The 57,671-nt window shown below is 62.0% G+C and carries 45 protein-coding genes (1 of these 45 running past the window's edge); 14 read left to right on the top strand and 31 right to left on the bottom strand.

Features of this window, described 5'->3' with window-relative positions:
• Both tssL (FJ948_RS20015) and tagH (FJ948_RS20010) read right to left on the bottom strand, forming a co-directional pair.
• On the bottom strand, positions 1-619 hold the 5' end (the start) of the coding sequence (gene tssL, locus FJ948_RS20015) for a type VI secretion system protein TssL, long form (protein ID WP_348643000.1). 737 nt of this gene lie to the left of the window's left edge; only the first 619 of its 1,356 coding nucleotides appear in the window; it begins with the start codon at positions 617-619; the stop codon falls past the left edge of the window.
• A 423-nt stretch (positions 620-1,042) separates the two neighbouring features.
• The gene (gene tagH / locus FJ948_RS20010; RefSeq protein ID WP_140707415.1) at positions 1,043-2,116 is read right to left on the bottom strand and encodes a type VI secretion system-associated FHA domain protein TagH; all 1,074 of its coding nucleotides are present in this window, start codon (positions 2,114-2,116) and stop codon (positions 1,043-1,045) included.
• A gap of 243 nt (positions 2,117-2,359) precedes the next feature.
• Here tagH (FJ948_RS20010) and tssI point away from each other — a divergent pair, with 243 nt between their 5' ends.
• The 3 genes from tssI to FJ948_RS19995 are packed head-to-tail and all read left to right on the top strand — an operon-like array spanning position 2,360 to position 6,294.
• Positions 2,360-4,687, top strand: coding sequence for a type VI secretion system tip protein TssI/VgrG (tssI, locus tag FJ948_RS20005; protein WP_140707413.1), 2,328 nt, complete (start codon positions 2,360-2,362; stop codon positions 4,685-4,687).
• Complete coding sequence (locus tag FJ948_RS20000; RefSeq protein WP_140707411.1) at positions 4,671-5,123, top strand: DUF6484 domain-containing protein; 453 nt, start codon at positions 4,671-4,673, stop codon at positions 5,121-5,123. Before tssI ends, FJ948_RS20000 begins: the two co-directional genes overlap by 17 nt.
• A 7-nt stretch (positions 5,124-5,130) precedes the next feature.
• The gene (locus FJ948_RS19995) at positions 5,131-6,294 is read left to right on the top strand and encodes a hypothetical protein (protein ID WP_140707409.1); all 1,164 of its coding nucleotides are present in this window, start codon (positions 5,131-5,133) and stop codon (positions 6,292-6,294) included.
• Positions 6,295-6,413: 119 nt separating this feature from the next.
• Here FJ948_RS19995 and FJ948_RS19990 read toward each other — a convergent pair whose 3' ends face one another.
• The 18 genes from FJ948_RS19990 to tssA form a co-directional block, all read right to left on the bottom strand.
• Positions 6,414-7,466, bottom strand: a complete 1,053-nt coding sequence (locus tag FJ948_RS19990) for a beta-ketoacyl synthase N-terminal-like domain-containing protein (protein ID WP_140707407.1) — start codon at positions 7,464-7,466, stop codon at positions 6,414-6,416.
• On the bottom strand, positions 7,454-8,488 hold the full coding sequence (locus FJ948_RS19985; RefSeq protein ID WP_181173739.1) for a DUF2169 domain-containing protein: 1,035 nt from the start codon (positions 8,486-8,488) through the stop codon (positions 7,454-7,456). The genes FJ948_RS19990 and FJ948_RS19985 overlap by 13 nt, the downstream gene beginning before the upstream one ends.
• A 55-nt stretch (positions 8,489-8,543) precedes the next feature.
• Positions 8,544-9,032 (bottom strand): hypothetical protein, encoded by a 489-nt coding sequence (locus FJ948_RS30310; RefSeq protein ID WP_181173738.1) that lies wholly within the window; start codon positions 9,030-9,032, stop codon positions 8,544-8,546.
• Positions 9,032-9,424 (bottom strand): hypothetical protein, encoded by a 393-nt coding sequence (locus FJ948_RS19980; RefSeq protein WP_140707403.1) that lies wholly within the window; start codon positions 9,422-9,424, stop codon positions 9,032-9,034. Before FJ948_RS19980 ends, FJ948_RS30310 begins: the two co-directional genes overlap by 1 nt.
• Positions 9,425-9,430: 6 nt before the next feature.
• The gene (locus tag FJ948_RS19975; RefSeq protein ID WP_140707401.1) at positions 9,431-10,264 is read right to left on the bottom strand and encodes a DUF4150 domain-containing protein; all 834 of its coding nucleotides are present in this window, start codon (positions 10,262-10,264) and stop codon (positions 9,431-9,433) included.
• 2 nt (positions 10,265-10,266) lie between these two features.
• Positions 10,267-10,809, bottom strand: a complete 543-nt coding sequence (tagF, locus tag FJ948_RS19970; protein ID WP_140707399.1) for a type VI secretion system-associated protein TagF — start codon at positions 10,807-10,809, stop codon at positions 10,267-10,269.
• Positions 10,791-14,333 (bottom strand): type VI secretion system membrane subunit TssM, encoded by a 3,543-nt coding sequence (gene tssM / locus FJ948_RS19965; protein ID WP_140707397.1) that lies wholly within the window; start codon positions 14,331-14,333, stop codon positions 10,791-10,793. The genes tagF and tssM overlap by 19 nt, the downstream gene beginning before the upstream one ends.
• 1 nt (position 14,334) lies before the next feature.
• Positions 14,335-15,663, bottom strand: a complete 1,329-nt coding sequence (tssL, locus tag FJ948_RS19960; protein ID WP_140707395.1) for a type VI secretion system protein TssL, long form — start codon at positions 15,661-15,663, stop codon at positions 14,335-14,337.
• On the bottom strand, positions 15,663-16,997 hold the full coding sequence (gene tssK, locus FJ948_RS19955) for a type VI secretion system baseplate subunit TssK (RefSeq protein WP_140707393.1): 1,335 nt from the start codon (positions 16,995-16,997) through the stop codon (positions 15,663-15,665). Before tssK ends, tssL (FJ948_RS19960) begins: the two co-directional genes overlap by 1 nt.
• A gap of 39 nt (positions 16,998-17,036) precedes the next feature.
• The gene (gene tssJ, locus FJ948_RS19950) at positions 17,037-17,489 is read right to left on the bottom strand and encodes a type VI secretion system lipoprotein TssJ (protein ID WP_140707391.1); all 453 of its coding nucleotides are present in this window, start codon (positions 17,487-17,489) and stop codon (positions 17,037-17,039) included.
• A 3-nt stretch (positions 17,490-17,492) separates the two neighbouring features.
• Complete coding sequence (tagH, locus tag FJ948_RS19945; protein WP_140707389.1) at positions 17,493-18,941, bottom strand: type VI secretion system-associated FHA domain protein TagH; 1,449 nt, start codon at positions 18,939-18,941, stop codon at positions 17,493-17,495.
• On the bottom strand, positions 18,938-20,005 hold the full coding sequence (tssG, locus tag FJ948_RS19940) for a type VI secretion system baseplate subunit TssG (RefSeq protein ID WP_140707387.1): 1,068 nt from the start codon (positions 20,003-20,005) through the stop codon (positions 18,938-18,940). The genes tagH (FJ948_RS19945) and tssG overlap by 4 nt, the downstream gene beginning before the upstream one ends.
• Positions 19,969-21,843 carry a type VI secretion system baseplate subunit TssF gene (gene tssF, locus FJ948_RS19935; protein ID WP_140707385.1) on the bottom strand — a complete coding sequence of 625 codons (1,875 nt, stop codon included), beginning with the start codon at positions 21,841-21,843 and terminating at the stop codon, positions 19,969-19,971. Before tssF ends, tssG begins: the two co-directional genes overlap by 37 nt.
• Position 21,844: 1 nt before the next feature.
• Complete coding sequence (gene tssE, locus FJ948_RS19930) at positions 21,845-22,597, bottom strand: type VI secretion system baseplate subunit TssE (RefSeq protein WP_140707383.1); 753 nt, start codon at positions 22,595-22,597, stop codon at positions 21,845-21,847.
• The gene (locus tag FJ948_RS19925) at positions 22,584-23,033 is read right to left on the bottom strand and encodes an Hcp family type VI secretion system effector (RefSeq protein WP_181173737.1); all 450 of its coding nucleotides are present in this window, start codon (positions 23,031-23,033) and stop codon (positions 22,584-22,586) included. Before FJ948_RS19925 ends, tssE begins: the two co-directional genes overlap by 14 nt.
• A gap of 83 nt (positions 23,034-23,116) precedes the next feature.
• The gene (gene tssC / locus FJ948_RS19920) at positions 23,117-24,622 is read right to left on the bottom strand and encodes a type VI secretion system contractile sheath large subunit (protein WP_140707379.1); all 1,506 of its coding nucleotides are present in this window, start codon (positions 24,620-24,622) and stop codon (positions 23,117-23,119) included.
• 3 nt (positions 24,623-24,625) lie between these two features.
• Entirely contained in the window at positions 24,626-25,162 is a 537-nt protein-coding gene (tssB, locus tag FJ948_RS19915) for a type VI secretion system contractile sheath small subunit (protein ID WP_140620028.1), read from the bottom strand.
• A 5-nt stretch (positions 25,163-25,167) separates the two neighbouring features.
• Positions 25,168-26,340, bottom strand: coding sequence for a type VI secretion system protein TssA (gene tssA, locus FJ948_RS19910; RefSeq protein ID WP_140707377.1), 1,173 nt, complete (start codon positions 26,338-26,340; stop codon positions 25,168-25,170).
• Between the two features lie 330 nt (positions 26,341-26,670).
• On the opposite strand from tssA, the gene tssH reads away from it, so the two are divergent.
• On the top strand, positions 26,671-29,403 hold the full coding sequence (tssH, locus tag FJ948_RS19905; protein WP_140707375.1) for a type VI secretion system ATPase TssH: 2,733 nt from the start codon (positions 26,671-26,673) through the stop codon (positions 29,401-29,403).
• Between the two features lie 502 nt (positions 29,404-29,905).
• Here tssH and FJ948_RS19900 read toward each other — a convergent pair.
• Positions 29,906-32,749, bottom strand: a complete 2,844-nt coding sequence (locus tag FJ948_RS19900; protein WP_140707373.1) for an autotransporter — start codon at positions 32,747-32,749, stop codon at positions 29,906-29,908.
• A gap of 224 nt (positions 32,750-32,973) precedes the next feature.
• Positions 32,974-33,711 carry a hypothetical protein gene (locus FJ948_RS19895; protein ID WP_140707371.1) on the bottom strand — a complete coding sequence of 246 codons (738 nt, stop codon included), beginning with the start codon at positions 33,709-33,711 and terminating at the stop codon, positions 32,974-32,976.
• Between the two features lie 131 nt (positions 33,712-33,842).
• Between FJ948_RS19895 and FJ948_RS19890 the strand changes: the two genes are divergently transcribed.
• Entirely contained in the window at positions 33,843-35,366 is a 1,524-nt protein-coding gene (locus FJ948_RS19890) for a caspase family protein (RefSeq protein ID WP_246677562.1), read from the top strand.
• A 371-nt stretch (positions 35,367-35,737) separates the two neighbouring features.
• Here the strand turns inward: FJ948_RS19890 and FJ948_RS19885 are convergent, their stop codons facing one another.
• The 4 genes from FJ948_RS19885 to FJ948_RS19870 form a co-directional block, all read right to left on the bottom strand.
• A complete protein-coding gene (locus FJ948_RS19885) occupies positions 35,738-36,709 on the bottom strand; it encodes an NAD-dependent epimerase/dehydratase family protein (RefSeq protein ID WP_140707369.1) in 972 nt (323 codons plus the stop codon).
• A gap of 69 nt (positions 36,710-36,778) precedes the next feature.
• Positions 36,779-37,882: a DegT/DnrJ/EryC1/StrS family aminotransferase gene (locus FJ948_RS19880; protein WP_140707850.1), complete on the bottom strand. Its 1,104-nt coding sequence runs from the start codon at positions 37,880-37,882 to the stop codon at positions 36,779-36,781.
• Between the two features lies 1 nt (position 37,883).
• Complete coding sequence (locus tag FJ948_RS19875) at positions 37,884-38,909, bottom strand: Gfo/Idh/MocA family oxidoreductase (protein ID WP_140707367.1); 1,026 nt, start codon at positions 38,907-38,909, stop codon at positions 37,884-37,886.
• A 288-nt stretch (positions 38,910-39,197) separates the two neighbouring features.
• Positions 39,198-39,683 carry an acyltransferase gene (locus FJ948_RS19870; RefSeq protein WP_140707365.1) on the bottom strand — a complete coding sequence of 162 codons (486 nt, stop codon included), beginning with the start codon at positions 39,681-39,683 and terminating at the stop codon, positions 39,198-39,200.
• 237 nt (positions 39,684-39,920) lie between these two features.
• Between FJ948_RS19870 and FJ948_RS19865 the strand changes: the two genes are divergently transcribed.
• From FJ948_RS19865 to FJ948_RS19850, 4 genes are all read left to right on the top strand, one after another.
• Positions 39,921-41,492: a glycosyltransferase family 4 protein gene (locus FJ948_RS19865; RefSeq protein WP_140707363.1), complete on the top strand. Its 1,572-nt coding sequence runs from the start codon at positions 39,921-39,923 to the stop codon at positions 41,490-41,492.
• 406 nt (positions 41,493-41,898) lie between these two features.
• A complete protein-coding gene (locus tag FJ948_RS19860; RefSeq protein WP_140707361.1) occupies positions 41,899-42,630 on the top strand; it encodes a polysaccharide deacetylase family protein in 732 nt (243 codons plus the stop codon).
• On the top strand, positions 42,627-43,598 hold the full coding sequence (locus FJ948_RS19855) for a glycosyltransferase family 2 protein (protein ID WP_181173736.1): 972 nt from the start codon (positions 42,627-42,629) through the stop codon (positions 43,596-43,598). Before FJ948_RS19860 ends, FJ948_RS19855 begins: the two co-directional genes overlap by 4 nt.
• Positions 43,599-43,604: 6 nt before the next feature.
• The gene (locus FJ948_RS19850) at positions 43,605-44,645 is read left to right on the top strand and encodes a glycosyltransferase family 2 protein (protein WP_140707357.1); all 1,041 of its coding nucleotides are present in this window, start codon (positions 43,605-43,607) and stop codon (positions 44,643-44,645) included.
• Here the strand turns inward: FJ948_RS19850 and FJ948_RS19845 are convergent.
• Both FJ948_RS19845 and FJ948_RS19840 read right to left on the bottom strand, forming a co-directional pair.
• Positions 44,576-45,664: an acyltransferase gene (locus tag FJ948_RS19845; RefSeq protein WP_140707355.1), complete on the bottom strand. Its 1,089-nt coding sequence runs from the start codon at positions 45,662-45,664 to the stop codon at positions 44,576-44,578. The two genes, FJ948_RS19850 and FJ948_RS19845, sit on opposite strands and share 70 nt — an antisense overlap.
• A 21-nt stretch (positions 45,665-45,685) precedes the next feature.
• Positions 45,686-46,873: an acyltransferase gene (locus tag FJ948_RS19840; protein WP_140707353.1), complete on the bottom strand. Its 1,188-nt coding sequence runs from the start codon at positions 46,871-46,873 to the stop codon at positions 45,686-45,688.
• Positions 46,874-48,358: 1,485 nt separating this feature from the next.
• Between FJ948_RS19840 and FJ948_RS19835 the strand changes: the two genes are divergently transcribed.
• From FJ948_RS19835 to FJ948_RS19825, 3 genes are all read left to right on the top strand, one after another.
• Positions 48,359-49,498: a DegT/DnrJ/EryC1/StrS family aminotransferase gene (locus tag FJ948_RS19835; RefSeq protein WP_140707848.1), complete on the top strand. Its 1,140-nt coding sequence runs from the start codon at positions 48,359-48,361 to the stop codon at positions 49,496-49,498.
• Positions 49,499-49,558: 60 nt separating this feature from the next.
• The gene (locus FJ948_RS19830; protein ID WP_140707351.1) at positions 49,559-51,103 is read left to right on the top strand and encodes an oligosaccharide flippase family protein; all 1,545 of its coding nucleotides are present in this window, start codon (positions 49,559-49,561) and stop codon (positions 51,101-51,103) included.
• Between the two features lie 78 nt (positions 51,104-51,181).
• Positions 51,182-52,234 carry a GNAT family N-acetyltransferase gene (locus FJ948_RS19825; RefSeq protein ID WP_140707349.1) on the top strand — a complete coding sequence of 351 codons (1,053 nt, stop codon included), beginning with the start codon at positions 51,182-51,184 and terminating at the stop codon, positions 52,232-52,234.
• An 807-nt stretch (positions 52,235-53,041) separates the two neighbouring features.
• Here the strand turns inward: FJ948_RS19825 and FJ948_RS30655 are convergent.
• On the bottom strand, positions 53,042-53,521 hold the full coding sequence (locus FJ948_RS30655) for a hypothetical protein (RefSeq protein ID WP_246677561.1): 480 nt from the start codon (positions 53,519-53,521) through the stop codon (positions 53,042-53,044).
• Positions 53,522-53,893: 372 nt separating this feature from the next.
• On the bottom strand, positions 53,894-55,000 hold the full coding sequence (locus FJ948_RS19815; RefSeq protein WP_224542884.1) for a glycosyltransferase: 1,107 nt from the start codon (positions 54,998-55,000) through the stop codon (positions 53,894-53,896).
• Between the two features lie 930 nt (positions 55,001-55,930).
• Between FJ948_RS19815 and FJ948_RS19810 the strand changes: the two genes are divergently transcribed.
• A complete protein-coding gene (locus FJ948_RS19810) occupies positions 55,931-56,317 on the top strand; it encodes a hypothetical protein (protein WP_140707345.1) in 387 nt (128 codons plus the stop codon).
• Positions 56,318-56,376: 59 nt separating this feature from the next.
• On the opposite strand, the gene FJ948_RS30650 is transcribed toward FJ948_RS19810, so the two are convergent.
• Positions 56,377-56,619: a hypothetical protein gene (locus FJ948_RS30650; protein ID WP_246677560.1), complete on the bottom strand. Its 243-nt coding sequence runs from the start codon at positions 56,617-56,619 to the stop codon at positions 56,377-56,379.
• Positions 56,620-57,310: 691 nt separating this feature from the next.
• On the opposite strand from FJ948_RS30650, the gene FJ948_RS30645 reads away from it, so the two are divergent.
• Positions 57,311-57,671, top strand: a 361-nt coding sequence (locus FJ948_RS30645) for a hypothetical protein (protein ID WP_246677559.1), incomplete at its 3' end; no start/stop codon positions are given.

Genomic DNA, 57,671 nt, shown 5'->3' with positions numbered 1-57,671 from the left:
AATAGCGCAATGTGTCGTAGACGTCGCGCCGGACGCGCTCGAGCGTGTTGCGCTCACCGGAAAGTCCCCGATACTGGCCTTGGAAGCCCAGTGAAAGGCAGGCATGCATCAATTCGAGCAGGTCGCAATGCCCTTCAGGCTTGGCGAGGATATTGTTGAGCGCCTCGTAAAAGCCGGTCCCTGTCGGCGGCGTGTGGAAGAACTTCATGATCATACTGTGCGCAAGCCAAGTATGCTTGTCCGGCCAGGGCAGATTGCCGATGACGTCGTCGGCGGTTTCGCAAAGGACAAACTTGGCGATCCGCACGTCTTGTTCGCCAATTCCGGCTTTAGCCGTCGCACGCTCGAAGCTGTCGATAGTATCCGCGATATGCTCGGCCAAAGCGGCTGCTTGCCGTTCGACCGGCACCAGTCGCAACTGGCCGAACAGCATGAGCAAGGGGGCTGCGGCGGCAAGGAGGGGATTGGCCGCGGCATACTTCACGCCAGCGGTGGCGTGGAGCAAGGCATCCTGCTGCAACGCCGGTCCATTTGCAGGCATTGCTGCGTGATCCTGAAAAACCACGGTTCCCGACGACCAGCCGGGAGGCAACTGCGGGCTGGCGCCGGGGTTGAACACAGTCGCTTCCCTGTTGGGGGAAGGGAGAGGGGGCACGCTTTGCGGATCCGAACCACCGGGAGCCGCTCGCGGCATTTGCCTTTGCCGTGGCGCGCGAATGACGGTTTTGTCCGGAGACTCGGAGGAATCGTCCTTCGAGCTCATCAGCGCACCACCGTCGACGTCCAAAGGGCGTCTCTCAAAGCAGAGGAAAGCCGCATACGAGGCTCAGTATCAGCAGCGAGCCGGATGGAAAGTCTAATCTTGCCGAAACATGACATTCCTGCACACGCCCAAGCCGCGCCGCTTTGCCAGCCTGGCAAGCGCTCATATGCCATTCTAGTCGCACAGGAAGCTGATTGAAATCGGAAAGCAGGATGTCGAGAAAGCACCCTTTCCATTAGGTTACATAGCGAGTGCTGACCACGACCTCTAAGCGCACGGCTATTTCTGCTTGCCAGCCTTGCCGTAGGCTTCGGCGAAATAGGCAAGAAAGACATCCAGCATGCCATTCTCGTGCTTGTCTTCCATCGTCCGCCACGTCGCGACGAGCGCATCCCAGGCCTGGCTCTTCCTTGATGAAAAGGAGGCAGGCGGAATTCTTTTGGCGATTGCCTCCGGTGACAAGTCGTCGAGCAGCCTCGACAACGCGGCCTGCATGGCTGCGTAAGTTGCGATTTCATGGGTCTTAAGATCGTCGAACGCGTCCTCGATGCTGCGCCTGGCATCCAGATAGCCCGCTCGCCGCTTGGCAAACATGATCTCCAGCATATCGTCGGTGTCCGGCACGAATTTCAGGGGGTTGTTGTCCGCGGCGCCGATCATCGTGCGATGTGCGCTCTTGGCGAGCACCTTGGCCGCCGCGCGCGCCTTGAGCAGCAAGGACAGTTGCTCGACTGTGGTTCGCAGGACCGCCCCGATCTCGGCCGCGACATCGTGCGGGTCGCGCGCCGCGAACAGCTCCGGCGACAAGCCGGCCGCCATGGCGATATCACCAAGTATCCCGGCCGCCTGCGCCGGCTGCTTGGCTGGGGCGGCAGGGCGGGGCATCGGCGCCTCCGACAATTTCGCTGCCTCGCCCGGGCCGTATTCTGCCGGAGTGAGCGACGGTTCGTTGCCGAGTTGAAGCGACCTTCCCGTCGAGGCGGGCAACTCGCGTTGCGTCGAACCGGTCCTGGCTTGCGGATGACCGGTGGCAACGTGTTCTTCCTCGATCGAAACGGTGATGACATAGTGGCCGATCAGCAGCCGGTCGCCTCGGGTTAATCGATGCGGCGCATTCAGGCGCTGGCTGGAGCCGTTGACGAAAGTGCCGTTGCGCGAGAGGTCGTATAGCCAGAACGAGCCCGTTTGATAACGGATTTCGCAATGCCGGCCCGAGATGAGTTTGGCAGGGTCGGACAGCGTCCAGTCGCAATTCTCGCGCCCGATTTCGAAGCTGCGGTCGCGGGCGGCATAACTGGTCGCGACTCCTGGCGGCAGCCGATCGACATTGCTGATCTGAAGCGAGATGAACATTGAAAGACACTATCCGATGAATTCCCAAGGCATTCTAGCAGCTTGCCTGCGCAGTGGGAGTGGCGCGTTTCACGAACAATGCTCGCCAGGTTCAGCCACTGCTTTTATTTGGTCTGCGTCGAAGATATGCTACGCTTGCGGCGGTCGGATGCGGTGAATTCGAAGCCTCCGGAACGTCTTGCGTTCGCGGAGCGGGGCTTCAATCCATCCTACCGGCGGCCGCGCCGAGGAGGGGCACGACCCATGCCGAACGAACGTGCCACGGTTCTACAGACGCCGGTTGGGGCCGATGTGCTGACCTTTACCCATCTCGTCGGTCGTGATGAGATCAGCCGATGTTTCGCCTATACCGTGGGGTTCGTCAGCAAGAGCCGTGAGATCGATCCACTGAAGATGCTGGGCGGGGTCGTTTCGGTCGAAGGCGAATCCGATCCAAAGCGCTGGTTCAGCGGCCTGGTATCGGATTTCAAACTTACCCGAATAGAGGATCGGTTGGCCTATTACGAAGCCAGCGTCAGGCCATGGCTCTGGTTCCTCGGCAACACCACGGATTGCCGTATTTTCCAGAACATGACCGCTGTCGAGATCATCGAAAAAATATTCTCGAAATACGGCATCGCCAAATTCGAGAAGCGGCTGCAGGGGTCTTATCCCTCGCGCGAATATTGCGTGCAGTACGATGAGAGCGATCTCGATTTCGTGCAGCGGCTGCTCGAGCACGAAGGGATCTTCTATTTCTTCGAGCACGATGAGGGCAAGCACACGCTGGTGCTGTGCGATACTATGAGCAAGCTGAAGGCGGCGCCAGGCTACGACAAGGTGCTTTACAATTTCGAAGGCCACGGCTCGCGCCGCGATGTTGAATATATTACCGAGTGGATCCCGGGCAGCGCCGTGCGTCCAGGCGCCTACGTTCATACAGACTATGATTTTGAGAAGCCCGGCGCTGACTTGATGGCGAAATCCGCCCAGCCCTTCGCCCATCAGGAGGCGTCGGGCGAGAACTATCGTCAGCCAGGCGCGCATCTCGATGTCGGGCGGGGCGACAAGATTGCGGGTATCCGCCGCGAGGAGCTTCAGGCGCTGCACCAGCACAGCACGGCGGTGGGCACCGTGCGGGGGCTTTTTTCAGGTTGCAAGTTCACGCTGGAAAGTTTTCCACGCGACGACCAGAACCAGGATTATCTGGTAATCAGCGCCGAATACCGGCTGTTTGATCCGGGCTACCGGACCCAAAACGAAGCCCACAGCGAGAATTTCAAGATCGTGCTTGGCATCGCGCCCACCAAACTGCCCTACCGCCCGCCGCGGATCACGCCGCGACCGATCATGCGCGGGCCGCAGACCGCGACCGTCGTGGGTCCGTCGGGAGAGGAGGTCTTCACCGACAAATACGCTCGGGTGAAGGTGCAATTCCATTGGGACCGCCTCGGCAAGAAGGACCAGAACTCGTCTTGCTTCGTGCGTGTGTCGCAGACCTGGGCGGGCAGCGGCTGGGGTTTCATCCAAATCCCTCGCATCGGCCAGGAGGTCATCGTCGATTTCATCGAGGGCGATCCGGATTTGCCGATCATCACCGGACGTGTCTATAACGCCTCCGAGATGCCGCCTTACGCGCTACCGGGCAACGCCACGCAATCAGGCTGGAAGTCCAATTCCTCGAAAGGCGGGGGCGGGTACAACGAGCTGATGTTCGAGGACAAGGCTGGCTCCGAGCTGGTCAATTTCCAGGCGCAGAAGGACCACCATCTGCTGATCAAGCACGATCGCAACAAGACCGTACAGCACGACCAATCCGACCGCATCGACCACGACGCCAAGCACTCTGTCGGCCATAACCTTGATGAAGACGTCGGCAACGACAAGGCGGTCAAGGTCGGCGTCGACCAGACCACCAATATCGGCAGCAACGACACAGAGACGGTGGGCGCAAACCGTTCGCTGACGGTCGGCGCCAACGAGACCATCCATATCGGCGCCAATTCGTCGGAAACAATCGGCTCCAACCATTCTCAGACGGTTGGCCTGGTGCAGACCGTTACGGTGGGCGCAGCGCGCATGGACACGGTAGGCGCCACCGAAACACGTAGCGTCGGCGCAGCGCAGACGAACACGATAGGGGCTTCGCGGTCGGTTAGCGTAGGTATCAGCCAAAGTCACAGTATTGGCGCGGCGGACAGCTGGGACATCGGTGCCGCGCAGACCGTCAATGTCGGCGCGGACCAGAGTTTCGCGGTTGGCGGGGCACAGACGTCCCAGATCGGCAAGGCAAGGAGCGCCGCCATCGGTGCTGACGATGCGACCGACATCGGCGGCGCTCATGCCCTTAAGGTCGGCAAGGGCAGCGGCGTTCAGATTGCGGAAGACAGCATCCACAAGGTCGGCAAAAAGCTGATGATCGACGCCGGTGACGAGATTACACTGGTATGCGGTGATGCGTCGATCAATATGAAGAAGGACGGAACGATTTCCATCAAAGGCAAGGACATCCGTATCCAGGGCAGTGGCGATGTCCAGGTTAAGGCTGACGGCGATGTCAAGATCAAGGGTAGCAATGTCTTTAACAACTGAAATCACGGGACGCGAAGAACCTGTTCAACGCATCGAAGGCGTCGTCATCGGGCTCCTGATCGGCTTTGAGGACGGGGCGCCGCTGGTTGTGTTCGTCGGCAACCCCGGCGAGACAGCGCTCAAGGCGCGCAGCCTGGCAAATCTCGACGCCTCGGCTGTGGGCGCTGAAGTGGCACTGCTGTTCGAAGGCGGGGATCCGGGCCGCCCGCTCGTCGTAGGGCGCATTGTGGATCCAGTGCACACGCGTGAGCAGGTGCAGGTGATGCGCGACGGCGAAGCGGTGACGCTAAATGCCAAGGAACGTATCGAACTGCGTTGCGGCTTGGCTTCGATCATTCTTGAGAAGAATGGCCGCATCTCGATCCGGGGCAGTCAGCTGAGCAGCCAGGCAAGCGGCGTAAACCGCGTGCGGGGTGCGGCTGTCCACCTCAACTGAAAAGTCGATGCAGCGGACCGCGACGATCCCGTCGATCATCGAGCAGCATCTAGAGGATGCCGCGTTCCTGTGGCACCGTCGCGCGCGCGAGATCGACGGACCCGTGATGGGCGCGTTCGACATTGGCCGCATCGATCAACGGCTGGACGCAAATCTTGACGGATTGTTCGCCGCCGGCCAGGCGGCATGGGATCTGGCGACGGCTCGCTTCGCCGATTACCAGGAGCCACCGGAATTGTTCGTGTTGGCGGCCTTGGCGCTGGAATGGCAATCCGCTCCCGCCCTCAAGTTTGCCGTTGACAGCGCGATGTTGCTTGGGGGGTCCGGACTATCGGCCTTGTCGGGCGCCGTCGCTCGCAGCTCGCCGGATCGATTGAAGCCGTTTGTTGCGCGCTGGCTGGATTCGGCGGTCGCGATGGAGCGCGCGCTGGCTGTCGGCGCGCTGCATCATCACGGGGCCAACCCCGGCCCCAGACTTAAGGAGTTGCTGAACGACGGTGACAGCGAAGTGCGGCGCAGGGCTCTGAGGCTCGCGGGTGCGCGACGGCGTCGGGATGTGATAGTGCAGGTTGCTGCTTGCCTGGAAGCGCGTGACGCGCGGGAACGGCTAGAAGCTGCTGTAGCGGCCTGTTTGCTCGGGCAGGTCCGGCTGGCCCAACCTGTGCTTGACCAGATGCTCACCGATCATCCGGAGCTTGCGGCCGCAGCGATGGAAGTCCGGCTGCTTGCCACGCCGCCGATCGAGGCCCGATCGTGGTGGCACGAATGCGTCTCCTATGCCGCAGCGAGGGAAGTGGCCGTGGCCTCCAGTGGGCTGCTGGGCGACATGGGGATCATGCCTTGGCTGATCGAGACGATGCGCTCGCCAGATCTTGCCTATGCGGCTGGGCTCGCGTTGCGCGACCTGGTCGAGATCGACTTCAACGACACTGACGTTTTCGTCACGGATCCGGCCAAACTCGGGCCGGAATTCGACACTGTCGAAGCGACGCCGCTACCTTCCGCGTCGCGGGCGGCAGCATGGTGGGAGGAGGGAAGAGGCCCGTCCAGGTTCGACCGATTCCACTCGATGCGGCGCCTGAAACTCGACGCTATGAGAGCTGCGCTTGCGAACGCCGAGATGGCGCTGACCAACTGGCACCAATCGCGCCCGATCCCGGCGTGGATGTAAGGACCGCAAGGTCCGCCCTGGGCAATCAAGGAGAGAGCGTGACGCGGATCTCCGCCGGGAGTTGCGCGCAAACGGACGGGAGCGAGAGAGACTTGCCATGCGACAGTGAAGCGCTGTGGCTAGGCTTTGACGACTGCGCTGACAAGCGCCGCGGCTCGCATGCCGGCTTCGGATGTGGCCTCGCACATGGCGACACGGCCGGGGGCGTAGGCCTTGGCGAAACTATCGGCGGCAATGAGCAATGTGAGCGCGCCGGCCGCGGCGCCGATGTCCCCAACCGTCATCGCCGGATAGGCCATTGGTAGCATTTCGCGTCGCGTGCGGTAGAAGCGCGGACGACCTATCAATCCCTCCCAAGCGCTATAGCGCTCGCCATTGTCGTTGCTGACGATGAATGCAATGTCGGCCTCCGTCGGCCCTTTGCCTTCCATAGCGGCGCGGCAGGCTGCCACCAAGGCCCTACCCTGGCTGTAATTTTCTGACAGCACCGAGTTCTCCTCAAGCGCTGCCCCAGCGCCGTGAATGGCGCATTGGGCCGCCAAATCGCGACCAGGCGTGCGGCGCAGGCAGATAACGGCTGCGCCTTCACCCGGCACGAGACCCTGCGCATTGTCCTCGCTCTTCAACCGGCCAGCGGCCGTCAGCCGGGCGATATCCTTGTCGTTGACGAGGCTGTCGACGCCGCCCAGCAGAACCTGCTCGACGCCCGGCGATGCGAGGAGCTGCCCCGCATGATCCAGCAATCCGAGGCAGGCCGCGGCGCCGCCGTCGACTATGCGCGAAGTAGGATGGAAGCTTTTGCCCAAACTGCGTTCCAGACCTGCGAGGAACCCACTGGCCGGCACCTCCCAAAAGGCCGGATGTTCCCGGAATTTCTCAGGTGTCACGAGCAGCAGGGCGCTAGCACTGGCGGCTGCGGCGCCCTTTTGCAGCGCCTCCCCGACCGCACGCGCGGCCATGCTGGTTAACCAGGCGTTCTCCGTGAGACGAAGGGAGTAATGCGAGGGTATGCGCGAAACGGTTTGATCTTCCCCGAACGGCTCCGCGAGCGTGCGCCGCTGGAACGCCGAAAGACTGGCCCGGATGGCGGCCAGTGTCTGGCGCATATTGAGACCGGCGGGCGTTACCGCGCCACCGCCTGTGACGTAGATCGGGGCCTTTAGGCCAGCCACGTCGCCCTCCGCGCAGTCAGTCCGCCATCGCCGCGTGGACCGACATAGAGCTTGCGCTTTCGCCGCGCGAGCAGAAACGCGGGTGTAACATGGCCGAAAATGATCTCCCTGAGCGCCGGCGTGTTCCGCCTGGTGACCATTGCCAAGCGCGACTTCAGCGTGACGCGACGCAGATCCGGCTCGATGACGACCGTGTCTACCTGGAAGACACGATCCTCCGCTCGGTCGTCGAAAAGGAGGCGGATCGGCGCCACGACACGCGGCAGGCGAAAGTTCCAGCGACCATTGGGCGTCATGCCGATGACGCTGACGTCTTCGCCGTCGTTCAGCCGCGGCAATTGCTGATCGGCTGGCGCACACAAATTGTAGCGTGGATCGAAATCCGTCGGCGGCAGCGGCCACTGATTGTCGATCCAAGCCTGGTCGTATGTCCCCGCCAGCGCCAGCCTTGGATGCCAGCCGCGGCCGATCACCCCGAACGCAGCTGGCTTTGGACGATCGGATGCGCTGAGGAACGGCTCACTGACATAAGTTATATTGGGCGCATGCGTCTTCACTGTTTTGTCCGCGGAGCGGGCATGGTTGAAGCCGACGCCCAGCGGATTGCGTGGATCGGTCCTGCCCTTGTCGTCGGTTCCGCCGAACGCCCGTTCGTAGACGACGGGCATCCTGGTGAACGGATATGGCTGGCTATAGGCGCCCGTATCGTAAAGGCGATCGCCGGTCACGTTAAGCACCTTGCGGATGCCAGCGACCTTCAACCCGACTTGCATCTCGTGGACAGGTCTGTCGCGCGGCGCGTGTGCTTGACCGTTCAAGACAATATCGACCCCCGGCTTAATCCATGCGATCTCACCTTCATAGCGGACCGACGAGCAAGCAGGGTTGCCGAACGCTATGTCGCCGAAGCTTACGGGCAGTTGCTCGACAGCCGGCTGAAATTGGGTGGCCCCTTGCGCGACATCGAAGCTGGCTGAGAAAACGGCCAGGAAAATCTCGTTCCCGTCGGCATTTGCTTGCACGAAGGTGCCGGCAAGGAAGGGCGTGCGATTCTCGACCCAGACCGCAAACATGTGGTCAGCACCAGTTGCCGTTTTCGTCCTGGCCAATCGGCCAATACGGCATGCAGGCGACCAGCTTGACCAGTTCCTTCTCGTCCGCGTCGATAAGCCATTGCAGCAGGAAGATTTCGGCCGCCACACCGGCCTCCTCGCCTGCAGCGTCGTTGGCCGCAATGCATTTCAACCAGTAGCGGCGTATGACCCACACCACATTGGGACTGGACGCAGCTCCGGCTACTCGGTCATCGAAGGCTTTCTCCAGAGCCTTATCGCGCCCGCCTTGACGCTCTTCTTCTGTGGAAATTATATCTGCCCACCACTCGGCCGCGACGTCGTAGGCTTCCCACAGCTCCGCCACATACTCCACGAACAATGTTCTGTGCGCCGGGCTGGCCTCGCCGTGACTGTGGACGGCACGGACGTCCGACTGCGGCGCCACGTCAAGTGGCTGCGCGAGCAGGCGCCTGATGCCGAGTTCGGAACTGTAGCGCGTGATGAGAGCCATTACTCGACCTCGTCATGGAGATTCATCGCCATCGGCACGAAACACAAACCATCGGTGATAGGCTGGAGCTCCGGCGCGAAGTGCCGGACGTTTATGATCAGGATTTCGATAGGCCACTCGAAATTCTGGCTCTTGCCACCGCTGTCGATGCCCCACTTCTCCTCCGGCTCGTCGCCCTCGGCGCGTTGCGCATTGTTCCAGGCAACAATCTCGAGATAATGCTTGCGAAAGATCGCCATGATCCGCGGGTGCCCCGCTATTCCTGTCGGCCAGCGCTTCCAGACAGCCTGCCCTTCCTTGGCAATCAGGTCATCCCACCAATCCTCCAGCTGGGGCTGGATAGCGAGCAAATCGGCGATATAGCTGTCTCTGATTTCCTCTATGCTGCGCATTCGGCGTCATCCAATCTTCACCGGGACGTCGTCAACGAAGTTCTTTGCATAACTCGCTGCCGGGGAGCCTTGCGACGTTGAGCACCTGCCACAATGGGGCTTGACCGATTGTGGCGTCGAAAAATGAGCCAGGAATGCGTCCGGTGATTTCTGCATGTTACATCCGCCCATCTCCCACGCAACGCATAGAGGCGGTTGATGATCATGGACCATCTCCTGTTTCATTTCGCCCGACGGTGGCGTTGAAACCAGCTTCGAATAGCGGCCCCGTCTGGTTTTTTTGCATTGCCAGCAGGCTTTGCCATTCACCTTGGCGGCCTGGTTGTCCGTACGTGCGGGACGGTGTGCTACACGGTCATATTTTTGCGCACACTTCGTGGTCTTCTGATCCTTGGTCAACGTAGCCAGGAACTTGTTGAAGGCGGCTGGGTTGATGCAGTTGGGCGGCGGGTCGCTCGCAGTATTCTGGTCCATGGTATCGCCATGGCGGTCGACGCCCTTGCCTTCCGCCTTGACCGTGAATGACCAAAGCTTGAAGACGCCTTTTCCCTTTATCTTGTGGGTAATGACGCCTGCACCGAGGCCTTGTGTGGCCGGTTCGTTACCGGTGCTGGTTGAGATTTCCGATGCATTTTCGATTGCCGTCGGCTCGCCGTCGATCTTGACGCTCTTGGTGCCCTTGGTGAGGTCCGATGACGACAACATGTTGACGTAAGGAACCGGAACAGGACCCGCCGGCGGGGAGGGCGGCGAGAGGCACACGTCACCCGGGGCGATGCCCTGGCCGTTACTGCCCTTGTGAAAGAAGCCCATTTTCTCGGCATAGACGCTCAGAGCCATTGTCAGAACTCCTGAGGTACGGCGCGCGCCCAACGCATGGCCGGCAGGGCGTTGTCGGCAAGGTCGTGAATGTCAGCGAAGGCAAGTTCACGCACCTCCCAGTCGTCCGTCCAGAACACTATGCGGTCGACCGTGCAAAATTGCCTTGGCGGCTCCAGCGTCTTCAAGCGCGCAATGATATGTTGCTGGTCCCACAGTTCGTTGACCGTCAACCTGGCGATGTTGGCCATACCCTCGAACCAGGGGTCGGCTGTGTCCGGCATCGCACCGACACCCACAACGGCGAACGGATAGCGGCGACCGACCTTGTCCCGGCTCATGCGCCAGGCTCCGGCGCATGGTTGTTCGCCAAAGATTGCTCCCTGGACGACGAACCGCCAGGTCCGATCGTCAACCTCCTCGTGCTCATCGGGTCGCGCGCGCAATTCCATAGACATCCATCGGTCCCAGCGGTCGATGAATAGCCGCGGCAGGTTCCAGGCGACGAAATCTCCTGTCGCCGGGATTTTGCCAAAAAAGCCGATGATCAGATCTGCGGCGGACATGTGAACTTCTTGAACATTTCGAGTGTGTATGGGTTCTCGACGCTGGCCGCCTTGAGCTCGAAGTCAGCCCACATCCCCTTGGTCCCGAGCCGCAGGCTGTAAAGGTCCGTGAGCTTGGTCGCGGCGAAGTGGCCGCCGCGCAGCATTCTAAGCCAGGCCCAGCTGCCGGTTTCGTTGAGCATCACCTCGGGCGAGCCGTCGACCGGCTGGAAGGCGAGCGAGATCACCCCGGTACCATCCTTGCCGGGCCAGGTCATGGGCTGCGGCCTGGTGGCATTGTTGTAATAGACGAGGTTCTGGCCATCGAGGTTAAGCGAGACCCGCGCCGCGCCGGGTGCGAGGTCCTTGGGTTCCAGGGTGAAATTCATCACCGGGCCGGTGCCGCCTGGAAACAGGTCGTCGCGGATATGCCTGGCCTGCTCGAAGGCTGCGAGCGCCGCCGGGTCGAGGCCGAAATCGGCCCTCCATTTCCACGGCTCGCTGGCGGTGTCGACATAGTTGATCAGATGGTCGTTGATGAAAGCATCGATCAGGCCGGTCGGCCCGAAAAGGCGCTGAAAATCGCGCACATTAACGTCGACCGCGCTGTCGGCGCTGAATGGATAGCGGTTGTTGAGCGCCGCCTGGCAGAAGGGGAGTATGTCGGCCCGCCAGATGGCATTGAGCTCGTTGGCTACAGCCTTCTGGGACAGGCCACTGGTGTCGCCGGCAATACCGCCCAGCCACTCGTTGACCGGCGAGGGCAGGATCTGTGCTTGTCTCGCAACCGCGCCTGTCAGTTCGGCAAGGCCGCCCTGCTTTTTGATTGCATCCTGCGGGTTCGGATTGGCGGTGACCGTCTGCAGAACGTTCGACAGTGCCGTCAGCGCCACGATCGCCGCGTCGAGCGCCGGCGGCTGGCCGTCGACCTGGGCAATGGTGCCTTTGAGCGACTTGAAATGGTCGGCCACCAGGCTGCCGGTCATGTCCACCTGGTTGGCGGAGCCGGCGCGCGGCAGGAGCTTGGCGCCTGAGGTCACCACCTTGCCGAGCTTACCGAGCTTGCTCAGCAGCTTCGAACCGGTCTTGGCGGCAGCGCCGCTTTGGCCCTCGGCCGGCGCATCGTCCGAGCGGGTGAGGTCGGTCTCCTGGACCACTGCCGTCAACAGGCGCTTGAGCGCGGAGTCGGCGCTTGACAGATCCTTGAGATTCTCACTGGCAATGTTGAGATCGGTAAGCGGCGAAAGCCGCATATCGCGCAGGAAAGAGTCCCACTGCGCGATATAATCGTCATAGTAGAGCTTCAGGATGTCCTGGGAGAGGGCCGAGACCGACGTTTCCGAATTTTCCGCGCAGCCGCCCGCAAACACCGCGCGGTCCAAGGCCGCCTGGGCGGCGACGTCCTCGACCCGGTCGAGGACCGCATCATGGAAGCCGGCATAGGTAAAGGGGCCTGGAACACCGACACGCAGTGTCTTGTCGGAGCGGCGCGCGAATACCTTGGCGCCGTTCGGCCCGGCGAAATTGGCCGGCACCCATTCCTTGACGGCTGCGACTTCCGGGTCGGCCAGGAGCTGCCTGTAGGCGCGCTCAGGCAGCGAGATCGTGCACACGGTCTTCAGCGCCTCCGCGACCAGTTGCTTGTCGGGGGCGATGTAGCTGTCATCTACTGCCATGCGGCCGATAGCGGCAAGCTGGTGCTCTTCGGCGTCGGCCGTGGGGAAGGGCGGAGCCGGCGCGAATTGCGGCAGGCTGTTCACCCACCAGTTCTGGACGAAATCGGTGTCCATCTGCGAGAGGCCGGTCATCATCCGGTAGGTCTTCAGCGCGCCAAGCATGAAATCCGGGTCGCGGATTTGCCGCCACATCGTAGCCTCGAGCAGGGCGACCATGTGCGGCTCGAGCACGTTGCGCAGCGCATGGTCGTACGTATCCGTCTGTGCGCGCACCAATTCCGCCGAAGCGGTCGGCCCGAGCAGGTTATGGACGGCGTCTGGCGAGGGCGTTCGAGCCGTCGCCACTGCGCCCATCGCCGTCAGCGCGCCATCCAAGCTCGGCTTCTCGACCGCAGCCGGCATGGCGGCCACCTCGGTGAGCGGCCCCTGCAGGGCTTCGAACTGTCCGGCCTGTTCGGCGATCGCATTGCGGTTGTCGAGGTAGGACCAGGTGAACAGGCCGCCAGCCAGCAGAGCCGCGAGCGCACAGGCGGCGGCAGCTCCGCGCCAGATCCAGGCGCGGCGACGCTGCGCCAGCGGATCGAACGTACCAAGGCCGGCCTCCTTGAAGATGACCTCGGTCAGAAGATTCCTGAGGAAGAAGCTGCGCCTCTCCGCGCGCGCCGCCGGCACGGCGCGGCGCGGGGGCAGGCCGAAGGAGGACGACAAGGCCGCTGTCAGCCGGTCGATGGGAGCGCCTTCCTGGGTCGCCGATGTGAGATAAAGGCCGCGCAACCAGGCGGCCTCCTCATAGCGGCTTTCGCCGAATATTGCCTCGATCAATGTCTTGATCGGCTCGCCGAGGCTCGCCAACTGCGCTGGAAAGCGGAAGATCTCGGCGCGCGAGGCGAGCTTGTCTTCGTCTTCCAGGCGTGGCACCAATCTCCGCTCCAGCTCGGTGGCGAGCCTGGATAGCTCCGCCTGAATCATGTCGGCGTTGACTTGGACCGCGAGCGGAAAAGTGGTTCCCCACACCTGCTCGCGCGCGCTTATCGACAAGCCTCCGAAGAAGGCTTCGAAGCCCTTGATCAGGTCTGCCTTGGTCAGCATCAGGTAGACGGGCAGGCGGATCTCCAGCCGATCGTTCAGTTCCGCCAGTCGGCGGCGGATCTTGCGGCCGTGCGCCTTGATCGCTTCCTCGCCCTCGGAGAGCGCGTCGATCGACAGCGCGACAATGACGCCGTTGAGCGCGCGGCGGCCGCGGTGCTTTTTCAGAAGATCAAGAAAGCCCAGCCATTCCGCTGCATCGACGTCCGGCTGGCTCTCCTGCTGGACGTAGCGGCCCGCAGTGTCGATCAGCACCGCATTTTCGGAGAAGAACCAGTCACAATTGCGCGTGCCGCCAACGCCTTGCAAGTCGTCGGTGAGGTCGATTGGAAAATTGAGGCCCGACTGGCGCAACGCCGTGGTCTTGCCGGTGGCCGGAGGTCCGACGATCACATACCAAGGCATCTCGCGCAGGAACTTGCGCCCGCCTAGCTTGCGCCGCTTGAGTTCGGCCATCACCTCGCCAAACCTGGCGCCGACGGCTGCAACGCTCTCCTCGCCAGGCGTGAGCTGTTTTTCGACTGCGGGAGCTGCGATCTCGGCGACGAACATTCGATTGGCGCGGATGGCGCGCCGTTGCGCGATGATCAGCCAGATCAGCCATAGGATGATCAGTCCGGCGATGACGGCGATGCGCACATTGTCGGATTCGAGTGGCGCGTAAGGACCAACCTTTACGATCGGGCCGAACACCCAGATCAGCAGCGAAAGCAGTGCAATGCCGATCAGGGTCCAAAGGAATCGCGAGGTGATGACCGCCCACAGGAAGCGCAGGATAAACATCTCAGAGCCTCTTCTCGACCAGAACCTCGACGCGCCGGTTGAGCGCGCGGCCCTCGCGTGTCGCGTTGTCGGCGACCGGATCGGTGTCGGCACGGCCTTCGGAATGGATGCGCGCCTGCGGCACGCCAGCTTGCACCAGGAGGTCCCCTATGGTCTGCGCGCGTGCCTCGGAGAGCCGCTGGTTGCTCGCCAGCGGATTGGATCGCTGCAGGCGCACATTGTCGGTATGGCCGATGATCGTGATGTTTCCGGTCAGTTCCTGATTAGCGAGGATCACCTTTGCGATCGAGGCGATCAGCGGCTCATAGCCTTGGGACAGTGTCGGCCGCGAGGACTGGAAGAGCTCGGGATTGGAGGACTGGATGATCAGCTTGGCCAGCGAGACGCTCTCGGTGCCGCTGAGCGCGCCCTTGAGGCCGGCCGGCGCTTCGGCCTTGAATGCGGGCAAAAGCGCGAAATCGACCGCCTGTGGCGGTTCAGGTTCGGGCGCATCCTCCTTGGGGGCGGCACGGATAACGTCGGCGCGAGAGGCCGGCGGCAGGGTGCGCACCAGTGCGGAGAGTTCAACCGCCTGGCTGCTCAAGCTCATCGAGAGACCGATATAGACTGCGGCGGCGATGGCAATTGCGGCAAGGGCCATCACCCAGATCGGGACGATGAAGCGCTGTGGCTCGTCGGAAGCTATCACGCCTTTCCAGTTCGGCGACAGCGGCGCGTTCTCGGCGTCCGCATTGCGCAGGAAGCGCGCGGCTGCCACACGCACGCCATTGAGCGAGCGGTCGCCGGCTCGGCCGGGCACCCGATACTTGCCGCGGAAGCCGAGCGCCAGGCAGTAATACTGAAGCTCCAGCAACTCGCGGTCGCGGTTGGGATGGCGCTCCAGCGCGTCCAGGCGGGTGAAAAACTGGGCGCCGGCATCGACGTCACCACGCAGCATGACCACGAGCGGCTGGCGCGGCCAGGCGCTGGCGCCGCCCCATGGCGTGTTAAGCGCGAGATCGTCGAGCAATGCCGCCACGGCCCAGGCCGCCTGATCGGCGCGCTCCAGCGAGGTGCCCGCTGCCATAACCGCGTCGCGCGCTTGAACCAACTCGTCGAGCAGGCGCGTGCGCATCGCTTCGGGGTTCTCCGGCGCCAGAGCGCTTTCGAGCTCCGGGGCGAATTCGAGCAGTGGCGCGAAGATATTGATGAGAGGGTTGGGATGAACACGCGCCCTTTTGACCGGTGCGCCTGGCGTCAGCGGCGCCAGCGGCCGTGGCGCAACGCCCGCTAGCCTGATGCGCGTGCGCTCGCGATCCTCCGACAAGCCGAAAGGATCATCCCGGCTCATCACCTGTTCACCGAATAGCAGTCGACCTGGGGCTCGCTTTCCAGGACACCGGAAACGCCAATAACAAATCCGGGCGCGTCGAGCAACGAGCTCCAATGCTCGCTCTTCTGGTCGAGCTCCAAGCACAGCCGGTCGCCATCATAGGGGATCTCGCGTGGCTGCGAATGGAGAGGTTTGAGCGGAATTCCCGGCAGGCGCGACTTCCAAAGCCCTTCGAACTGGTCGGCGGCACCAACTGTCGCCTGGTTGACGAAGATCTTGCGCAGCGCGTCTTCCGAAAGCTCCGATCCGACGCGGATGACGATTCGACTGGCGATCAAAAGCTTGGGGTTGTCGATGCGTACTTTCCAGACATTGGTCGCGTGCCGCATGACCGGCAGCGCGCGCGATTTCGGTTCGATGTAGCGCAGGCTCAGTATGAGCGAGCGCAAGGCGTCGGCCAGTGCCATATAGGCGGGACCGGGGGCCATGTGGTCGTAGGCGGGCAAGTCGCCGAGCCGCCGCGAACTCGAGCCGTAGGTTGCCATCTCGCCGGCGAGTCCGGCAAGTTCGAGATAGAGTTCGGCGGGATGAAAGACATCCTGCGCGAGCATATGGGCGAGGCGCGGGCGAGCGGCATTGGCCAGGTGCAGCATCAAGAGGTCTTCGACGCTGCGGCCGGCGCCGCCCATCACCATCTTGCCATGCGCTTCGCCGATCTGCTCGAGGCCGGTGACGACCTCCTGCAGCAATTGACTGTACCAGTGGACCGCGCCGGTGATCAGCGTCGGCGGCAGGAACGTCTCGTCGAGCGAGATGCCGCCGTCGGCGCGTACACCTTTTATATCGGCGATCGGCAAGGCGGTATAGCCGCCGACCGATTTGCCGGCCGCAAGCAGCGCCGCTTGCGGCCTTGCGATCTCGATCTCCTCGGGATCGCCGCCCCTTTGGACGGCGTCGCGCACCGATACGATCCTGCCGTGGTAACGTGCGCCCGTCGACGCCGCATGCGCCGGATCGAATCCCACGCCTCCGGGGGGCTCGAGTGGCAGTGCGACCAGCACCGGCCCGGCGCCCGTGTCTGGCGTGACCGACAGGGGATTGGGCGCATCCATCAGGTCCGGAATGGAAAAGGGCGTGCCGTCCGGAAAAATGCCCCGGGCCGACACGATCGAGAGCTGACCAGCGTCGAGCAGCGACTGGTCCAGGGTCAGTTGCTGGAATCCGAAAGTGTGGAGCTGGCCGGCCCGCAATGCGCCGCGCACCATGCCTTCGAAGAACCGATCCTGCTGTTGGAAGTGCTGGGTCCTGAGAAACAGACCCTCCGACCACAGCACCCTGTTTGCATCGCTCATGCCGCTACTTTCTGCACGCAACCCTATGCTGCCTTGCCGCTAGGCGGAAATGCCGCCCTTGCCGAGGCTGACGTTGACGGTGAATTTCGACCCTGGCGACACCGACTTGGTGGTGCGCCAGTTGCGTCCGCCTGGCTCGCGGATCAGCGCCACGAAGCCGAGCGCCGTCGCGTTCGGCTCGACCGTGATGGTCTTGGCCACCGTCTTGCCAGGCGCAACCGAGATCGCGTCGGAGCCGATGAGATCGGCACCGAGCGCAGAGCCCGCTTCGCCCTGCAGCGCGAAATAATCGGCCGAGTTGAACTTGCCGGTGCTGGCAAGCCGCATCACCAGCACCGTTACTGGCCGGTCGCCGCCGCCCGGCCCTGGATTCATGCCCGCACCGCCGGTCACGTTGACCGAGATGACCGATGGTTTCGGCGGGCCGCTCTGGCAAGCCGCAAGCAGCCCCGTAGCGCCGAGGGCAACAACGAATTCGCGTCTGTCGATCATGTTCTACTCCTCCTCATATGCGTCCCTGAAGTCTGCGCCGATCTCGCCCAGGAAACTCGATTCCGCGCTCTGGGCGATGTCGCGATGGCGTCTTTGATAGAGCTCCCACAGCTTGGCGTTGCGCCCGCCCGAGAGCAGATTGCCGATGGCGGAATTGGATTTCAGCTCTTCTTCGATGGCGGCAGGATCAAAGCGGTCGATCATGCGCCGAAGTGCTGCCTGAACGCCCCGCCAAGCGCGCACGTGATGCTGTGCAAGGTCCTTCACCGCGTCGCTGATCGCCGCCTCGCCGGAGAGAAAGCCCGGACTGCGTTCCGAGACGATGGTGAGGACGACATCCTCGACCGTCGGCAGGAACTTGAGTGGATTGACCTCGGAGGCGCCGACCACCGTCTGGGCGACGCGCGCGCTTCCCTTCTCCTCGGCGCGTTTGCGCAGCAGCTGCATCAGGCCATCCAGCATCAACCGGTATTCTCGCCCGAATTTTTCCATCTCGGCGATCGCATCGCGGCCGGGAACATCGGCCTCCTCGACGCCCATGCCGCGCAAGAACGCGGCACGAAGGGCGATATCGGTTGAGGCTGACTGCGCCGGGCGCGCCGGCTTCGGCGCTGGCGCAAGGCGACGCGACGCGGCTGCCTGGACCGGGATATCCCACGGATTGTCCGGCCGCGGCTTTTCAGCCTGATGCCGGGCACGTCCTGCCGTATCGCCGCCGTTGGTGACAGACGGCGTAGCGGGCGGCCCGAAGCTGAAGTCGTCATCGAAGCTGGCCGGCTTCGCCGGCTGCCAGGACGCATCGTTTCGCGAAGACATGTCCCCCAACCCAAACGGATCTGGCTTGCTCGCAGCAGGGCCATCACCGGCCTGCGGCGTCGCCACCGGATCGAGGCTGAACGGGTCATCGAAGGCAGGCGAACTGCGCTGGTTCGATGCGCGATCGTAAGCCCCAGTGACAGGCTGCTCGAACGGGTTCGGCAGATCCGCCGGGCGGGGCTTGCGCGGTTCTTCCTCGGTCTTGACGGAGAAGAAGTCGTCGCCGCCGATGCTGGCCGGCGTTGGTGCTGCCGGCGGCGGCCACGCCGGCTTGGGGTGGCTGGCGGCCGGGGCCTGGCCGACTACGGTCTGGCTCACCTTGGACTGTACCTCGACATGAAACACATAGTCGCCCATGCGCAGCCGCATGCCGTTCTGCAACCGCATCGACCTGCCAGTTCCGAGAGGGCTGTCGGCCTCGTCTACGAACAATCCGCTGCTTGACGTGTCGGTCACGAAATAGCCGTCGCGGTCGCCATTGATCTTGCAATGCGCGCGCGAGACGAACATGTCGGGGTCGTCGATCTGCCAGCCGGCATCGGCGCTGCGCCCGATCACCAACTCGCCCTCGTCCAGCCGGCTCTGCCGGACCACTTGCGAGCGAGGACCCTGTTCCAGCGTCAGCAGCAGGCTCATGCGGCAGCCTCCGGCATTTCGGGCCGCCAGCCGACGATGGTACGCAATCTCAGATCGTCGGCGTCGCCCATATTCGGGGGCCGTTCCAGCCAGGCCGTGCGGCCAAGCTGGACGGCCCCGACCCGGGCCGGCGGTACCGCATCACGCGCCAGCACGATGCGCAAATCGACATCGAGCGCCTCGCCGATCATGTCGCGTACCGCCTTCTTGAACAGGCCAAGACGCCGCTCGCCAGGCAGGAACGACTTGAAGTCGTCGAGGCTCAACGGACCGACGCGCAATTCGATCCTCTCCTGGCGGCTGAACACCCGCGGCCCGATCGTCGCGCCGCGTCCGAGTCCGGCATAGGCCTTGCCGAGACGCGTCTGCAATGCCGTCGGTATGGTGATCCAGGCGGCAACGAATTCCTTGATGCGCACCGGCACCTTGAAGGCGGTGGCGAGAAACAGGGTAAGCCGCTCCACGCCGTCGACCTGACTGGCCAGAGACCCCGCCTGGCGCAGTCGCACAGCGTCGAGTTCGGGATCCTGCGTGCCGGGCAGGCCGATGCCCGACATGGCCTCCAGCATGGCGCGAACGCGCCCACCGACGGAACGCTCGACCTGCACCGCCGGATGCGCGTCGGCCCAGGCGCGGTAGTAGAGCGCAATCATGCGATGCTGCAGGATGTTGACGAAGTCCACGAAGGTCGTGTCGCTGGTCTGCTCGGCATTGGCTCCGGTGAACCAGCGCTGCGAAAGCCGGTCGAGCACCCAGCGAGTCAGATGCAACGGCATCGGTCCTTCGGGTCCAAGCAGCCCCAGATTGGCGACGGTCACCCTTGCCGGGGTGTTCTCCCCTCCGTCCTGGAGCTTGACCACGTCGCGCGCCGAGAAGCTCAGACGCACATGCTGGCCCAGCCTCGCCGGCTCGCGGTCGGGCGTTCCGGAATGGCCGAACAACCCGCGGCGCTGCTCGAGGCGACGCAGCAACTCGAAAAAGTCGAAGTCCTCCGACAACATTGCGGCCGCGACCGTTGCGGGCTGCGCTAGATCAGGTAGCGATTGCCGGGCGTCATCGGCCATGGCACATCCTCCTGCTTCTGTAGCAACCGCGTACGGGTCCGCACAAATCCGTTTATCCCCGCATGGCGGGCGAACAGCCGCGAAAGCAGGGCCGAAAGCAGCAGGGCGCTTTGACCCGCCAGCACCGACTGATCGATATGCAGCGTTACCTCGGTGCCGCGTCCAAAACACATTGGCCCGTCGATCTGCAGTCTCTCGATCACCGGACGCGAATCGATGCGCACGATCGAATGCACGTTGCGGGCAAGGGCCGGATCCCCCCGATCCGCATAGAGGTCGAGCAAGGCATGCAGCGGATCGACACCGCGGCCCTCCTTGGCAAGGCTGAGGAAGTTCAAAGAGAGCTGTGCGACCAGCCGCCAAGCGAGATTGTCGGCGCGCGATTCGCCTTCGGCGCCGCCCGGTAGGGATGCCTGGATGGCCGGCTGCGGCGGCCGGACGGCGCCAAGCAGGCGCACCGCTTCGACCGGATCGGCCGTTTCCAGCGTCAACGTCGGCGTGTCGTCCAGGATCGGCAGGTCGCGGTTGGTGCAAAGCGCCACGATGCCGAGACGCCTGAGCATCCGGTTTGGCGTGTTTCCTGCCGGCCGCGAGACGGCGATAAACACGTCGTCGCCCGTATAGGATGTGCGCGTCAGGCCGTCGCGCCGCTCGTCCTCGGTGGCACGGCGCGGACGCCGCTCGGTCGAATAGACCCAGCCGCTGCCGCGGTTTTGCCCCAGGCTAAATAGTTCAGGAATCGCCGCCTCCCCGGTTTCGGCGTCGGCGTCCTCGACCTTGGTGACCCGGAAGATCTCGAAATCGCGCGCCCGCGTGCGATCGGCATGCAGCACCTGACGCGTTTTGCGCGGGTCGATCTCAATGTCGTTGCATTCGCGTTCGAAGAGATTGATGACCGGCGTCACGAAAAGCTCGAAATCGGCAGCTGTCACATCGGCGAGTTCGGGCACCGCACGCCGAAACAGGAAGATAATCTCGATCGCCGCCTCGCATGTGCGCACCACAGGCTGGAGACCAGCGACCCGTACATAATGGAAGCGCTCCGGGATCATGAAATATTCGCGCAGCAGCCGATAGCCCTCGAACGTCGCGCGGGTGCGTGGCATCAATGCTTCGTCGTCGCGAATGCCTATCATTTCGGGTTCGGGCAACGCTGATAGGGGATTGGCCTTGCCTTGCGCCCGCGCGCCGAGCGCCGAGCAGGCGCCGAAAATTGCGTCGAAAAGCACCGGCGCCTTGGCGCGGCCGGCGAAATAAAGGTCGAGACGGTCGAGCGCCAAGTCGCTGAGCTTGCCTTTTCCAGTCCGGGCGATCGTGACCCGAAACGCTGCCTCGGCGCGCACGTTGGCGATCGGCGCGATTGCGGCGGCGGCGAGCGCGCTACGGTCCTGAAAATAGCTGACCGAGGTGACGGCGATCGGCCACAGCGTCACCTCCTGGGCGGTGGTGAAGGTGGAGCGTGTCGAAAGCCCTGGATGCAGGGCAGAGACCAGTCGTGTGCCGCGCGCGATGGCGTGGCCTGTGAGCATCGACTGCACTTGCTGGCCGGGTTTCAGGACCGCCATCGCTGTCGCCGGTGCCGGCGCGACCAGATCGGGGTAAAGCACATCGAGCACGGCGCGCGAGAAGCGAGAGCGCTCCGCGTCGACCTTCAGACGGGTCCGCGCGGCCAGGAAGGCGACGCCGTCGAGCAGCCGTTCGACATAGGGGTCGGGGCACGGGACCGTGTCGAGGGAAAGATTGCGCGCGACCGCCGGATGCATGTCTGCGAATTCCGCGGCCAGAGCGCGGATATGGGTCAGTTCCTCTTCGTAATACGCCACAAAGACCCGATCCATCTCAGGCCTCCCTGAATTCGGTTCGTGCTAGCCCGTTGTCCAGATTGATTGTGGTGCGCAGCCGCATACGCTCCGGTGTGGGGGCCATGATCAGCACCGCGTCGATCTCGATCTTGAGGCCGATGTTTTTGTCGCCCAGCGTGACGTTGACGATCGTAGCACTCTCCTTCAGGCGCGGCTCGAAGGTGGCCAGCACCGCGCGGATCTCTCGTGCCAGGGAATCGCGGTCGAAATCCCGCGATGAACGGCCGGAAAAGGACGGCACCCCGAAATTGACGACGCTGCGGCGCACCTCTGGAAAGTCAGCGAGCGAGGGCAGTTCGTCCAGGGGCTGTTCGTGTTCCGCGTCGGAGAGCATCGGTACGGATTCAAAGCGCTCGGTGTTGAACAGCGCCTCGATGTCGCGGCGCACGGCCTCTCTCAACACGCGTGCCGAAACGACCACGCCGCGGCCTTCGAGCTCGGCGCGATGCTCGCCCTGGAAGACCAGTCGGTGCAGGCGCCGTTTGTGCTCGGAAGTGAGTTCGGCGTCGGTGTCGATGGCGCGTGCGCTGCCGGCAAGGAGAGCCTCGACGCGCTCGGCGCCGAGTTCTTCCTCCAAGAGACGGCGCAGCCCCTCGATCTCCGACGTCAGCCCAGGCAAGTCGTTGACGAGGCGATCCCACAGGGATGGCTGAACCGCCTCGCGCCTTGCCCGCGAACTGCCGCCAGGCTGCGCTCTCGCGCCAGGCCGCCTGGTCTCACTTGCCGACATAGACGTCCATTTCGATCTCGTCGTCCTTGTCGTAGACGAACTTGATCTTCTTGTAGGCGAAGCTGACTTCTTCCTCGATCAGGTCAGCCTCGTCGGGAGCTTGGCGCATGTCGTATTCCATGATCGAGGCGTCGGTGAGCGTCACGACCAGATAGTCGCTGGTCTCGCCGTCAATGGTGCGGCGTGCCGAAAACACCACCTCGTCGAGCGCCTTGTTCTCGAACAACGCCTTCTTCAGGTAAGGCGAGGACTTGTCGTAATGCTTGGAGAATTTGATCATTCCCATCGAGACACGGCCGCGCCGCGAAAGCGAATTCGGATCATAGGGCGCCATCATCTTGTAATCGACGCCATGCACTTCGATCTCGTCTTCATGGCCGTCGCGTTTGCTGGGGCCCTTAATGTCGGGGACTTTCAAAAAACCATCAATCTTCATTGAAGGAGCATCGCTTCTGTCTGTGGTCGGCATTGTCTTTCTCCACCGCTTTCAAATTAACAGGATGATGACTTCGCTGCGCTTCAGCCCTTCACGGACGGCAGTTCCGACACCAACCGCAGCGAGGCGTTGATGCCCTCCAACTGGTAATGCGGACGCAGATAAAAACGGGCGTTGTAGTAACCGGGTCTGCCTTCGACGCTGTCGACCTGGACCTCGGCCGCGGCAAGCGGCCGCTTGGCTCGCGCCTTGTCGTCGGCAAAGGCCGGATTGGCCAGCACGTAGCGGTTGATCCATTCGGTCAACCATGTCTCCATGTCAGTGCGTTCCTTGAATGAGCCGATCTTGTCGCGCGCGATCGCCTTGAGGTAGTGCGCGAAGCGCGAGACCGGGAAGAGGTAGGGCAGGTTGGCGCTCAGCCTTTCGTTCGACTGGGCGTCGGGGTCGACCAGACGCCCGGCACGCGTCTCGTCGTCTTGAAGCGAGTGCGCCCCGATGAAGGCTGCGAGATCGGTGTTCTTGCGGTGCAGGATCGGCATCAGACCGAGCTTGGCCAGTTCCGCCTCACGCCGGTCGTCGATGGCGACCTCGGTCGGGCATTTCATCGCGATCGAACCGTCGTCCGTCGGGAAAGCGTGCACCGGCAGATTAAGCACCGTGCCGCCATTCTCGACGCCGCGGATCTGCGTTCCCCAACCATAGAGCTTGTGGCTGCGGTTGATGTTCACGCCCATTGGGAAAGCGGCGTTCATCCAGACATATTTGTTGTGGTCGCCGCTCACCTCTTCCTCGAAGGTAAAGCCCTTCACCGGAACGGTCTCCGAACCGTAGGGCAGGCGGGCCAATACGCGCGGCATGGTGAGGCCGATATAACGGGCGTCCTCGCTCTCGCGCAGCGACTGCCACGAGGCATAGGCCGGGTTGTTCACAATCATCTGCAGGTCTTGCGGGTTCGGCAGTTCCTGCCAGCTGTCCATGCGGAACAGCCGCGGCGAGGCGGCCGCGATGAAGGGCGTGTGCGCCGAGGCACAGACACCCGAGATGTTGCGCAGCAGGCCAACATCGCGCGGGTGGTTGGAGAACTCGTAGGCACCGATGATGCAGCCGATCGGCTCGCCGCCGAGCATCGAATACTCGTCGGTGTAGACTTTCTTGAAGATTGGGCTCTGGTCCCACATCTGCCCTTCATAGTCTTCCAGCGTGTCGGCCAACTGCTCCTTGGAGATGTTCATCACCCGGATCTTCAGCTTGGTATCGGTCTCGGTGTTGTTGATGAGGTACCAGAGGCCTCGCCAGGTGCCTTCCATCTCCCGCACTTCGGGGGCATGCAGGATCTCGTTGACCTGCGTCGTCAGCATCTTGTCGATGCCCGCGATCAGCGACTTGATCGATTTGATCGCGTTGGACGAGATGGTCGTCGTGTCGGATCGGGACTGAGCGGCCAGCGCCAGGTTGCGCACCAGTTGCTGCAGCTTTTCGGTGTCGTCTTTCCTGACCTTGAAATCCTTTTCAAGCAGCCCGCTGAATTCACCCAGATCGATGGCTTCCGCCTCGGCGGTTGCGACTGCGGTCTTTTGCTGTTCAGCCATGACTTACTCCTCGCCCTTGCCGTCGGACATCGCCTGGCTGGCGATCTTGCTCAGCAGAGGCTCGTTGTTGAGAAGCTGCGCAATGCGCTTTTCAGCATCGACGCGGCCATCCATGAAGCCCAGCAGTTCCTCGAGTTGCCGGCGCATCTTCAGGATCTCAGCCAGTTGCGGTACCTGCTCGGCGATCTTGTCGGGCGCGAAATCACCCATTTTGGAGAAGGTGAGATCGATTGCCATTTCCTCGTCCCGCTCGGCACCTTCCGCTTGCGGCAACGTGTTCTTAACGCGCGCCTTGACGCGCGGTCCCATCGCTTCCATGAATTTGGGAAAGCGGTTGGCGTCGGTTTCGACGAAATTGCGGTCCAGAACCGACTTTGAGGCTTCCTTCGTCTGCGAGGCCCCGGAAAGGTCGGCAATGACAGCCATGACGAACGGCAACTCGATCGTCGTGGGGCTGCCGTAGGTTTCGACGTCATAGGCGATCTGCACGCGCGGGGCGCGGTTTCTCTCGATAACCTTCGCTTTGCTCTCTGCTGGCATGATTGTTACCTTTCATCCTTCTGGACCGGCTTCTTGGGATCGGGAACACCGGCAAGCAGCCGGAATTCCTTCAGCCCCGACGGGGCGAGATCTTCCATCAGTTCCACGAAATCCATATGCACCATCCTGCGCACGCGCCGGGCGAGATGCGGGATCGGGCTCGACGGTTCGGTGCGGTCGTAGAATGCGACCACGAGATCGAGGCATTGGACGACTTCATCGCGCGAAGCGATGAGCTCAGGCAGGCCGATGCTGGTTTCCGCAGAGCTTGCCGTACTTGCCATCGTCTCGGCTCCATGACCGTTTCGGGTGGGCGTCGGTGCCAGTTTAGGCGGCCCCGCGGCAGGCTTTGCGGCACCGTTGGTCGCGCTGGCGCTGGTATTCCACTCGAGCGTCGTCAGCAGGCGCTGCAGGAACTTCTTCAATTCCGGAACGGCTGCACCGTTGCCGTCGATCCGGTTATTGAGAGCGGTATCCACCGCCTCGAGGGCCGAAATGGCGGCGCGCGCATCGCTCAAAAGCGTCATGATGGCCTCGGCGGACTGATCGGCAAGCGCGGCGCATCCCATGCGCACCCGGTTCAGCATCTGGTTGTGGGCCGAAGTCAGGGCCGCCCTCTCGGCCGCCCCCAGGCCGGAGGCCGCTTCCTGGAGCATGACGCGCTCATCGAGCGCGGCCTGTTCGAGGTCTCGCCCGGAAATCGGCCCGATCGCACGCGGTGAGAAGAACACGGTTTGTCTCAGGTTCGCCAGCAGGCCTTCTTGGCCATTCTGGAGGTCAAGCAGCGCATTGATGCGTCGCAGCGCCGCGTCGCGGGGCGTGGCGGCCGTGCGCAGAGCCGGGTGCATCGTATCCCAATATTGGTCGAACGTCCTTGCGATCAGGTTCAGCCCCTGGGCGAGTCCCGCGAGCCTCTCTTCATTGGCCAGCGCGCGCGTGACGATGACCAGAAGGCGCAAATCCCGGCCGCGCGATTGCAATTCCTCGGCTTTTTGCAGGACGGTCGCCCAGTCGACCGAAATGGTTGACTGCGAAGCATTGTTGCCACCCTCATGAACAACCTTGATCTGGGCTTCCGTCAGCCGCTCCAGCTCGTGAAAAGCCGGGTCGTTGCGCAAATCCGCTCCCGACGGGTTGTGCCCGTCCAGAGGATTCAGCCAGAGTGCGAGATCAATCACACCTACCCCCAGCAAGCGGCCCCGTGCCCCCCATGTGACGTAACGTTATCATCGGTCCCGTGCCACCACAATTGAGCACATGCTCGAAAACTCGCAGAAGCTGAATGCTCGGTTATCTTCAACGAAACCCATCGGGCAATCGGCTGACCGGGTATGCGCAATGGCACACGTTCGGACCGCAGTGCTGGTTCCTTGCCGGAGTTTGCTAGTCTTGTGTAACCACAAGGTGCCGCCCGAACAGGGCCAAAATGGCCCCGCTCGTCACATGGCTTTGTCAAGCAGCCGCTTCTGTGGCAGGGTAGGGTCAGCAGATTTCGGGGGCAGGTTCGAATGGAACAGCGCCGGTCGTCGCAGAGTTTCAAGCGCAAGGAACTCGTTGCGAAGCTCAATCCCACGGGGGTGCGCGCCTTCAAGGCCGCCGCCGACACGGCCAAGTTGCGCGGCAACCCTTATGTCGAACTGGTCCACTTCGTCCAGCAATTGGTGCTTTCCGAGCGCTCGGATGTGCAGATGATCGTCGCTGATGGCGGGCTGGATGTCAGCCGGCTGACGGCGGATATGACCCGTGCCGTCGACAAGCTGCCCTACGGCGCAACGTCGCTGGAGGAATTCTCCGATCATATCTTCCACGCCATTCAGGAAGGCTGGAACCTGGCCACACTGGAATTCGGTGTCGAGGAGGTGCGCAGCGGGCATATTCTTCTCGCCTGCCTGAAGACACCGGTGCTGGAAGGGCTGGTTTCGAAGATCAGCGCCGAATTCGACAAGCTCGAGGCCGACCGGGTCATTGCCCGTTTCGGCGATGTCGTTGATGGCTCGCTCGAAGCCGGCACACCGCCCGCCGAAGCTGCCACCGAAGCGTCGGTGAATCGCGGCTCGGGCCGCGATTCGGCACTCGCCAGATACGCCACCGACCTCACCCAGCGCGCCCGTGACGGCAAGATCGATCCGGTCGTCGGACGCGACGCGGATATTCGCCAGATCATCGACATCCTGATGCGGCGCCGGCAAAACAATCCGATCCTGACCGGCGAGGCGGGTGTCGGCAAGACGGCGGTCGTCGAGGGCTTTGCCTTGCGCATTGCCCAGGGCGACGTGCCGCCGGCGCTTCAGAACGTCAGCGTACGCATGCTCGATGTCGGGCTGATGCAGGCGGGCGCCAGCGTCAAGGGCGAGTTCGAGAAGCGGCTGAAGGCCGTCATCGACGAGGTCCAGCAGTCAGAGACCCCGGTCATCCTGTTCATTGACGAGGCCCACACGCTGATCGGCGCCGGTGGGGCGGCGGGAACCGGCGACGCGGCCAATCTCCTCAAACCCGCTCTGGCGCGCGGGGAGCTTCGCACCATCGCCGCCACGACCTGGGCCGAATACAAGCAGCACATCGAGAAGGACCCGGCGCTGACCCGCCGGTTCCAGGTCGTCAAGATCGATGAGCCTTCCGAAGCGATGGCCGTGCTGATGTTGCGCGGTGTCGCCGGCGTTCTCGAACAGCACCATCAGGTGCAGATCCTTGACGAGGCAATCGAGGCCTCGGTTTCCCTTTCGCACCGCTATATCCCGGCCAGGCAGCTGCCCGACAAGGCGGTCAGCCTGCTCGACACCGCCTGTGCGCGCGTTGCCATCTCGCAGCACGCGACGCCGGCCGAGGTCGAGGACATCCTGCGCCGCCGCCAGGCGCTCGAGGTCGAGAACGGCATTATCGGCCGCGAGTCGGCGATCGGCATCGACGTTACCGATAGACACGGGCGCGTAGAAGCCGGGTTGGCGGAGACCGAGACCGCGCTTGCGACAGCGCAAGCACGCTGGGACCGAGAGAAGGCGCTTGTGAGCGCGATTCTCGACCTGCGGGCCAAACTCAGGGGCGAGGGCATGCCCCTTGACGCGCAAGACAGCGGCGAAGCTGTCGACGCGCCAGCGGGCGAGGCGCCTAGGACACAGGCCGTTGCTACCCATGAGCCTGCTCCTGCGCCCGATTCCGCCGCTGATCTGGCGCGGCTTCGTGGCTTGATGGCAGAACTCGCCGCAGCGCAGGGCGAAACGCCGTTGATCTTGCCCTCGGTCGACCGCAATGCGGTGGCGGCGGTTGTCCAGGACTGGACCGGCATTCCGACCGGACGGATGCTATCCAGCCAGACCGAGAAGGCGCTCAAGCTCGCGGCCACCTTGTCCGAGCGCGTGGTTGGTCAGGACCATGCGATGGAGATGATCGCGCGGCGTGTGCAGACCAGCCGCGCCGGCCTTGGCGCACCGGAAAAGCCGGTCGGCGTGTTCCTGCTTTGCGGCCCCTCGGGCGTCGGCAAGACAGAGACAGCCCTGGCGCTGGCCGAGACGCTATATGGCGGAGAGCAGAACCTGATTTCGATCAACATGTCCGAGTTCCAGGAGGCGCACACGGTCTCGACGCTGAAGGGCGCGCCGCCCGGTTATGTCGGCTATGGAAAGGGCGGCATCCTCACCGAGGCCGTGCGGCGCAAGCCCTATTCGGTGATCCTGCTCGATGAGGTCGAGAAGGCGCATCCTGACGTGCATGAGATCTTCTTCCAGGTCTTTGACAAGGGCATGATGGACGACAGCGAGGGTCGCCGGATCGACTTCAAGAACACGCTGATCCTGCTGACCTCGAATGTCGGTTCCGAGGTCATTATGGAGCGCACGAGGAACGGCACCTTGCGCACCGGCATCGACGATCTGGACACCGCTTTGCGCGCTCCGCTGCTGAAAGTGTTTCCTGCCGCTTTCCTGGGCCGCGTCGTGACAATCCCTTACTACCCGCTTTCGGACGCGATGATCGAGGCGATCACCGCGCACCAGTTCGGCAAGATCGCGCGGCGTCTCAAAGCCAGCAACGAAGCCGAGTTGGTGATCGGCGAGGGCGTCATGGACATGGTCAAGGCGCGTTGCACCGAGATCGAATCCGGTGGCCGCATGATCGATGCCATTCTCACCAACACGCTGCTGCCGGAACTCAGCCGCGGCGTGCTCAATCGCACGCTTGAGGGCAAGAAGATGACAAAGGTCACCGTCAGCGCCTCGGCGCAGGGATTTACCTACTCTTTCGAATAAGCTGGCATTCGCGCAGCAGAGCCGTGGGGCCGGCGCCGACCGCCGTGCGGTCCGTCTTCGGCTAAACTGGCGATAACCGCCGCTGGCGACCGCGAGCACCAATCTCAAATCATGCCAGTTCGATGTGCCCGCCACCTCTGCGGCTTGGACTGTCGACTCGCATCCGGTTTGCAACAGCGTCTAATTGGTCGGCGGGCAACCCGGAAATCACGTCGCATGATATTCGTTCTCTGGATCGACGCTAGCCAGATGCGCTCACCCTTGCTGCTGGCCCGGCGCTCACTCTCGACCGGACGCGCTCGAACCGTGGCGGCCGTCCTCTCCCTCTGACGCTTGAGGGCGCCCGTCTCATCACGCCGTCCCGTGCGTGCGACACCGCAGACGACCAAACGGTTCGCGCGGGTTAATGAGCAGTGGAGGTGACGATCACGCAGCAGCGGCGAGATGCTGGCGCGAATGCGCGCGGCGCCAGGGTCCTTCGGATCGCGGTTACGGCACACGACTAGAAAGCGACCTTTAGTCCGAGCTTGGCGCCGATGGTAGAACTGTCGGACGACACCTTGCCACGAACTTCGCCGTTGACCGTCGTCAACTCAGAGACCTTGAGATTGAAACCGGCCGACAGCGCCGCGGAAAAATCCGCATCGTCAAAGGAGATCGTCCTCGTGTCGATTTCGGTCGTGTTCTTGTAACCGAAACGCTGCTGCAATTCGGCCCTTGCATAGGGGCTGAATATCATCCCGTTGCTTAGCTTGTAATCGCCGTAGATCCCAGGCTCGACCTTGAACGCGCCAAAGGAGAGCCGGCTCTTGCCGAACTGGTTGCCGCCGCTGTCGGTGAAGGGATCGCCGCGGAATGAAACCCCAAGCAGGCCGCCACGCAGGTCGAAACGGGTGCGTTCGCCCAAGGTGAAGATGTGGCCGACCGATCCCGTAACCGCATAGCCCTCGGTGTCATAGCTGCCAGTGGTGCCGAGCACGCCGTTGGCCACTTCGCTTCCGCCGAAGAAGCCGGAGGCGGAGACCAAGGCGTAGTTGTAGTCCTTGCGCAACAGCGCGTAGCCGCCGAACATGCCGGCCTTATTGGTGCCTTCTCCCAAGGCGTCAAAACCCCCGAGCCCGCCAAGCTTGACATCGGTCGAGGCGTAGCCGGCGAAAACACCGATGTTGAGACCATACTCGTTGTCGAACTGGAAATGCTTGGCGGCATTGAAATCAAGGCTGATCGCGGCCGAAAAATCATCGGCATCGAAGCTGGGACCCGGGCCATACATGCCGACGCCACTGATATTGTAGCCGTCATGCTCGGTATGAGCGAATTGACCGGAGGCAAAGACGCCGAAGCTGGACGAAACCGGCACCATTCCTGATCCGGATGCGGGCGAAAGGGGGAGGTCAGCATCGATCGCGTCGCGGTTTATGCCGTAGAGAGCATCGATTGCCACCGTGACAGCGCCGGCATTGGTGGCGCTGGTCGGCGCCGCCGCAATGCCGAAATTGGCCGGTGTGGCGCGCAGGAACAAGCCGCCATTCGGGCCAGCGACGATAGCATAGGTGAAAAGCGAACCCAGCGTGCCCGGAGTGCCTTGGATGTTGAAAATACCGGCGATCGGTCCGCTGGTCGAGACGATGATCGGGATATCGGTCGCCTGGGCAAATTGCGGCGTGCCCAGCAGGTTGACGATGATGGTGTTGACGCCGGTGGCCGAAAATGCGTTGGCGACGAGTTGATCCGACTGCAGCGTCTGTTGATTGATGTCGAGGCCGATGCTTGCGCCGTTGAGGGTGAGGCCGCCGAGCGTCAACACGTCATCGGCGGCACCGTCCGTCATGTTGATCAGTGAATTCGTCGCGATGATCGACCCTGGCATGGCGACGTTGCCGTTGATGAACAGCGTCGAGCCATTGCCGAGATTGAGTTGGTTGATGCCTTGCGTGCCACCGCTGAAACGGAGCGTGGAATGGTCGGCGGAGAAGCCATTGAACCCGGCAAAATTCTGGCTTTTGCCGCCGGCAGCAAGATCGGTATCGGTGACGGTCCCGTTGGCATTGGTTCCGCTGAAAAGGACGTGATCGCTCAGATTGAGCGGATCGACCGCGCCGGATCCGTTGATGATGAGCGTGTTGGGTCCAAGGCCGGTGATGTCACCGCTGATGGTGCCCCCGGAGAGCTGGACGTGGTCTGCGTCGATGCCACCCTTGATGGTGCCGCCGGACACCGACACCTGGTCGAATCCGGCACCGCCGCTGACATTGCCGTCGATGGTGCCGCCGGACACCGTGATCGTGTCGTTGCCGTCGTCCCCCGAAACGGTGGATCCGATCGTACCGCCGCTGATGACAATGACGTCGTCACCGGCGTCGCCGATGACCTTTCCCGCAAGCATTCCACCAGTAATCGTGATGCGGTCGTCGCCTGAGTCTCCAGTCACGGGGCTATGGACCGAGCCGCCGCTGATATCGAGCGTGTCATTGCCATCGCCACCGCTCAGACCAGCGTCGAGGACGCCACCGGTCATGGTGAAATGGTCGTCGCCGTCGCCAAGCCCGATGGCGGCTCCTCCTTCCGAATCACCGTAAACCATGGCACCATTCTTGATGCTGAGGGTGTCGGCGCCGCCATTTGTCAAAACAGATCCGGCGACAATGCCGCCGTCGCCATCGGCGGCGCTTGTATCGTTGCCTATGGTGATGGTGTCGATGCCATCCCCACCGATCACCGAGCCGTCGACTTCACCCGCGGTCAGCTTCAGCGAATTGCTGCCTTCGCCAAGGTAGATGCTCAGAATGCTGCCGCTGTGGATGACGACCGAGTCATCTCCCGCCCCAGTGTCGAGGTTGGCATCGATTTGCGGCGCAAAAAGCTCGCCGTTGAGAACCCCATCGGACAGGTCGAACCGATCGTTGCCGCCAAGGAGTTGGATTGTCCCCGCTCCCGGCTGCAACGAGGTCGTTACCTCGGAATTTATCGGGGGCAGGCCAGTTACGCTGGGTGGCGGCGTACTGTCGTTCAGCATGCCGCCGACGATGTTCACAACGTCGTCGCCATTGCCGTCATAGTCGTTGACGATGACAGTCGACGAGCTGTTGTCTTGCCCTTTGTAACCCTCGAACCCGGTCGTGAATACACCGTCGACGTCCTGGACAGTTCCGGTTGTGCTGCACGCAACAGTGACCGACGTCGTTTGGAATGTCGTTACGGCGGAGACGCCTGACCCGACTGTTGCCGAGGTGCCCTCCGCGGTGGCAGAGCATGCTGCCGCGCCAGACATTTGGAAGGTGGACGCTGCCGCTAACGCAAGCAACGGGACGCTCCCCAGTTGATAAACCCTGCGCGGCACTCTCATTCGACCTCACTTACGAGAAATCGATACCGTCACAACTCATGCCGTTAATAAGGTCATTGACTCATCTAACGGAGTCCAACGACTTCCTGACCGGAAGTGTACGCGGCGCGCTGCCCTATGGCAATGGAAAGGCGCTCGCCCTCAGGCCACTGTAACGCGCTATGTGGCGACAAGGTCACAATCGAAACTCGCATCGTACTGCCGACATTGCAGTAGATCATCGTTCAAGGAGAACTATATAGCTCTGAATAGGCTGCCGAAACGGTCAGATCGCCCGCATGAGCAACCTTGCGGTCAAAGCATGCCCATATTTCGCCGCCACACTGCTGCGCCCACCGGTGGCAGAACGAGAAATCGGTAGGCAAGTCTACATCGGGGGTCACGATCTTTGAAAACGGCGTTAGAAAGCTGTCGAACTGTGCGGTGTATTTGTTGTTTTTGTAGCGGGACCGGTTCACCGTTTCAGGCAGCTTCTCGATTATTTCGGTGACGCAGTCGCGGGAAACCAAAAAGACACCCGTGCCACACAGCGATACCCGGACGAAGCCTCTCATCTCCTGCCGAGGTTCGATGATGGTTCCGACGAACTCAAGGCTCCGTGCGAAGGCCTTTTCGAAGGGCAGTTTCGACAGCGAGTGAAGTTTGCGGAGATCGACCAAGCGCCGAGGGTACAAAGTGCCTACCACGGGCTTTTCAAGCGCTAGCATCGCGGCGATGAGATCAGGCGAAAAGCCCATGTCGCTGTCGATCATCAGGATGTGGCTGCAATCCGGTTTGTTGTAGTAGAAATTCGTCAGTAAATAGTTCCGGGAAAATGGGATATCCGTGTACTCGATTTCGGAGAGCGTGAAGGCGTAGCTGGACAGGCTCTTATGGGTCAGAGCCGCGAACAAGCTGCGGACGAACACGCTTTTGTAGGCTGCTCCATAAACCGGCAGCGCAAGGTTGATCTTGATCGGCATCTTGTCCTCCACAGTCCGGTGACTGACCCATACAAATCCCTTTCTCCTATCTTTGACACGATTCTTGATATAAAAATCTGCTTGCCTTTGAGGGTGCGGGTCCAGACGCCCGGGCAGCATTGCGTTGCGTCGTGGTGCGCTTTTTCGAAGGCTGCGAGATCAACATTGACGCAGGCCGGAACGAGCATGCTGACATGACCCATTGCCTCAGACCTCTGTTTCGCATCCCGCTCATTCTGCTTCTGGTGCTCCTTGGCTCGGCTGGAACTCGCGCCGCGGTCGAACAGAACCCGCCGCCGCAACCACGCAACCGGCTGGCGATCGTCATTGGCAATTCGAATTATCAAAGCCCCCGGCTTGAGCATCTCGCCAATGCGACAAACGATGCCATAAGGCTATCAGAGAGTTTGAAGCGGCTGAATTTCGAAGTCCTGACGGGAACCGATCTTTCGACCGAAGGCTTTGCCAAACTCCTGCAAGACGCTGATGCACGATCGCCCAGGGCCAGTGCCGTCTTGATCTTCTACGCCGGCCACGGCGTTCAATTGAATGGCGAAAACTACCTGCTCTCGGTCGACACGCCCGATCCTGACAACCTGGAAAAACTGACGGGCAGCGCCATCAAGCTTAATGATGTGATCGCACGGTTCGCGCGCCGCGATCGCCAAACATTCATATTCCTGGACGCGTGTCGCAACAACCCGCTCGGTTCCGGCGCCGGCGCGGGCAACGGTCTGGCGCAAGTTGAAGTCGGTGAAAACACATTCGTTGCCTTTGCCACTCAGCCTGGAAATGTTACAGCCGATGGCGGCGGCGAAAACAGCCCTTTCACCACTGCACTGCTGAAGAATGTCGAAATCCCTGGGCTCAGCATTTCGGACATGATGATCCGCGTGCGCAACGAGACTGAAGCGCTGACGGTCGGCCGTCAGGTGCCTTGGGATCAATCGAACCTGCGCGAACAGTTCTATTTCACGGAGCAACAGGTCCTCGATCCGCAACAGTTGAGCGCAAGCCTTTCACGCATCCTGGCAGACCCCACAGCAAAGAAGAGGTTGCAGGTCGAACTTGCCTCAAATGACCTGCAAACAGCCGTGGTCATCGTTGGACAGACGCTGCGGTCGGTTGAGATTCCGGCACCGTCTTCCAGTTTGGCGGAGCCGGTCGGCACTCAGGTCGCCAATCTGTCACCCACCGACAGGGTTGAAGACGCTCGCCAAAGTGTCGTCTCCGGTCTAGAAACCCTCATAGTCGGCGCATCGGCGGGCGTGGCGAACAAGGACAAGACGGCCGATCTTGCGCGCAACATTCAGACGGAACTTCGTCGCCTGGGCTGCTACCGGATGCAGATTGATGGGGATTGGGGCACGGGTTCCATTCGTGCTCTTACGGACTACTACAAGAACACAAAGCAGGTCGCAGCAACGTCCGAGCCGAGCGTCGGACTTCTCGGCGATCTCTTTCTGCGCTCAGGCAGAATCTGCAAGCAACCGGTCATCGTCAAGGCAAAGCCGGCTAAAATTGCGTCGGATGCGGCCCCTTCGCGAAACACCTCCGGCAGTATGAAAGCGAAGCGCTCGCAGGCCGCGCCGAGGCGGCCCGCCGCTCCCCCACCAGACATTTCCGGGGGCATCGGCATTGGTGGTGTATTCTAGCTGCGGCCTTTTTCTCACGGGCGGTTGGCGGTAGACTTGAAGTTTAGGTCAACGCCGGCGAAGTTCGCCGTCGAAATACCTGCCGAAGTGGATCCCAAAAGTTAGCTATGCTGCCAGGCTGGTGTTTTCTATCACGGCCGAGCAGCCCATCCTCCATAGGGGTTCCAAACTATGCGCTGGACCCTAGTCGGGAAAGGCACGTTTCCCATGGTAGTCTGTTTAGTCACCGACAGGGAGGATGGCGGCCACCCGTGGCGGCAAGAAGCCTATGGCGTTCTCTGGCTCGCAGAATTTGGATCGGGGGCAAACTCGGCGTCGCGCGCGCTGGGCCTGTGCGGCGCCTAACAGAAAAGCTTCTGTCAAGCGGGCCGTCAGGTCACCTGCTCGCGATTGGCGCGCCACCATTCGACAAGGCGGGTAAGGCCCTCGTCCAGATCGATGGTCGTCTTGAAGCCCAGCATCCTCTCTGCCTTGTCGGTGTCGGCCAGACGTCGCGAGACGGGGTTCACCTTGCGCTCGGGCCCGTATTCCGGCTGGAGGTTGGAGCCCGTCACGCGCAGGAGTGAGGCGGCCAGGTCGTTGAGGCTGGTCTCCACGCCGCTCGCGACGTTGAATACGTCATCTTCCACATCCGACAGCAGGGACAGGATGTTGGCTCGGGCGACGTCCTCGATGTAGACGAAATCCATGGTGGTGGATCCATCGCCGAGGATCAGTGGCGGCTGGCGGGCGTCGATGCGGTCCATCCAGCGTATCAAAACCTCGGTATACTTTCCGTGCAGGTCCATGCGGGGGCCGTAAACGTTAAAATAGCGCAGCGCGACGTAGGGCAGGCCGTACATGTCATTGAACGAGCGCAGCAGGCCCTCCAGCATGACCTTGCTGGCGCCGTACCAAGTGCGATTGTTGTAGGGGTGGTGGCTCTCTGCGGTCGGGAAGAGGTCGGCCAGTCCGTATACCGAGGCCGAGGAGGCTGCGCAGATCTTCTTCACGCCCTTTGCCTGGGCGGCCTCGATGACGTTGTAGCTGCCCTCGCACATGACGCCGAGCGCTTCGCGAGGCTCGGCGGCGCAGGCGATAACCCTCAGGGTTGCCATGTGGATGACGGCATCCATTCCGTCGGTGGCCTTGTGGACGGCCGCCGCGTCGCGAATGTCGCCTTCGACGAGTTCGACGCGCGGATCTTGAAGGGCGTCCTTGACATTTTGCAGGCTGCCGCGGACCAGATTGTCAAGGATAACGATCTTCTCGGGCGCGTGCTCCTTCAGCAGCAGGTCGATGGTCGTCGAGCCGATCAGACCGCAGCCGCCGGTCACGAGGATGCGAGAGCCTTCAAGTTTCATCGTATTTCCCTGTCATCGGTTTGGAGGCGACTTGGCAGGCCTGATTGCGGTCGAGCGGACACCCGCTCGTCAGACGCTTGCTTGCAATTCTTTGACCGCGGCCACGACCACGTCCTGCTGCTGCTCCGTAAACTCCGGGAACATGGGTAGCGACAGAACCTCGGCGGCGGCCTTTTCGGCATGCTGGAACTGGCCCTGCTTGTAGCCGAGGTCCGCGTAGGCGGGCAGCAGGTGCACCGGAATGGGATAGTGGATGCCCGACTGGATCCCCTGATCGTCCAGCGCCTGCTGCCAGCCCGTGCGGTTGGGCGTGCGGACGGCGTAGATGTGGTAGACGTGGCGGACATTCTCGCGCACGAAGGGGGTCGGTAGCCCGGTGCCGGCGAACATGGCGTCATAGCGGGCGGCCGTGGCGCGGCGCTGCTCGGTCCACCGTTCCAAATACTTGAGCTTCACGCGCAGGACGGCGCCCTGAAGGCCTTCCAGTCGGTAGTTATAGCCCTTGACTTCGTGGTGGTACTTCCGCTCGGCGCCCCAGTCGCGCAGCATGCGAACGGCGCGGTTGTAGTCCGCGTTGTCGGTCGTCAGCATCCCACCTTCGCCATAAGCGCCGAGGTTCTTGCCTGGGTAGAAGCTGAAAGCCGCCATATCGCCGATGGCGCCGACACGCTTGCCCTTGTATTCCGCGCCGTGCGCCTGGCAGGCGTCTTCCAGCACCATCAGGCCGTGCTTGCGTGCGATGACCATGATCGGGTCCATGTCGGCCGGCTGGCCGTAGAGGTGGATCGGGATGATCGCCTTGGTCGCTGGCGTGACCGCGGCCTCGATCTCGGCCGGGTCGATTGTGTAAGTCGAAGGATCGATATCGACGAACACGGGGATCGCACCTGTGTAGTAGATGGCCGCCACCGTCGCCACGAAGGTGAAGGGGGAGGTGATCACCTCGTCGCCCGGGCCAATCCCGGCGGCCAGCAGGCCCAGGTGTAAGGCGCTGGTGCCGGTGTTGACGCCGACGCCGAAGGCCGCTTGCGAGTAGGCGGCGAATTCCTTCTCGAATTCAGCGACGTCGGCGCCCAGGATGAACTGACAGTTCTCCAGGGTGTGCTGGATGGCGGCATCTACCTCACACTTGATCGAGGCGTACTGGGTTTTCAGATCGACGAACGGAATCATATTATGCAGCGTCTTTGCGTCGCAGGTGAACGGTTTCGCCACGCCCGCGCATGGAACTGGTGGCGGCTTCGATGATCTCGACCACGCGCAGGCCGAGCTTGCCATCGGCGGTCGGAACCTTCTTTTCGATGATGCAGTCGATCCACTCCTGGCCGGCGATGCGCAGGGCCTCGGTGGAGTCGAGCTTGGGCGCCCACATATCGCCCGTCCGGTAACCGACGCGCATCTCGTGGATCTTGGCGGGGTCGTCGGTGAAGGACACGCCCTTGTCGTAAACCTTGACCTTCTCGGAGGGCTCCAGATCGTCGTAGGTAATCATTTTGTTGGAGCCGCCGACCAGGATGTTGCGCACCTTCACCGGCGCCAGCCAACTCACGTTGATGTGCGCCATCATGCCTGAGTCATAAAACAGCGAGATGTAGGCCAGGTTTTCCGGGGTGCCGGGGAAATGGTTGATGCCGCTCGCCGAAACCGCGTTCGGATGCTCTTCGAACAGACGGTCGATGATCGCGAAGTCGTGGACCGCCAGGTCGGAGACGACGTTGACGTCCTTCTGGAAGAGGCCCAGGTTCACCCGAGTGGCATCGTAATAATAAATCTGGCCCAGGTCGCCAGCGGTGACGATCTCGCGCATCTTCCGCACTGCACCGGTATAGATGAAGGTGTGGTCGACAATCAGGGTCAATCCGCGTTTATCGGCCTCGTTGACCAGCATCCTGGCCTGTAGCGAGGTTTCGGTCATGGGCTTTTCGAGCCAGAGATGCTTGCCGGCCTTTAGCGCCGACATGCCCAGTTCGAAGTGGCTGTTTACCGGCGTCGCCACCGCGATGGCGTCGATCTCGGGATCACGGAACAAGGCCTGGACGTCCCTGGTGGTCTGGACACCCGGATAACGGCGCTCCACCAACTCGCGCTTCTTGGAATCCAGGTCGGCGACTATGCGGACCCGGGCATCGGGAAGCTCCATGAAGTTGCGCAAGAGGTTAGGCCCCCAATAGCCGTAACCGATGATACCGATATTGATCATTTGACCTACCCTTCACTCCACCCCGCCCGCCGGAGTCTTGGAGGCCCGTTGGAGCTTGTCGTCGGTGAAGGAGGCCGCCAATTGACCGTCCAATGCCGTGCCATCTCGACCTCTTCAACTCGTACTTTGAAGCGGCAAAGCCGTGCGGTCACCATGGCCGTTGGGTCATCAAGACCTAACCAGCATCATCCAGCCAGGCGAGGGCGGGCGCTGGAAGTACCTCAAACGATCTCTCCAAATCCCCCAAAGATCGCAATTCGGCGTACAGAAACCCTGCCGACAGGGAAGTCAGGCAGGCTTTGCGGTCCTTACGTCTCCGACCACGCGGGCTGGAACCCCGGTGGCGATGGCGAAGGCGGGGATGTCACGGGTGACGACAGCGCCGGCGCCGATCAGTGCTCGCTCTCCGATGGTCACGCCCGGGGTGATGGTGACGTTGGAGCCGATGGAGGCGCCCTTCTTGACCAGGGTCGGCTCGACCTTCCAGTCGGCTTCACTCTGGGCGCTCCCGTCCAGGTTGGTGGCTTGGGGAAGGCGATCGTTGGTGAACATCACCCCGTGCCCGATGAAGACCTCGTCCTCTATCGTCACGCCCTCGCAGATGAAGGTGTGCGAGGATATCTTGCAGCGCTCGCCGACGTAGGAATTCTTCTGAATCTCGACGAAAGCGCCGATGCGCGAGCCATTACCGACCTCGCAGCCGTATAGGTTCACCAGATTGGGGTGGTGGACGACGACCTCGCCCCGCAGCACCGCACTGTCCGAAATCGGCATCGCTTTCCCCCTGGAGCTGTGTGTCTCGTGCCATCGCCTGCAAATCGGACGCGAGCCTTGGCGCGACGAAAAACCGGATTGGCAGCATCGGTGACCATTTTTATGTAACCTGCCTTGTCGCTTGGCAAGCCTTGGCCAGTGGGTATAACAAGTTTTCGGGCAGGCTGCGACCTTGGGGTAAGGATGCCGGAGACGATGCGATCTGAAACCGTACCCTGCGAGCCAGAGGTGGCGCGTATGCGTCACAACTACGAAGACTTTCAAAGCCTTCGGCGTGAGGCTGAGCGCTGTCTGGAAGCTGACGACCTCAACTCCGCAGCGGCCTATGTAGAGGCGGCCGTCACGCTTGCACGCAAGCGGCACTGCGGCTTTTATCGATCGGAGCCGCTTGAGCACGTATTGATCGAGATCGCGCGACGGGCACTTGCCGCGAAGGCCGAAGCTGCGCGACCGGCGCGGACGCAGATCAGCCGCGTGCTGCATGTGGCCACCGTTCTGAACGAGGTCGGCGGCTTGACGCGGATGATGCGCCGCTGGATCGCCGCCGACGAGGCGCGCCATCACTCTCTGGCTCTGTTGCGCCATCCCGGCGAGCCGCCGCACTCGGTGCGCGAGGCCGTGGAGGCTCGTGGCGGACACATCCATATGATTAGCGCGACGCGCGGCGGATCGGTAGAATGGGCCCGCGCGCTCCGCAAGTTGTCGCTCGATTTCGACCTGGTCGTCCTGCACGTCAGCAACGAGGACCCGACACCGGGCATAGCCTTTGCCGACGAGCGCAACCGACCTCCCGTGGTGCTGGTCAACCATGCCGACCACGCCTTCTGGCTCGGGCTCTCCGTCTGTGACCTCGTCGCCAGTTCGCGCGTGTCGGGCGAGCGGCTGGTGCTGGAACGGCGCGGGATCCCGGCGGAGCGTCACGCCGTCCTGCCGATCCAGATTGATCCGCCGGTACGCAGGCACAGCCGGGCCCAGGCGCGGCAGAGGCTTGGCCTTCCGGCCGGCGGACCGCTTCTGGTGTCCGTGGCCCGCGGCGTGAAATACCGCACGATGGGCGGAGTTTCGTTCGCCGACATGCATGTCGAGGCGCTCCTGGCCCGCCCGGATGCGGGGTTGTTGGTCGTAGGGCCGGGGGAGCCGGCCGACTGGCAAGAGGCCATAGCGGCAACTGGCGGGCGGATCATGGGGCGGCCAGAGACGCCCGATCCGTCGCTCGCCTTCGAGGCGGCGGACATCTACCTTGACTCCTACCCCTTTGTATCGATTACCTCGATGCTGGAAGCCGGCGGGGTGGGCGCCCCCTGCGTGACGCTGTTTCCCTATCCGCCGGACGCGAACGTCATGAGCACCGATATGCCCGGGCTGGCGCCAACCATTGGCTTCGCCACCTCGATGGCGGACTACAACCGCATCCTGGCGGACTGGCTCGCTGATCCAGAGGCCCTGCGCCAGCGGGGCGAAGAGACGGCGTCCAACGTGAAGCGGCTGCATACCGCGCCCAATTGGCTCGAAAGCCTGGAGACGCTTTACGCGAAGGCCCTGGCCGTACCGCCAGTCACGCCGCTTCGGGAGCAGGGTGCGCCCGCGGAGGAGGAATTCTATGGCGGTTATCCCGACATCCTGCTCAATGGGGTGTTCGGCGAGTTCGACAGCGTCGAGGCGATCCTGAAACGGTCTGTGCGCCTGATGTCGCTGCCGGAACGGCTACGGGTATGGCGGCGCCTAGCGCGGACCAAGACCTTTGACGGACCCTGGGACGCGATCCGAAACCTGCTGCCGGAATGGCTGCCCCGGTTGGTGGCCGGCTAAGGAGCGGCAGTCAGTCGTGAGCCTTCAACAGCATGGTTTGCCGGCCGGCACCTCGTCGGCCCGCGTATGCGACGCCTGGACAAACCGTAGTTTACACTTTTGATTTAGCTGCCTGACCAAAATGTATCGAAGATACGCTTTTTGACTCTGGTCTGTGCAAGGTCTGCGTCTGCTACGCTCGGTGAGCAAAACAGTTTTCGAGCCTGTCAGAGCCTTGCTCTTTCCTCCTGATGAAGGGCGCCGTTCGACAAATTGGGTCTTTGGCGCCTCGCGTTCGCCAGAAGCCGCTATCGACATTGATAAACGAACAGAGGGCGAAGTGGGTATGCTTGGGCCAGCGCCGAGGTTTCTGAAGCGCGCTGTGCGCGCGTTCGGTGTCGAAAGGCGACATCTGGTCGGCCCACGCATGGTCATCGAACGTGAAGGTTTGTCCGTCCTAGGCCGACGCGTCCCCCGTTCAGGGGGCCGGATCCTGGCCTACCACTCGGTCGGTCAGCCGTTGATGGAACATAACGACGTGCCGCCGAAGCTGTTCCGTCGCCAGTTGGAGTGGGCCGCCGCGCAGGGCTACCGGTTCGTCCCAGCCTCGCAGATCGCGCGGACGGGGGGCGACCCAATGGATCTCGCCATCACTTTCGATGACGGGCTGCGCAGCGTGATGACCATGGCCGCGCCGATCCTGAAAGAACTCGCGATACCGTGGAGCCTCTTCGTGGTCACCGACTGGAGCGAAGGTGGCTCGCCCTGGACGACCAACGAGGTTTTGGGCTGGCGCGATCTGGAGCGCCTCGTCGCCGACGGCGCCGAAATCGGCAGTCACTCCGCGACCCATCCAGATTTTGGACAGCTGGACGGCTCCGCCGCGCGCGAGGAATTGGAGCGCTCGCGCGCTGTGATCGAGGCCAGGCTCGGCTTTGCGCCGACGTCGTTCGCAATCCCGCTCGGCCAGTCGGCCAACTGGACGGCGGTTGCCATGCGGGAGGCCAAGGCAGCCGGCTATGATCTGGTCTACGCCCAGGCCGAGGAGACGCGTTCGGCCGGTACCATCGCGCGGACCTTCATCACGCGCTTCGACAACATCCGTGTATTTTCGGCGGCTCTATCGGGCGTCTTCGATCGATGGGAGGAGTGGGGGTGAATAATGGGCGCATCGTTTCGGTAATCGTCCCTACCCGCGACCGTCCGCAGTTCCTGGACCCGGCATTGGCGAGCATCCGCGCGCTGGAAGGCCCGGACCTGAGGTTCGAGATTCTGGTTGGCGACAACGGCTCCAACCACGACGCCACGGCCGCGGTAACGAAGGCCCACGGCGCGCAGCACCTCGTCGTGTCGACTGCTGGAGCCGGCGCCGCGCGTAACGCGGCGATGCGGGCGGCCACGGGCGAGTTCCTGGCCTTCCTGGACGACGACGACGTCTGGACCGAGCAACATGTTCGGTCGCACTTGCAAATCTTTGACCGCCACCCGGAGGTCGAGGCGGTGTTCGGTCAGGTCGTGATGACCGATCCTGATCTGCGACCCATAGCGGCCCCGATCCCCCATGATATCCGCCCTGACGGCGACCATCTGAAGATGATGCTCGACGGCTATTTCCCGCAGATCGGCGCAACGATGGCGCGTATCGGGGTACGCGACGCCTACGGTTATTTTGACGAGACACTGCTGGCAGACCAGGACTGGGACTGGCAATTGCGAGTAACCGGTGGAGGGCATATGGAGCATGTGGCCGTGCCTTGCGTCTTGTTCCGACAGCGCCCGTCGGGATCTTACGATGCCTTGGTCCTGAGCCGGATCCCCTATACGCGCAAGGTATTCATGCGGCACGCCATGCCGGTCTGGCGCAAGTGGCGCTCGCCGAAAGAGTGGCTGCATTCGTACTTCGCCACGCTATTGGGATTCTACACCTATTTCGCCGATGCGGCGGTAGAGCGGGCGGCCAAGGGGGATGCCAAGGGTGTGCGATTCGCAGTGCGTCATGCGCTACTGGTATTTCCGTTCCGGGCGGCAAGGCAGCTCGTGACGCCGACGCCGTTGCGAGCGGCGTTCTTCTGGTCGATCGGCCTGGGAGCACGCCCACCGGCCGCCCAGGACGCGGCGTTGGACTGAAAGGGCATGGGATTTATGGACCGGATTGCCATGCAGGACGCCAACGACGCGCCAAAGACCAGCGCCGGTGCCCCGGTCATCAGCATCGTCATCGCTACGCACAACCGCAGCCACGACGTCCTGGAGAACGTCAGTGCCCTGCTGCCGCAGTGCGTGGGCCAGCCGGTGGAGGTCATCGTCATCGACAGCGCCTCGGCGCCGGCGCATGCCGAGGTGCTGGAGGACCTAAAGGGTCGCGAGGGAGTGAGCCTTATCCGGCTCGACACGCCAGGCGTTGCCCGGGCCCGCAACGCGGGCTTCGAGGCCGGTAGGGGCGAATGGATTGCGCTGCTGGACGACGACGCTGTGCCGCGCCTCGGCTGGGTAGAGGGCGCGATCACCTGCGCGGCGCGCTGTGATGCCGAGACCGCCATCCTGGCTGGGCGGGTGATCCCGCGCTGGCCCGACAACGCCGCCAGCCTTGAAATGCCGCCGAGCAAGCTCGGGCCGCGGGCGCGCTTGTTGTTGTCGGTGGTCGATGAGGACGGCTTCGTGGACACGACCGATCATCCCATCGGCGTCGGGGCCAACATGTTGTTCCGCCGCAGCGTGTTAGAAGCGCATGGCGGGTTCGACGTCACGACGGGTCGCGTCGGCTCGAACCTGGCAAGCGGGGAAGAGGCTCAGATGATGACGGACCTGATTGGAGCCGGCCATCGCTGCTGGTACTCGGACGCCTTTGTGGTAGACCACAAGGTCCATGCAGGCCGTCTTACGCGCGCATGGCTCACGGAGCGCGCTCGCAAGGAAGGCGAGGTGGAACTGAGGGGCTTGAAAACCCGGAGCCAAAGAATCGCGCGCGCGATCAAGATGCTCATCGCCACCCCGCCATTGGCCGTGCTCCAGATCCGCGACGGACCCGAACGCGAATATTATCTTCGCCTGAACCACAATCTTGGCCTGCTGCGAAAGCTGCTCGGGCCGGCAATCTGGGGGGCTCAGGCAGCCGCCGGCGCGGCTTTCCGCGTCGGCCGATGGGCCCAAGCCATGATTGGTCGTTCAAAGTAACGCCAGGAGGCGGTCGCCAGGCTTATGGTCAACACAAGCTCGATAGGAGCCGAGATCCAATCCGGCGCTTCGAACACGACGCCGAACTTCCGGGCCGCTGCCTCAACGGTGTAGAAATGAATGAACTCGTGGAAAACATAACAGCCATAGCTGATGCGCCCCAGGTTGCGCAGGGGCCAAGTCTCCAAAATGGCGACGAAACGGGTGCCCTGGTTCCCTGCGATCTGGAGGACCAGAAGCGCGGCTGTAGCCGAGACTGCCGGCGCATAGACGCGCCAGACGATCTCGTCCTTCAGGACAGTGAGGGGCACGACGAGAAGGATAAGCGCCGCGATGGCCTGGGCCGGCGTGGAAACCAGCCATGCCGGCACCCGCTTGTCGAGGTTTAGTCCTACCAGACCGCCCAGGGCGAGATAACCAAAGCCGGTCATGGGATTGAGGCCGATGACCTTGGCCGACACTCCAGCCCATTCGAGGCCCGCCTGGGTGAGGAGCCCCAGAACCACGAATGCAACGCAGATATGTCCAGCGGCCTTGCTGTGGGTGAACAGAAGCAAGGGTGCAAACACCAGATAGAATTGCTCTTCGATCGCCAGCGTCCAGAAGTGGTTGAAATGGCCCACCCAGTGGCCGGTCGTGAACACATAGATGTTCGTGGCGTAGAGCAGCATGGCCAGGCGCGCGCCGCCATCGAAGCCATCGAAATGGACGACCAGCGACGCGAGCAGGAAGAAGCCGATCATCGCGTAGTAGACGGGGAATATCCTGGCTGAACGCCGAAGGTAGAAGCGCCCCAGGCCTGCTAGCCTCGTCACCTCGCCCGCCTCGACCGCAACCCGCGACCGAGCCAGGATACGCGTGATCAAGAGGCCGCTGAGCGCGAAGAAGAGCATTACCCCGTCGCCCCCGAGGGATCCATATGTCCCTTGATGGAACTTGTGGCTTATGAATACGAAAATGAAGGCGATCGCGCGCAGGCCATCAAAACCCCTGATGCGGCGTTCGTCGTCGAGTCGCATCGGCCGGAGCTCCGCCAGCCTCTATCGCGTGGCCGCTTGCCGGCCCGGGGACAAGGCGGCGACCGCGCTGCTGGCCTCGGCGCCCTCGCGCGCGGTCAATCTGGCCCCCAGCCGCAGGAGCGGCCGTTCGAAGAAATGCCAGGAGAGCGTCGCCAGCGCGACAGTGATGCAAAGCTCCACGGCGAGTTGCACGACAGCCGGCCCGTCGATGTTCAGGTGCAGCCTATGGAACACCGCTTGGACCTCGTAGAAATGGACGAACTGGTGCAGGATGTAGAAGGCATAGCTCACCCGGCCGAGCGAGCGCAGAGGCCACAGGTTGAGGAAAGCCACGACTGGAGTGTGCTGGTTGCGGGCGATCTGGAACAGGAACAGGCCAGCAACCGTGCAGGTCAGCGGTCCCCAGACGTTCCATGTGTCGCGGTAATATCCGAACACCAGCGGGATCGCGATCAGCGTCAGGCCGGCCGCCGCCTGGGCTTGCGCACTCACCAGCCAATCGCGCGGTTTGAGGTTTTTCAAGGAGGCGACAAAGCCGCCGACACCGAGCATGCCGAAAGCGATCAGTGGATCGACGTGGATGGCGTTCGGGTGGGTCTTCACAGACACTAGCCAAGCCAGCATGGCCGCGCCAGCGAGCATAAAGCCGACGCAAATCCGAAGCAGGTATTTGCGCGGGGAGAACAGGAGGATCGGCGCGAAGAGCAGGTAGAACTGTTCTTCCGCCGAGAGCGACCAGAGGTGACCGAAATGGCCGTGGTCCCCAGTCGGCGTCATCGCTATATAGATGTTGGTACCATAGAGGGCGTAGATCGTCGCTTCCATGCGCGAGAATCCAACGAATGAGGTGAACAGCGAAGCCAGCGCGAAAACACCCAAACACGCATAGTAGAGCGGGAAAATGCGCAAGCTGCGGCGCAGATAGAAATCGCCCATCGAGCGCCACCTCGACTGGGTCCCCGCTTCGACCTTTCCGCGCATTTCCGACAGGATTGAGGTGATGAGCATGCCGCTGAGCACCAGAAAAAGCCAGACGCCGACGGAGCCATAGGAGTCGTGGTGGGGCAGGGTCGTCTTGTGGCTGATGAAGACCATCAGCACCGCGATCGCGCGCACGCCATCAAAGCCGGCGATGCGGTCTTCCGCGGGCCGCACAATGGTGCGGGACGCCTGGCCAGCGGAAATCGTACCCTGATAAGTCGTTGCCATAGGTAAATACTCGAGCCGATGCTCCGCAACCGAGCCATGCCTCCCGCTGGGGCGGTCGGTCTTTCCCGTTTATAAACGCTTAACTGTCCGTCACATCAATTCGACCAGAAGGCGTAGCCTCTGAGCGCGATTGTCCAGGCCATCAAGCCAACTCGAGATCGATGGTCTTCCTCAGGCAGTGGATCCTGATCGGGCCGACCTGTTGAGCCCTTCTGGCAGCGGACGATACGCCGGGCGCGTGTCGTCCAGGAGGCTTAGGCGCGCAGTAGAGCTATCCGAACGGACGCCATAGCAAGTGAAGGGGCAAACGAAAGCCCGCTGACGTCATAGCGGCTGCGCGTAGTTCGGGTTCGTCGACTTTGCATTCCGTCCCACAATGGAACAACAGGGCGGCTGCCGCGTTGCCAGCGCCTGGCGCTCACGGCAACTGTGCCAAGTCGCAACCGACACCTGTTTAACGATGGATGCCGATAGTCGTTGAACCGGCGCCTTTTCGGAAACAATAACGGGTGGGTTTCAATGGCTGATTCAATCGCCATAGGTCCATGTAAGTCGGGCCGTGGGCGGTATCCGCATCTGCAGACGATTCACCGCGTAGCAGCGTTAAGGATGCGGACTTCTTCATCGGTCAGTATTATCTCGTAGCGTTGTTTTGAGTTCTTCGTGTAAATATCGTCTGCCGTTATGGAGATTATGATATCTCCGTTTTCGTTGGTTTGCACATTCGTGACCTGAATCGGCTCGCAAAATATGCATTTCGATAAACCTGCCCTCCGGCTTGGCTGAGTGTTTACCCGCATTTGGAATATCCTCATTGGTGCCTTAAGTAAGCGGGTTCAAGCAGTATTCGTGCCAGAGCCCCATGGGCTCGACCACGGCGCCCCTGTTGCTGGATCGCTCAGTATTAACGTTAACGGATACTTTTCAAGGCAGCGATGGTCTGGCGATAGCGGCGGACCGACACATTGGGCTTCCCCCCCGAAGTGTTGGGTCCGCCATTGCTGCCACTTGCAATGGGTGCCGAACGCCAGAGATCCAAGCCGCTCTGATGTCGAGCCCGCGGCGTCTTTATCTCTTTGTTTTGGGGAATCCAGAAGGACAACCCTTACACCTTTTGCTGGAGTTGCTACGCCTGTTGACGGCGCTTCCCACAGCTCTGCCTCGAGTTGATCAGGCCCGCCCTAGATCCTTCTCCGGGCGGTAGGCCGTCGTACCCCGCGGTCAGGCGTGCTCATGCCTGGCCCGTAGTCCGGAACGACGCGTCCTTATTGTTCCTGCGTTCCGCACAACAGATTTAAGCGGAGCTGTCACCTCGGCCAGAACGGTATCCTATCGGCGGTGACCTCACCTTATTCACTGACCCAATTCGCCGGCCGTCCTTACCGTATCCAACAATAGGAGAAGGTGAGCGACCCGCTTTATCGTGATACGACGACTGCAATTTCTCACGCCGAGAGACAACTTCGTTCAGCTGAGGACGCCGACATGATTCCGATCATCAAGCCCACGATGGATGGAGCCGAGGCCGAGGCGGCGCGCCGCGTCATCCTGTCCGGCTGGGTCACTCAAGGCCCCGAGGTCGCGGCCTTCGAGACGGAGTTCGCCTCCTTCACCGGCGCGCCGCACGCTGCGGCCGTTTCGAACTGCACCACGGCCCTGCATCTGGCCCTGCTGGCGGCCGGGGTGAAGCCCGGCCATGAGGTGGTCACGGTTAGCCATTCCTACATCGCCACCGCCAATTCGATTGCTTATTGCGGCGCGATCCCGGTCTTTGTCGACGTCGATCCGGCCACTTACAACATCGACCCGGCCCTGATCGAGCAGGCGCTTTCGGCCAAGACCACGGCAATATTGGTCGTCCACCAGATGGGCTTGCCCTGCGACATGGCCGCGGTGGTCGAGATCGCCAAGGCCAAGGGCTTGCCCGTGATCGAGGACGCGGCCTGCGCCAGCGGCAGCGAGATCTTCTGGAATGGACGGTGGGAGAAGGTTGGCAAAGTGCACGGCGACGTGGCCTGCTTCTCCTTCCACCCACGCAAGATCATGAGCACCGGCGACGGTGGTATGTTGACCACCAAGCACGCTGACTGGGCAGCCAAATTCAAGCTGTTGCGCCAGCACGGAATGAGCGTGCCCGACACCGTCCGCCACGGCTCGGCCCAGGTGATCTTCGAGACCCACCCAGTGCTCGGCTTCAATTACCGCATGACCGACATCCAGGCCGCTGTGGGCCGCGAGCAACTCAAGCGCCTGCCCGGCATCGTGGTCCGCCGCCGCGCGCTGGCCGCACGCTACGTCGAATTGCTCGGCGAGGCGCAATGGCTGGGCCTGGTGCGCGAACCGTCCTACGTGCGCACCAACTGGCAGAGCTTCTGCGTCCGTTTGCCGGAGTCCGCCGACCAGCGCACCGTCATGCAGGCGATGCTGGATGCCGGTATCGCCACACGACGCGGTATCATGTGTGCCCACCGCGAGGACGTCTATTCCTCCCAATCGCTGCGTATGTCCCTGCCTGAGTCGGAGGCAGCCCAGGATCATGCCATCGTCCTTCCACTTTATCCCCAGATGACCGACGAGGATCAACAGAAGGTCGCCTCGACCCTGATCGAGGCCACACGGCATTAAGGACACGATATGCTGGCGATCCTGCATCGAGCCCGTCTCATCGAAAGTGAGCGATAGGAAATGGCGAACGTTCGGCGCGCGGTGGTCGCGGTCTATTTCGAGAAGTACGCCACCCTCATCCTCAACTTCGCGACGCTCTACGTCTCGTCGCGGCTTTTGACTCCCAACGACATCGGTGCTGCCTTCCTTGGCGCCAGCATCCTCGCGCTCGCCGAGGGCCTTCGTGACTTCGGCGTGACCAACTACATCGTCAACGCCGAAAAGCTTTCGAAGGAGGAAATACGCACCTCCTTCACCATGATGCTGGTAGTGGCCATCGTCCTTACAACCGTCTTCGTCGCGACAGCGCGCTTCTACGCCGACTTCGCGCACGAGCCGCGTCTGGAGAACTTTGTTCGCACGGTTGCCTTCGGGTATCTGTTCTCCAGCATCGGGTCACCGATCGTGGCTCTGCTTCGCCGCGACCTGAAGTTCTGGAGCATCGCGGCCATCAATTTGGGGTCGGCGCTGGTCGGTAACATCACCACCACCGCCCTGGTGATGATGGGTGTCGGCTACATGAGCTTCGCCTGGGGCTCGCTCAGCTATCCACTCTCCACCTTCGTCTTCGCCATCCTCATACGACCGGACCTGTCCATCTTCCGGATCGAGTTCACCAAATGGCGCGACATACTGGCGTTCGGCGGCTTCAACACCGTTACCGGTCTCCTGACCGGGCTCGGCGAGGTCATCCCGACCTTCATGCTGGGGCGCGCCAGCGGCGCTACCGATGTCGGCCTCTACAGCCGAGGCCAGCAGGTCACGGAGATGCCCAGCCGCCTGGTCATATCGGCGATCTCGGCGGTGGCCCTGCCGGGGTTCGCCGCCCTTGCGCGCACGGGGCGTCCCCTCAAGGGTCCCTATCTCAGAGCCGCCGCCAGTCTGACGGCGTTCCACTGGCCGGGCCTGGCGATGGTCATCCTCTTCGCCTATCCCCTGGTGCACACCATATTGGGACCGCAATGGTACAGTTCTATCCCGCTGGTGCAGGTGATGGCGGCGGCCACAATGCTCTACTTCCCCGTCCCGCTGATGTTCCCGGCCTTGGTGGCTGCCGGCGGGATCCGCGAGACGGCCAAGGCCTGGATCATCTCCCTGCCAATCACCAGCTTGATCATGATCCTGGCGGCCCAGCATGGCCCCTTTGCCCTGGCGCTCTCGATCTTCGCCACCACGCCGATCCAGGTGGGGGTCGGCCTTTGGTTCCTGATGCGTCGGCTGGAATTGAGCGTAGGCGAGTATCTGTGGGCTCTGGTGCCCAGCGCCGCCGCCACCTTGGTCACGGCGCTGGGCCCGCTCGTCGTCATCGGGCTGAATGGCTTCGACATGAACTTATCGGTCGTGCAGGCGGTTCTGGGTGGCGGGCTTGGCGCAGTGTTCTGGTTCCTGGCGATGGGTTGGACCCGTCATCCCTTCGCCGCCGAACTGGTTTTTCTTCTGAGCAAGGCCCAGGTCTTGTTGCCTGGGCGCCTGCACTTCTCCTTAGTCCTGATCCGGCACTTCCTGGGCGAGGAAGCCGAACAGGGAAGGGCGGCCGCACCGGGCCCCGCGGTCAGGGAAACCTGATCGCGGGTCAGGTCCACAAGAGTAAATCGCGCCCGCTACAATTTTGGCGCACAATGGGACGGAACACGGAAATCGAGAATGAGCCACTCTGACGCCATAGATTCCGCCCGAGCGAACCACGCCGGCTCGGGTTTGAAGTGTGCGCTGGGCCATGTCGCGGCGCCCGCCGTGATCTCCATTGCTCGCGCCGTCACTCGCTTTACCACGCGCGGCGTTCACATCGCCTGGTTCGACGCCTGGAACTCGACCCTCGACCAGGCCCTGGGCGCCCTGCCGGCCATTCCTGGCTGCGACCGCGACGTTTATCGCGAGCTCACCCGGCCCACGAGCGCCCGCAAGCGCCACGCTCTGGCGGAGGAGGATGGAAAGCCGACCGCGCTCGTCTCCCTGCGTCGCCGCCGCCGATACTGGGAGCCCGTGACCTATCAAGCGCTTTCCGGCGTGATCGCGCCAGCGTCCTCTCCCGCCGCGCTTGGTCGGGCGCTGCACGCTTTGGGCGTCGAGGTGCGGGTCGAGGCGGGGCTCGACAAGAGCGTCGTGGACCTCCATCCGCGGTCCTACTGGTCCCCTGACAACTACAGCATCGATCTGCGGAGCGACTATGAGGCGCGCTGGAGCCGCAATCACCGTAAAAATGTGCGCAAGGCCCGCCAGCGCTGCGACGAATTCATGCGGCTTCGCATCGACGACGAGAGCGACCTGGAATGGTGCTGCGACCAATGGGGCCGCATGTGGGAAGGCAACGAAGCCGAGGAGACCGTAGCTGCCGCCGACCGCCTGCGGTTCTGGCGCGCCTTCATTAAGCGGCAGACCGCTAACAGCCCAATTCAGTTCCACACCTTACATCTGCTCGACGGCGACCGGCGCACGGCTGGCGTCGTCCTGATGTGTCAGGACGGCGTAGTACTCGGCCAATGCATTGTCCGTGACCCCGAATACGACCACCTTTGGGTCGGTATCCGCATAATGGAGGCCGCGGTCCAATGGGCAGCAAGCGCTGGATATCGCCGTTTCGATCTCGGCTCCGGACAAGACTACAAGCAGAGTTGGGGTGAGCCGGTGGCCGGTCGTTATGGTGCGATCTTTCGTCCGCGTGCGGTCAGCGCCCTCTATCGCTTCGGACTTCTGTGACTTCGCTGCGTGAATACATTTTTGTTCAGTAGGGCGGCGACTTTTGCCGATTGAGCACACCAGCTCGAACGCTGCAGGACCGCGACGACCGACCCACCGCAATGATCGCCCAGACGAGAAGCACGCACTTCATCGCTGAAGCACAAAGCCGGGGAAAACGGCTGTGGGACCTGTTAGTTCCAAGAAGCTAATATTAGCATTGCTTCCAGCCGGCAACGCCACCCACGGAGCCGGTCAGGCCCGACGGTCAGACAAATTGTACCCCAACAGGCTGTCGGGCCGCTTGCGAGACTTTCTTACCTGAACGGCGCGCGGCCCGGCGCCAGCGGGGTTGGGGCTAGCGGCGCCGGGCCTGACCGGCAGGATCCTGAAATTGCGCGCCGGCGACGTCGATATATATGCTATTGATTATATGAGGAGAATTCATCCAAACGAATAACGAAGGCGTAGAAGGGTGCAGCGTGATTGGCACCTGGCGTACCCGACTCGGAAGTTTGGGCATAAAGACAACATTCCCAGATGACCGGACCGACGGCGCTGTATGCCCTACCTCCTAGGCGTGCCCCCCAACAGCTCGCCCAAGCGGAGCGGCAAATGCGGAGAGGTTCGCAGTTCCGCGCAACTCTCTTTCCATCGCTGCAGATATTCACCAAGTGGAACTCCACTACGGCCAGGCCAACGGTTGAGCGCGCCAATTGCCTCAACACAATCCGGAACCCGATCGTATTCAGCGAGGATTGTCAGGCTCATCGCCTGCGCAAACGGATTAAGAGCGGGAATTTCGATCTTACTGCGGTGGTTGGCGAACTAAGTCGTGGCATCACGGGTGAGGCCTTGGCTCTCGGCGAGTCCCGCATAGCGGTGAAGAATGTTCTGACGATATTTGGCGATGGCATCGCCGAAGGCGTTGTCACCGGCGAACGGCGGAATGTCTTTCCAACCAGTCGCCAGGGGCCGAAGCCCGCGCAACGAGAATGCTTCGACCATGGCTTCCTCGAGCCATTGGCAAGGTGCCGCTGGCTTGGCGTTGGCTTGCCAACTGTTGGCGAGCACATGGCCGAGTTCATGGCCAAATTGATAGGCAAGCTTTGACCAGTCGCGTTCGCCGATGTCGACGATGACCCATGCCATATCGCTCTGGTCTGCTTGTAGCCAAATAGCGGGAGGGCCGGATGTATGCTCTTCGATACGCAGGCGGGTCGGCTGGCGGTCCGAGACGAGTCGGACGCCGTCCAGGCATGCTTGCCGCATCCTTTCGATGACCTGCGCGGCCGCTCCCTCCAACATGCGGCCCCAGTTCCCTGCGAGTTCGATAGGCGCGGTCCGCAGGTGAGAGGGGAGACTGGGGGGCAAGACCATGTGGGCCCTTTCCCAACGGCTCGAATGTGTCGACGCTACCGGGACCACGGAGCTGGCACCTGACCATGCTAGCAAACCTAAGAAATCCCGTCGGCGCAATTTCGGATCCAGACGCTCTAACCTTTACCTTCTGTTTTGGGCCCAACGAATTTCGGCACGCCTACCCTGTCCTCCTGCCGCCATCTGAGAGCAGGCTTTTGGCCATTCCATGAAAAAGTAGGTTGCTCGGAAGCGGCCACAGGGGACAACGGTGGGCGAGGCGATCTTCTCCGAAGGTATGCAAAAGAGTCTTCTACGACTTCATGATTGGGATGCGGATGCGAGTTTATCGGCGGCGAATCGCGCATTGGCCACCACTCGCTTTAGCATGTCCCTTGGCACTTTGTCCGACGCCAACAACGTCAGGCAAGCATCGAGCGACTTCCGATATGCGCCGGCCCAATATGCGTTGACCGAGAACTCATCGAGCAACCCGTAGTCGTAGACCCAAGGCTGAACGAAAAGGCCCGCGGGCCTATCGACGCCTAGGCCGCGTTGCGCATACTCCTGTCCTTCCGCGTAGTGGCCGAGGTTGCGGCAGTAGCGGCTCGCCGCGTGCAACGCCTCCGTGCGAGCGGGTACCGTCTGGGTCGCGCGCTCGTAAACAGCGATGACTTCTTTGAAAGAGCGATCCAGAGCCGCCATCAGATTGCCTGCCTCGAGAAGGCTAACATAGACCTCTTCGTTCCAAAACTCCTGGTCGGCGCGCTTCAAATATTGCTCCAGCGCCTTCTGCCGTTCGCCGCAATCCCTGTAGCTTTGCGCTAGGTAGAATGTGTAGCGCGATCTCAGGAATGGGTCGGCTTCGGTTGCAAGCGCAATCTCCAAGACCGCCGCGTCATCCTGGTATTTCCGTGGATTCTGGCTGCGGGCTCCTCCGCGTCCCGTCGCGATGCGAAGTCCTTCGGCGTTCTGCCGTGTGATGGGATCGGCCGGGGCCTCGAGATATTCATGCAGAACAGCTTTGAACGAGAAAGGCAGTCGGTTGCGACAAATCTGAGGGCGATAGAACGAAATGTCACCATGAAACACTTCGACGTCGTACAGGTCGTGCTCCATCCGTGACTTGAATGCGATCGGATCGAAAGCCGGATCCATGATCAGGACATCGTCGGCATCTATGATCATTGCATAGTGAACCGCTTCGACGTCGCGCAGTCGCTCGAGCGCGAAGTTGCGATTGTATGCGAAGTTCCGCCAAGGCTCGTCGATGACGGTTCCCTGAAGGCTGTGCTTGGCGAGGAAACTTCGGATGAGCTCCTGTGTGCCGTCCTCGGAACCCGTGTCTACGATGAGCACGTAGTCAACGAGGGGAAGCGCGCTGGTGAGGCAATTCAGGATAACCTTTGCCTCGTTCTTGACGATCATGCACAGGCCAATAGTGCTCACGCGGATTCCCCAGTGGGCGGTTGCGGGATTTTTGCGAAATTGCGGCGATTATGTCGGAACATGCCCTCGATCGCAGCACTAGCCAACATTCGTCCTGGCGTAAAAGGATACTTTCTTCGGAGGAGGCTGCTCTCACCCGTTAATCATCCGCATCAAACATAAGGCGTATACGACCCTATAGAGGTCTCATGCGAAAATATCTAAGCCACAGATTTGCATTGATTTTTCTTAACATGCAACCTACTCCCTGAGGTTGCCATACGTAAATCGGTCCATTTACAACCATGAATATTTCAAATTTACTCAATACTTATATAGCGGGAGAGGAGCCATTGGTCAGTCGAATGCTATCTGGCCATGGAAGTCTGCAAAGCTAAAAAGTATCGAGAGCAAGACTGCCTTGCGTTTGAGATGCGCAGCGTGGTGATGTGCACTAAGGTGCTGTGTCGGTTGAGCAGATCGACATTTCGCTGAGATTGATGCTTTCTTGCAAGTAGTCGTCTCCCTCGCAAGTTGTCGCTGAAAATTGCGACACAGGTGAAGGGGGCTGGCTGGGTGATACCGCGCACGACACAATGCGACCGCGATATGGGCTTCGGCCTCTGCGCCGCAGAATATCATCCGCACGTATTCGGCAAAACAAATCCCCGAGAGCTTGAGCGGCAAAGGCCCGTTCATACTTCCGTCGGACCATACAACGTTTCTTGGCCGTACATCGAGAATTGCCGCCGCGACGACGTCCACGGCACCGCCGGCCAGGGCAGAGCAGCGCCGCTCACCGGGCAGAGTGCCTGCGTCGTCGTGTTCCGCCTGCCTCGCAACCTGCAGGCACGTCAAACCTAGTCACTTGGTGCGTAGTCGCCTGGCCCCTTCAGCTCAAACCGCAATCCGAATCGACAGGATCTTGTCATGGCCTCCGCAGTGATTTTCGCCGATCCCGCAATGGCTGCCGCCCAAGGTGCGCCGAACGATGATCACATCATCCTCTCATGGCGACTATCGGCGAAACCCAACAAATATCTGATTATCGCGAACCTCGACGGCGCTAAGGCGACGATCGGGGAGTTTGTTGTCCCGAGGAGCCATTTTGCCGGCCGAATTCCTGTTCCGGTCAAGGCGCGTGGACCTTTCACCGTCGCCGATGGCGATGCCGCAATGATGGTCAATGGCAGGATCGCGCTCTTTTCGAAAACCAATCCCAATGCCGCCGCGACTTACGACGCGGCGACCTTGGAAATGCTGGGCGACGCCGGTTCCAAGGTGTCGGTCGTGACAAGATTCAAGGCGGGAGAATGACAATGGGCGGGAAACAGGGAAGGTCAGTTCCAATGATGAAGACCTCGGCGGAGAACCTCTTACGGACAAAAGAAATCGTCTTCATTGATATTGCGGTCACCGATATTCCAGTGCTCGTCGCGGGCATGCGGCCCGGCGTTCAACCGGTTCTTCTTAGCGGTGCTTTGCCAGCTTCTCAGGAGATCGCGCACGCGTTGCGCGGCCAAGACGGCCTGGATGCGATTCACATTGTCGTTCACGGCCGTCCTGGCAAACTCGACTTCGGCGCCGGATCGCTGTCGGTGTCCGATCTTGATCGGCACGGCGGCGATCTCGCTACTATCGGCGACGCGCTGGGGCCTGACGGCAGTCTCCTGCTGTGGAGCTGCCAGGCGGGCGAAGGCGCCCGCGGACGTGCTTTCGTGGATGCCCTTGCGCGTGTGACCGGCGCTCCAGTCGCGGCCGCATCGGGCTTGGTGGGTTCCGCGGCGAAAGGCGGAAGCTGGGAACTGGACGACGCTAGGGGCATGGCGCGCGTCCCGCTGACCAAGGCGGGCGTAACGAGTTATTCCGGCGTGATGGCATTGAATTACGTCACAGTAAAAATACCCGCAGACGCTGACAGCGGCGGGTTTTACTATATCGTATCACGTATAAATGGTCAGAGCGTCGTTATAGGTGAGTTTACGGTTAGTGAAAATCAAGGGACGGATTTCGCCACACAACTCTTTGTTCCCGTTAATTATACGGACTCTGAAACATTGCGCATTGAAACCGATACTGGATCAGGTATAGGCCCGAGTGGCTTCGATGACGACGGTGATGTTCAGATCTGGTCCACGTCGAATCCTTCGAGCAACATTACATTCAATCACGACGCTACTCTGTGGATAACTAGTACTGATGGCAGTAGTAATGACGGCGACCCCGTCCTTCTTACTGGTGGTGTGGGTGCGACCGGAGCGACAGGCGCGACCGGCTCTACTGGAGCGACCGGAGCGACAGGCGGAACAGGTGCGACCGGCTCTAACGGAGCGACCGGCGATACCGGAGCTGCCGGTGCGACTGGCGCAACGGGTGCGACCGGCGCTATGGGTGACACTGGAGCGACTGGTGATCCTGGTGCAACGGGTGCCACAGGTGACACCGGCGCTTCTGGTGCGACGGGCGATACCGGAGCTGCCGGTGCAACGGGCGATACCGGAGCTGCCGGTGCGACTGGCGCAACGGGTGCGACCGGCACTATGGGTGACACTGGAGCGACTGGTGATCCTGGTGCAACGGGTGCCACAGGCACTACTGGAGCTACGGGTGCCACAGGTGACACCGGCGCTTCTGGTGCGACGGGCGATACCGGAGCTGCCGGTGCGACGGG

It is taken from the genome of Mesorhizobium sp. B2-3-12 (genome assembly GCF_006442205.1).
Lineage (GTDB): Bacteria > Pseudomonadota > Alphaproteobacteria > Rhizobiales > Rhizobiaceae > Mesorhizobium.
This window is presented reverse-complemented; position numbering and strand designations above follow the sequence as displayed.

What these genes read in the sequence shown, in the direction of transcription:
- tagH (WP_140707415.1), bottom strand. Translation starts at nt 2,116, where the DNA reads ATGTTCATCTCGCTTCAGATCAGCAATGTCGATCGGCTGCCGCCAGGA.
- tssI (WP_140707413.1), top strand. Translation starts at nt 2,360, where the DNA reads ATGCCGAACGAACGTGCCACGGTTCTACAGACGCCGGTTGGGGCCGAT.
- FJ948_RS20000 (WP_140707411.1), top strand. Translation starts at nt 4,671, where the DNA reads ATGTCTTTAACAACTGAAATCACGGGACGCGAAGAACCTGTTCAACGC.
- FJ948_RS19995 (WP_140707409.1), top strand. Translation starts at nt 5,131, where the DNA reads ATGCAGCGGACCGCGACGATCCCGTCGATCATCGAGCAGCATCTAGAG.
- FJ948_RS30310 (WP_181173738.1), bottom strand. Translation starts at nt 9,032, where the DNA reads ATGGCTCTCATCACGCGCTACAGTTCCGAACTCGGCATCAGGCGCCTG.
- FJ948_RS19980 (WP_140707403.1), bottom strand. Translation starts at nt 9,424, where the DNA reads ATGCGCAGCATAGAGGAAATCAGAGACAGCTATATCGCCGATTTGCTC.
- FJ948_RS19975 (WP_140707401.1), bottom strand. Translation starts at nt 10,264, where the DNA reads ATGGCTCTGAGCGTCTATGCCGAGAAAATGGGCTTCTTTCACAAGGGC.
- tagF (WP_140707399.1), bottom strand. Translation starts at nt 10,809, where the DNA reads ATGTCCGCCGCAGATCTGATCATCGGCTTTTTTGGCAAAATCCCGGCG.
- tssM (WP_140707397.1), bottom strand. Translation starts at nt 14,333, where the DNA reads ATGTTTATCCTGCGCTTCCTGTGGGCGGTCATCACCTCGCGATTCCTT.
- tssL (WP_140707395.1), bottom strand. Translation starts at nt 15,663, where the DNA reads ATGAGCCGGGATGATCCTTTCGGCTTGTCGGAGGATCGCGAGCGCACG.
- tssK (WP_140707393.1), bottom strand. Translation starts at nt 16,997, where the DNA reads ATGAGCGATGCAAACAGGGTGCTGTGGTCGGAGGGTCTGTTTCTCAGG.
- tssJ (WP_140707391.1), bottom strand. Translation starts at nt 17,489, where the DNA reads ATGATCGACAGACGCGAATTCGTTGTTGCCCTCGGCGCTACGGGGCTG.
- tagH (WP_140707389.1), bottom strand. Translation starts at nt 18,941, where the DNA reads ATGAGCCTGCTGCTGACGCTGGAACAGGGTCCTCGCTCGCAAGTGGTC.
- tssG (WP_140707387.1), bottom strand. Translation starts at nt 20,005, where the DNA reads ATGGCCGATGACGCCCGGCAATCGCTACCTGATCTAGCGCAGCCCGCA.
- tssF (WP_140707385.1), bottom strand. Translation starts at nt 21,843, where the DNA reads ATGGATCGGGTCTTTGTGGCGTATTACGAAGAGGAACTGACCCATATC.
- tssE (WP_140707383.1), bottom strand. Translation starts at nt 22,597, where the DNA reads ATGTCGGCAAGTGAGACCAGGCGGCCTGGCGCGAGAGCGCAGCCTGGC.
- FJ948_RS19925 (WP_181173737.1), bottom strand. Translation starts at nt 23,033, where the DNA reads ATGAAGATTGATGGTTTTTTGAAAGTCCCCGACATTAAGGGCCCCAGC.
- tssC (WP_140707379.1), bottom strand. Translation starts at nt 24,622, where the DNA reads ATGGCTGAACAGCAAAAGACCGCAGTCGCAACCGCCGAGGCGGAAGCC.
- tssB (WP_140620028.1), bottom strand. Translation starts at nt 25,162, where the DNA reads ATGCCAGCAGAGAGCAAAGCGAAGGTTATCGAGAGAAACCGCGCCCCG.
- tssH (WP_140707375.1), top strand. Translation starts at nt 26,671, where the DNA reads ATGGAACAGCGCCGGTCGTCGCAGAGTTTCAAGCGCAAGGAACTCGTT.
- FJ948_RS19900 (WP_140707373.1), bottom strand. Translation starts at nt 32,749, where the DNA reads ATGAGAGTGCCGCGCAGGGTTTATCAACTGGGGAGCGTCCCGTTGCTT.
- FJ948_RS19895 (WP_140707371.1), bottom strand. Translation starts at nt 33,711, where the DNA reads ATGCCGATCAAGATCAACCTTGCGCTGCCGGTTTATGGAGCAGCCTAC.
- FJ948_RS19885 (WP_140707369.1), bottom strand. Translation starts at nt 36,709, where the DNA reads ATGAAACTTGAAGGCTCTCGCATCCTCGTGACCGGCGGCTGCGGTCTG.
- FJ948_RS19880 (WP_140707850.1), bottom strand. Translation starts at nt 37,882, where the DNA reads ATGATTCCGTTCGTCGATCTGAAAACCCAGTACGCCTCGATCAAGTGT.
- FJ948_RS19875 (WP_140707367.1), bottom strand. Translation starts at nt 38,909, where the DNA reads ATGATCAATATCGGTATCATCGGTTACGGCTATTGGGGGCCTAACCTC.
- FJ948_RS19870 (WP_140707365.1), bottom strand. Translation starts at nt 39,683, where the DNA reads ATGCCGATTTCGGACAGTGCGGTGCTGCGGGGCGAGGTCGTCGTCCAC.
- FJ948_RS19865 (WP_140707363.1), top strand. Translation starts at nt 39,921, where the DNA reads ATGCGTCACAACTACGAAGACTTTCAAAGCCTTCGGCGTGAGGCTGAG.
- FJ948_RS19860 (WP_140707361.1), top strand. Translation starts at nt 41,899, where the DNA reads ATGGTCATCGAACGTGAAGGTTTGTCCGTCCTAGGCCGACGCGTCCCC.
- FJ948_RS19850 (WP_140707357.1), top strand. Translation starts at nt 43,605, where the DNA reads ATGGGATTTATGGACCGGATTGCCATGCAGGACGCCAACGACGCGCCA.
- FJ948_RS19845 (WP_140707355.1), bottom strand. Translation starts at nt 45,664, where the DNA reads ATGCGACTCGACGACGAACGCCGCATCAGGGGTTTTGATGGCCTGCGC.
- FJ948_RS19840 (WP_140707353.1), bottom strand. Translation starts at nt 46,873, where the DNA reads ATGGCAACGACTTATCAGGGTACGATTTCCGCTGGCCAGGCGTCCCGC.
- FJ948_RS19835 (WP_140707848.1), top strand. Translation starts at nt 48,359, where the DNA reads ATGATTCCGATCATCAAGCCCACGATGGATGGAGCCGAGGCCGAGGCG.
- FJ948_RS19830 (WP_140707351.1), top strand. Translation starts at nt 49,559, where the DNA reads ATGGCGAACGTTCGGCGCGCGGTGGTCGCGGTCTATTTCGAGAAGTAC.
- FJ948_RS19825 (WP_140707349.1), top strand. Translation starts at nt 51,182, where the DNA reads ATGAGCCACTCTGACGCCATAGATTCCGCCCGAGCGAACCACGCCGGC.
- FJ948_RS30655 (WP_246677561.1), bottom strand. Translation starts at nt 53,521, where the DNA reads ATGTTGGAGGGAGCGGCCGCGCAGGTCATCGAAAGGATGCGGCAAGCA.
- FJ948_RS19815 (WP_224542884.1), bottom strand. Translation starts at nt 55,000, where the DNA reads ATGATCGTCAAGAACGAGGCAAAGGTTATCCTGAATTGCCTCACCAGC.
- FJ948_RS19810 (WP_140707345.1), top strand. Translation starts at nt 55,931, where the DNA reads ATGGCCTCCGCAGTGATTTTCGCCGATCCCGCAATGGCTGCCGCCCAA.